Here is a 55,596-nt window from a genome sequence, read left to right as displayed (position 1 = left end):
GGGCGTCGGCGACCAGCGACTTGATGATGTCGCCGTGCGAGCACACGGCGTAGACGGCCTCGGGGCCGTGCGCGGCCTCGATCCGGGCGTTCCAGTCGCGGACCGCGTCCACGGCGCGCGCCTGCATGCCGCGCATCGACTCGCCACCGGGGAAGGCGGCGGCGGACGGGTGCTGCTGGACGACCTCCATCAGCGGCTCGTCGTTCAGCTCGGCCAGCTTGCGGCCCGACCAGTCGCCGTAGTCGCATTCGGTGACGCGGTCCTCGGTGTGCAGCGGCAGGCCGGGACGGGCGTCCAGAAGGGGCCGCACCGTCTCCAGGCAGCGTTGCAGCGGACTGCTCACGACGGCGGCCAGCGGAAGGTCCGCCAGACGGCCGGGGAGTGCCGCGGCCTGGGCGGCGCCGCGCTCGTCGAGGGCCACTCCGGGCGTCCGCCCGGCGAGCAGGCCGGAGGTGTTGGCGGTGGAGCGGCCGTGCCGTACGAGGATCAGCGTGGGCATGGCAGCCAGCCTACGTTCTTGACGGCGCGGCACCGGACGCAGGTCCGTGCGGCAGGGCCTTCACCACGGGCCCTTACAGACGGCGCCCAGGTGCGCACCCGTATGAATCCGGCACTCCACCCCGTGACCAACCACCCCCGCGCCCCGCCCTGCCCTGCGCTCCTGGCATGGTCCGGAAGGGCGAGTGACAATGCCCAGTGTGATCGTCGACTGCGCCATCTACCAGGACGGCCGCCGCACCGAAGGGCCGGAGGACTTCTCCGACGCCCTCGAAGCGGCGCGTACCGAAGGGCACTCCTTCCTGTGGCTCGGGCTGCACGAGCCCACGGAGGAGGAGTTCGACCGGGTCAGCAGCGAGTTCGGGCTGCACCCGCTCGCCGTGGAGGACGCGCTCAAGGCCCACCAGCGGCCGAAGCTGGAGGTGTACGACGACTCGCTGTTCGTGGTGCTCAAGCCGATCGCGTACGACGACGCGGCGGGCGCCATCTCCCCCAGCGAACTGATGATCTTCCTCGGCGACTCCTTCGTGGTCACCGTCCGGCACGGCGAGGCCAGCCCGCTCGCCGCGGTGCGCCGCCGGCTGGAGCACGAACCGGACGTCCTGCGGCACGGCCCCACCGCGGTGCTGTACGCGGTCGGCGACGCGGTCGTCGACCACTACATCGAGGTGGCCGCGGAACTCCAGGTGGACCTGGAGGAGTTGGAGGCCGAGGTGTTCGCCCCGTCCCGGGGCGGGGACAGCAACAACACGGCGGCGGCGATCTACGCGTTCAAGCGCGAGGTGCTGGAGTTCCGGCGGGCCACCAACCCGCTGGTGGAGCCGATGCTGCGCCTGCAGAACCCGGGGGTGCCCTTCGTGCACGACGAGGCCCGCCCGTTCTTCCGGGACGTCGGCGACCACCTCACCCGCGCCAACGAGTCGGTCGAGGGCCTGGACCGGCTGCTGTCGGACATCCTCAGCGCCCATCTGGCGCAGATGGGCGTGCGCCAGAACGACGACATGCGCAAGATCTCCGCGTGGGCGGCGCTGGCGGCCGTACCGACGCTGATAGCCGGTGTGTACGGCATGAACTTCGAGCACATGCCGGAGCTGAAGTGGTCCTGGGGCTACTACGGCATCCTGCTGCTGATGGTGGTCATCGAGCTGTTGCTGTACCGGACGTTCAAGCGCCGCGGCTGGCTGTGACGACGGAGCGCCGAGGGGCGCACGGACCACCGCCGCCCGCGTCACGCGCGCCCGTACGCCTCAGACGAACTCCGGTGCCGAGGCGGCCGGGCCGCCCAGCGCGTCGCGCCGCTCCGGGGGCCGCAGCGTGACCATCCGGCGCCGGCCGCCGAGCCGCTCGTACGCGTACACCGCGCGGATGCCGGCGGCGAGGACCGCGGACTTGGCCCGCGACCACCCCAGGATGCGGCCCATGTGGGCCATCACGGCCAGGCTGACGTCCCGGTAGACCTCGGTCTCCACGCGCGCGGAGTCGCGCAGCGTGCGCCGGATCACCGGGCCGTGGCCCTGCTCCACGAGGCGCAGCAGTTCCTCGTGGCAGTACGCGAGGTGGTTCTCCTCGTCCCGCGCGATCATCCGGACCGTCCGGCCGATCTCCGGGTGGTCGCCGAAGTGCTTCTTCAGCAAATCCATCTGCTCGGCGGCGCGCTGCTCGGTGACCCGGCTGTGCGCGAGGTAGACGACGATGTCCCGCTCGGTGAGCGGCTCGTCACGGCGCAGCTTGTCGTGGGCCAGGCCGATGCCCCGGCGCTCCAGAAGGGCGGTGTAGTCGGTGGCCTCGGGAACCGGCACCGGGGTCAGGCCACGCTTGCGCAGCAGGGCGTTGAACAGGCGTCCGTGCTTGTCCTCGTCGGCGCCGTGCCGGGCGACCTTGGGGGCCAGGGTGCGCAGGGACGCGGGGATCAGCGCGGCGATCCGGCCGTTCTCCCACCCGCCCTGTGCCTCGCCGCTGGCCGCGATGGAGCAGAAGAGCCGGTAGGACTCGTCGTGGTCGAGAATTTCCTGGAACACGCTTCGCGCCGAGAGCATCGGACACCTCCGGTACGCCACATCCGCACGCAAAAGAAGAGTAAAGAGCGGTGGATGGTGAGTGGCAACCGATGCGTCGGCCATCTCGTCCGTTCGGGTGACCCGCGGGGCGTCCGGAAGACGGAGCGCCGGTGGTACGGCGCACCGTCGCGTAACCACGCGGGCCGCGTCGGCGTTGTGCGGGATGACGGCCGTGGCGGGGAAGACCCCCGAGCCCCCACCACGGCCGCAGGCCTGCCCGGCGCGGACGGCAGGCCTCGGGGCCCTGTGTCACGACATGGGTTCCTACGCCAGCCCGGCGCGCTCCAGGGCCTCGGAGCCGGCCCGCAGCGAGGCGATCCGCTCCTCCAGCGTGAAGCCCGAGGGCGCCAGCGTCAGCGTGGTCACCCCGGCCGCCGCGTACGCCTGCATCCGGTCCGCGATGCGCTCGACGGAGCCCAGCAGCGTGGTCTGGTCGATCAGCTGCTGCGGGATCGCCGCCGCCGCGCCCTCCTTGTCGCCGGCCAGGTACTTGTCCTGGATCTCCGTCGCCTCCTTCTCGTAGCCCATGCGCCGCGCGAGCTGGTTGTAGAAGTTCTGCTTGCGGCTGCCCATGCCGCCCACGTAGAGCGCGGTGTACGGGCGGAAGGTGTCGGCGAGCGCGCTGACGTCCTTGTCGGCGCCGACGGCCAGCGGCAGCGTCGGGCAGATGTCGAAGCCCTCCAGCGTCTTGCCGGCCTTCTCCCGGCCCGCCCGGATGTGGGTGACGGCCGTCTCCTCCAGGTGGTCGGCGGAGGGGAAGATCAACAACGCGCCGTCGGCGATCTCGCCGGTCTGGGTGAGGTTCTTCGGGCCGATCGCGGCGATGTAGAGCGGGATGTGGGTGCGCTGCGGGTGCACGGTCAGCTTCAGCGGCTTGCCGGGGCCGCCGGGCAGCGGCAGCGTCCAGTGCTGCCCCTCGTAGGACAGCCGCTCGCGCGTCATCGCCTTACGGACGATCTCCACGTACTCGCGGGTCCGGGCCAGCGGCTTGTCGAACTTCACGCCGTACCAGCCCTCGGAGACCTGCGGCCCGGAGACGCCCAGACCCAGGCGGAAGCGGCCGCCGGACAGGGAGTCGAGGGTGGCGGCGGTCATCGCGGTCATCGCGGGCGTACGCGCCGGGATCTGGAAGATCGCCGAACCGACGTCGATGCGCTCGGTCTGGGCGGCGACCCAGGAGAGCACGGTGGGCGCGTCGGAGCCGTACGCCTCGGCGGCCCAGCAGACCGCGTAGCCGAGCCGGTCCGCCTCCTGCGCCACGGCCAGATTGTCCGCGTCCATCCCGGCGCCCCAGTAGCCGAGGTTGATCCCGAGCTTCATCGCGCTCCCCTTACTGATCAGTAACGTCGGTGTTCCGGGGACTCTAGCGCGGGGTGGTGCCGGGCGTCACCGGCCGGGCGGGTACGGACCCGGGTGCCGCGTTGTCCACAGGCCCGCGGCACACCCGGCGAGGGTTGTCCACAGGGTCCCCTGGCCCGGTCGACGGGCCAGTAATCTCAAGGTTCATGGAGCAAAGGCACCTCGGCCGTACGGGCCTGCGCGTGTCCCGTCTCGGCCTCGGCACACTGACCTGGGCCCGGGACACCGACGAGCACGACGCCGCCGAGCAGCTCAAGGCGTTCTGGGAGGCCGGCGGCACCCTCGTGGACACGGCGGACGTGTACGCGGACGGCGGCGCCGAGTACCTCCTCGGCCGCCTCTGCGAGCAGTTGGTGCCGCGCCGGGACCTGGTGATCGCGACCAAGGCGGGCAGCGTCCTGGACGCGGACCGCCGCGTCGACGGCTCCCGCCGCCACCTGCTGGACGCGCTGGACGCCTCGCTGGAACGTCTCGGCACGGACTACGTGGACCTCTGGCAGCTGCATGCCTTCGACCCGCACACCCCGCTGGAGGAGACCCTGCAGGCGCTCGACATCGCCGTGGCCACCGGCCGCGCGCGCTATGTGGGCGTCTCGAACTTCTCCGGCTGGCAGCTGGCCAAGGCGGCGACCTGGCAGCTGTCCGCGCCGACCATACGGACGCGCCTGGCCGGCACCCAGATGGAGTACTCCCTCCTCCAGCGCGGCATCGAACGGGAGCTGCTGCCCGCGGCGCGTGACCTGGGCGTCGGCCTGCTGCCCTCGTCGCCGCTGGGGCGCGGGGTGCTCACCGGCAAGTACCGGCACACCACCCCCGCCGACTCCCGCGGCGCCTCGGAACAGCTCGCGCCGTTCGTCGCCCCGTATCTGGACGACACGGCGAGCCGGATCGTCGAAGCGGTCACCACGGCCGCCGACGGCCTCGCCGTCACCGCGCTGCAAGTGGCTCTCGCGTGGGTGCGCGACCGCCCCGGAGTCGCCGCCCCGGTGGTCGGCGCACGCACGGCGCAGCAGCTCAGAGCCGCGTTGTCAGTGGAGACCCTTAGTCTTCCTGACGAGATCCGCCGGGCCCTGGACGACATCTCGGCCCCGGTGCACCACTACCCCGATCACGACTGGAGCACGCTGTGAGTACCGACCGCCTCTCCGACGAGGCCGCGCCCGAGCCCGCCGCGCCCGGCCCGGAGACCACCGAGGGGGAGACCGCCACGGCGGGCGACCCTGGGGCGGGCGCCTCCGGGGCGGGTGGTACGGACTCGGGGGCGGGGGCCGGTGCGACGGGCTCAGAGGCCGATGCGGGTGCCGGTGCCGCCGGTGCGGGTACCGGTGCCGCCGGTGCGGGTGCCGGTGCGGCGGACGCGGGCACCGGTTCGGCGGACGCGGGCACCGGTGCGGCGGACGCGGGTGCCGCCGAGCGGGGTGGTCTGCCGACCGCCGCGGCGCTGGCGGCGGCGGTGCGGGCCGTGGAGAGCGGTGAGCGGTCGGCGGACTCGTTCTTCACCGCGCGCTCCCCTCGGCCAGGTGGTGCGGGGGCAGCAGCGGGCGCCCGTAAGAACGGCGGCGTCCCGGCCCCGGCGGCCGGCTCCCGAAACCGCGCCGGGCAGGGCGCACCGGCAGGCGCACCGGCGGCCGGACCAGCAGGCCCCGCTCCGCAAGGCGCGGCTGCCGCCCGGCCCGGCCCGAGCGATGCCCGGAGCGGCGCTCAGGGCGGCGTCCAGAACGGCGCTCAGGGCGGTGCCCAAGGCCACAGCCACCCCGCCCCCAGCGGCGACGGCCCGGGCCGCCCCGCCCCCGCGGAGCACTCCGCCGCCCACCCGGCCACGACGGCCGACCTGGCCCCCGGGCTCGACGGCGTACGGCAGGTGCTGACGGCGGGCGGCGCCCCCGAGGCGCTGGCCGGGAAGACCGCCGAAACGCTCGGCGAGCGCGCGGCGGAAGCGCTGCGCGAGGACCCCTGGCAGCTGCTCTCCGTACCGGGCGTCCGTCCCGAGCAGGCCGACGGCTTCGCGCGGGCCCTGCTCGGCCCGGCCTGCGGCCCGGACGACGAGCGGCGCGCACAGGCCCTGGTCGGCTGGCTGCTGGAGCAGGCCGCCCTGGCCGGACACTCCGCGCTGGAGGCGTCCGCGCTGCGTGCCGCGCTCGCCCAGCGTTCCGTACCGGACCCGGACGAGGCCCTGCAGACGGCCATCGCGGAGGGCGCCGTGCTCGTCTTCCAGGACGCCGTCGAGACACCCGGAGCACGTCCGGCGGCGGACGACGAGGACGAGGAGCAGCCGGTCCGCGTCCTGCTCGGGCTCGACCGGTTCGCCATGGCCGAGGAGAGCGTCGCGGACGGCCTGGCCCGGCTGGTCAACACCTTCGAGGAGCCCTCCGACGCGGAAGGCGACACGGAAGGCGACGCGGGCGACGACACGGATGGCGGCCCGGGAGATGGCCTGGAAGACGACGCCTCCGACGGCGACGCGGGCGTTGCCGGGGCCGAGGAAGGCGGCGAAGAGCCCACCGCCGGGGCGCCCGAGCCGGACGCCGACTCCCTCGCCCGGCCCGCCCGGCAGCCGCGCCCGGCCCAGTGGGAAGCCGCCGCGACGGCCGCCCCCTCCCCTTCCGCCGCCGAGCTGATCCGCGCCGCGGCCCGCAACGGCCTGGTCGCGCACACCGGCGCCGAGGCCGCCCGCGCCGAGCCCGCCGCCCTGATCGCCGCGGCCCGCGCCCTCGGACTGCGCGCCTGCGGCGCCACCCACACGGCCGACGGCCGCGCCCGGCTGTCCCGACAGATCGCCGAGGCCACCGAGGCGTACGCGGACCTGGCCACGGCGCCGGGCGGCCCCGACGACGCCAAGGCCGCCGTCACGCTCTCCGGGCTGCTGGCCGGCCGCGAAGGCCCCGGCCGGGACGCGGACGGCGCGTTGGCGCTCGACCTCCTGGTCGTCCTGGACGCGCCCCAGCTCGAGCTGGAGACCGCCGCGATGCTCGTCGAGTCGCTGACCGACGGCACCCGGCTGGTGCTCAGCGGCGACCCCGGCGTGCTGTGGTCGGCCGGTCCCGGACGGCTCTTCGCCGATGTGCTCGCCGCCCGCTGCTGCCCCCAGATCGCCTCCCGCACCCCCGATTTCGGCCCGGTCGGCGAGCTGGTCTCCGGCATCGGCATCGGTGAGCTGAACCAGGTCGAGGCGCCCGGCAAGGAGGTGGTGATCGTCCCGGCCCGCGACCCGGGCGAGGCGGTGCACCGTACGGTGCAGCTCGTCGCCGACTCGGTGCCCCGCGCGATCGGGGTGCCCGCCGAACAGACCCAGGTCATCACCGTCGGCCACGGCGGCGCCGCAGGCACCCGCGCGCTGAACGCGGCCCTCAAGGAGCGGCTGAACCCGGGCCCCGGCCGGTTCGGCGGCTTCGACCCGGGCGACCGCGTCGTCTACTCCCCGGCCCCGGGCCGTACGGTCCCCGGCACGGTCACCGGTGCCGACGCGGCCGGTCTGCACCTGGAGTGCGCCGGTGCCCCCGTGGTCGTCCCGCGCGAACGGGTCGGCGCCGACACGGTCCGGCACGGCTGGGCGATCACCGCCCATCAGGCGGTCGGGACCCGCTGGCCGGCCGCCGTGGTGGTCCTGCCGGGCGACGCCGCCAAGGGCCTCACCCGCGCCTGGGTCTACACGGCCTTCGGCCGCGCCGAGCGCCATCTGTCGGTGGTGCAGGGCGTGGACCAGGCGCTGCCACGCGCGGTCGCCGAGATCCCGGCGAAGGAGCGCACCACCCGCCTGCGGACGCTGCTCCAGCTGCACACCGTCCAGGCCACGGCGGACGCCCTGGCCGGCTGACACCGGCACGGGGGTCCGGGCGCCGCGCCCGTACAGGCCGGTCAGCCTTCGCCCGTACGGGACCGTCCGGCACCCGCCGGTACGGGTACGGGGCCGGTACGGGCCAGGGCCAGGTACGGGTACCGGGCCAGTACGGGGCCAGCTAGTACGGGGCCAGGGCCAGTACGGGGCCGGGCGGCGCCCACCGCGTGGGACCGTCCGGCCCCCACCCGTACGAAGCCGGGCGCCGCCGCCACCCCACGGGACGCGTCGCCCGGCCCCAACCGGCACCGCCCGAGCCCCCGTAACCGCCCGCCTCGGCCGCCCCGCCCGCCCCGAAACCGGCCAAAGACCACCCAGGAAACGACCGAAGACCGCCCCCGGTCCCGGCCCCGGGCACCCCGGTCCCGGCGCGGAGCGCCCCAGGCCGCGACTCGACGGCGACCTCGACCGCGGCCCCCGGCCCCCGGCCCCCGGCCCCCGGCCCCCGGCCCCCGGCCCCCGGCCAACCAGGCAACCGCACACCCGGCCGAGCCCGATCCGGCCAGCCCCGCCCCTGGCCTCTCCCTGCCGCGTCATCTCTCCCTGTCGAGCCCCTCCAGCACATCGTCGTCGTCCGCGTCGCTTTCCAGGTCCTCGTCGAAGACGGAGCTGACGTCGAAGCGGCACACCACCCGCTGCGGGTCGGCCTGGTCGAACGGGGCGGAGAGCCACTCCCCGGGCTCGGGCATCTCGTCGGCGGCGATCACCCACAGCGTGGAGTCGCCCTCCTCCAGGCCGAACTCCTTGTGCCGGGTGGCGATCTCGTCCGGTTCGAACTCCCCGAAGAGCACGCCCAGCGCCGCGTGCACACTGCTGCCGACCACACCGGCCACCGATCCCGTGCCGCCGTTGACCGCCCTGGCCTCCGCCGCGGCGTCGGCGGCCGATTCGGGGTCGAGGTCGGCGATCCGCTGGGCCTGCGACAGCAGCCGCTGCGGTTCGGCCACCGCGTAGTCCCGCCGGATCAGCACGCTGAGCGCGCTGGGTTCCTCCGGCCCCGCGTAGGCGGGCAGCGTGTCGTTCCCGGGGATCTCGAAGGGAGTGACCTCGTCATAGGTGTCGTACAGCAGCTCGTCGTACGCCTCAGCCGCCGCGGCGAGTTCGTCGAACGCGGCGTAGACGGCGGGGTCGTCCTGGCCCGAGCGGTGTTCGACCGCGTCGAGGTGACGGTCCAGCGCGGCTTTGACCGCCTCGGCGGCGGCACGTACCTCGGCAGCGGAAGGCTGCGCAGCATCAGACATAGTGCAGACGCTATCCGTACCGGGGCCGGTCCCGCACAATAGATGCGATGCCGGAATACGAATTCTGCGATGTGTATGTGCCGCGAGGGGTCTCCCGCAAGGCCGCCACACGCCTGCTGACCGACCATGCCGAGTACGGACACTGGGAGTTGGACCGCCTGCGCCTCAATCCCGACGGCAGCCGCCGGGTGCGGCTGCGCCGCCGGATCATCCGCCAGATCCGCGCGACCTGGTGAGCGGCCACGGCCGCCGCGGCACGCGCCGTCCGAGGTGACCGCCGTGTCCGCGGCCATCGCCCGGACACGGCGGAGCGGGCCCCGCCGACGCGGGGCCCGCTCCGCCGTACCGGCCTGACGCCCAGGCCGGCCCGTCAGCGACGCCCAGGCCGGCCCGTCAGCGGCGTGCGGATCGCGCGCGGCGGTAGAGCACCGCACCACCGATCAGCAGGCCCGCGCTCGCCGGCAGCGCGACGCCGAGCGCACTCGAACCGGTCTGGGCGAGGTTCCCCTCCTCCTCGCCCTCGCCCTCGCCGTGGTCACCCTTGGGCGGGGTGACGATCTGCGTATGCGGAGTCGACTCCTCCAGCTGTGCGCGCGGCCCCCGTTCCTGCACGGCGCCCGCCGTGTCCGTCGTGTGCGGTGCCTGCCGTTCCGACGGAGTCGCCGGTTCGCCCGCGCGCTCCTCGGCCGGGGTGGTGGCGGGGCTGTCCGGGTTCCGCGGGCCGTCGCCGGACGGCTGCGGGCCCCGCGGGCCCGGGTGGTGCGGTGCCGGTCGGTCGGTGCCGGTTCCGGTGCCGTCGCCGGTGCTGCTGCCGTCGGCGGCGCAGCCGTTGGCGTTGACGGGGTTGCCGAGTCCGACGACGTTGACGGAATTCCCGCAGGCATTGACCGGCGCGTGGACCGGTGCCTGTACGTGGTTGCCCGAGACGGTGCCCGGCGAACCCTGCGCCGAGCCCTGCGCCCCGGCGCCGCCCTGTCCGTTGCCGCCGTGACCACGGCCGCCGTGCGCGCCGCCGCGGGAACCGCCGCCGTCGGCGCACCCGTTTCCCATGGCGGGATTCAACAGCCCGACGACATTGGCGGAATTCCCGCAGGCTTGCACCGGGATGTCCACGGGAAGTTGGCCGGCATTTCCGCCCAACACCCCCGGGGAATGCGCCGCATTCCCCTGCGCACCGGAATCCGCGTGCGCGTAGCCGCTCGCGACGGCCAGCACACCGCTCGCTGCCGCAATCGTGATCAGGCCCTTTTTCCCGACCTGTCGCATAGGTTTGCTCTCCCCTGCCTTTGACCTGCCGAATGGCCCGCGGAACGCCTGGCGTCCGCGGGCCGGAACAACCGTCGGCTCCGGAGTGCATGGCGCGCACTCCGGAGCCGACCGGGTTTACAGCCTTACGGGTTCAGGCACCGCGTCAGTCGTTGACGCAGGTGTTGCCAAAGGCAGGGTTCAGCAGCCCGATGATGTCAATCGTGTTGCCGCACAGGTTGATCGGCACGTGGATCGGGACCTGGACGGCGTTGCCCGAAATGACGCCCGGGGAGTTCAGGGCGGCGCCCTGCGTCCCCGCGTCGGCGACGGCCATGCCCGCGCCGGCGAGCACCAGACCACCGGTGGCAGCCGCGGCGGCGACGACCTTCTTGATCATTATTCCTCCTTGTTGGCAATGCGGTCCCAGCCGCGGACCGCACCCTCTGCAACGAGGAGAAGGTGATGAAGCTACGAGCCTATGACGCCATTCACTCGTTCCGGCTAAATACGTACGCCTGGGCGATTGCCCGCACCGCGTGCGAGGCCGGGCGGGGGAAGTCCCGTGCGCCGGCACGGGAATTCGCCTCAGCTCTGCTCGATGAACCGGTCGAGCACACGCGTACCGAACTTCAGTCCGTCCACCGGCACCCGCTCGTCCACGCCGTGGAACATTCCGGCGAAGTCCAGCTCCGGCGGCAGCTTCAGCGGCGCGAAGCCGAAGCACCGGATTCCGAGGTCGTCGAACGACTTCGCGTCCGTACCGCCGGAGAGCATGTACGGAACGGCCCGCGCGATCGGGTCCTCGGCCTTCAGCGCCGACTGCATGGCCGCCACCAGGGGACCGTCGAAACTGGTCTCCAGTGCCTTGTCGGCATGAATGTCCTCACGCTTGACCCGCGGGCCGAGAATCCGGTCCAGATCGGCGAGGAATTCCTCCTCGTGCCCGGGCAGGAACCGGCCGTCGACGGCCGCGGTCGCCTGGCCCGGGATGACGTTGACCTTGTACCCGGCGCCCAGTTGGGTCGGCGCCGCGGTGTTCTGCAGCGTAGCGCCGATGATCTTGGCGATGCCGCCCAGCTTGGCGAGCGTCTCCTCCATGTCCTCCGGGTCCAGCTCGGTGCCCAGGGCGTCCGACAGCTCGTCCAGGAAGGACCGTACGGTCTTGGTCACGCGCACCGGGAACTTGTGCCGCCCGAGCCGCCCGACCGCCTCGCACAGCTCGGTGATCGCGTTGTCGCTGTTGGTCATCGACCCGTGACCGGCGGTGCCGTCCACGGTGAGCCGCATCCAGTGCATGCCCTTCTGGGCCGTCTCGACCAAGTACAGCCGCAGGTTCTCGTTGACGGTGAAGGAGAAGCCGCCGACCTCGCCGATGGCCTCCGTCACGCCCTCGAAGAGCCCGGGGTGCTTGTCGACGAGGTGGCGGGCGCCGTAGACGCCGCCGGCCTCCTCGTCGGCGAGGAAGGCCAGCACGATGTCGCGCGGCGGCTTGCGGCCGGAGCGCAGCCGGTCGCGGACGACCGCGAGCGTCATCGCGTCCATGTCCTTCATGTCGACCGCGCCGCGGCCCCACACGCACCCGTCCGCGATCTCCCCGGAGAAGGGGTGGTGGGTCCAGTCCGCCGCGTTGGCGGGCACCACGTCGGTGTGGCCGTGGATGAGCAGCGCGGGCCGCGACGGGTCCGCGCCCTCGATGCGGGCCACGGTGGAGGCCCGGCCCTTGTGCGACTCGATGATCTGCGGCTCCAGCCCGACCTCGGCGAGCTTCTCCGCCACGTATTCGGCGGCGGCCCGCTCACCCGGCCCGGAGTGGTCGCCGTAGTTGCTCGTATCGATCCTGATCAGGTCCCGGCACAGGTCGACGACCTCGTCCTCGCCGGTGACCGTACGGGCCGGCTGCGATTCGCTCACACTGCCTCCTCATGGTTCACGGCCGCGCCGTCCTCCCGAAGGGGCCCGGACCGCGGCGGGGGTCCACCGCCATCCTCCCCCTCGGCGGCGCTGCGCCCAAGGCCGCAATGCTCCCGACATCCGCTGGTCACAGGCGCGCCCCCGACGCATCCCGGCCGTGATCGACCACCCCTGAACGTTTGCTATTGTTTTCCATGTCGGAACGGCCGAGGGCCGGACCGGCAGACACCTGGTCCGGGTGGCGGAATGGCAGACGCGCTAGCTTGAGGTGCTAGTGCCCTTTATCGGGCGTGGGGGTTCAAGTCCCCCCTCGGACACCACGGAGAAGACCCCAGTTCACCTGGGGTCTTCCGCTTTTCCCAGGCAAGATCCGGCTCGACCCGACTCGTGTCCGGCCCGTTCCACGCCCGTTCCCCGCCCGGCCCCGGCTCGATCCCCGCCCGGCCCCGGCTTGACCACTCGATCCCCGCTCGATCCCAGCTTGATCCCGGAACGTGACCGAGATCGTCGTTGGCCGCCCGATCCGCTCGCTAGCCTTCGCGCATGGGTGTTCACGTCGTCATAGGTTTCGGCCCCGCCGGGGCGGCCACGGCTCGGCTGCTGGTCAAAAAGGGGCGTTCTGTCCGGGTCGTCACGCGGTCGGGCGGTCCCGCCGAGCCGGGGATCGAGCATGTCGCGCTGGACGCGGCGGTGCCGGAACGGCTGGCGGAGGCCGCGCGGGACGCGACCGCGCTCTACAACTGCGCCTCGCCGCCGTACCACCGCTGGACGCGCGACTGGCCGCCGCTCGCCGCGTCGGTCAACCACGCGGCCGAGCGGACCGGCGCGGTCCTCGTCCTGCTGGGCAACCTCTACGGGTACGGGCCGGTCCCGGGTGAGCTGACCGAGGACCTGCCGCTGGCCGCGACGGGAACCAAGGGACGCGTCCGGGCCGACATCTGGGAGCAGGCGCTGACCCTGCACGAGAAGGGCCGCATCCGGGTGGCCGAAGTACGCGCGTCGGACTTCTTCGGTCCGGGCGTGACCGACGGCGGCCACCTGGCCTCCCGGGTCGTCCCGCGCCTCCTGGCGGGCAAGCCGGTCTCCGTCCTCGGCGACCCGGACGCGCCGCACAGCTGGACCTACCTCCCCGACGTGGCGAGGACCCTGGTCGAGGTCGCGGAACGGGAGAGCGCCTGGGGCCGCGCCTGGCACGTACCGACCGTGCCACCGCTGTCCGTCCGGGAGATGACCGGCCGGCTCGCGGAACAGGCGCGGGTGCGGCCGGTTCCGGTACGGCGGCTGCCGTCGGCGGTGCTGCGCGCGGCATCGCTCGTATCGCCGCTGCTGCGGGAACTCCAGGAGGTCCGTTACCAGTTCGACCGGCCGTTCGTGATGGATTCGTCCGCGTACCGCGAGGCGTTCGGCGCGGACGCGACACCGCTCGATCACCAGCTCGCGGCGACCGTGGACTGGTGGCGGGCGCGCCTGGAGCGCGCGTGAGCCGGGCCTGCCCGGCGGGAGAGGACGGCAGAAGAAGGGAGAGGCTTCCTCGGCTCATCGCGCCGGCGCCGTGCGACCGTGGCGACCGGCCGCCGCCGCGACGAGCTCTCCCTCATGCGGACACCCCCGTCGTCCGCTTGAGTGGACAAGGAAACCACTCTGTTCATCTCCGCTAACGCGATCCCGACGTTAAGTGCAAGTCAGGGTCCTGTCAACTAGGATGGGTTGGCACTCCGAGGCAGCTCACCCCGGCGCATGAGAAGGAGCCCCGATGTCGTCACTGGCCGGGAAGGTCGACAAGCTGTTCACCACGATCCGCGCGAACGGCCGCGAGTACACGTACGAGGAAGTCGCGCGCGGGTGCAGCGAGTTGAGCGGCGGTACGTTCTCCAAGACGTATGTCTGGCAGCTGCGCACCGGTCAGCGCACCAACCCCACCAAGCGTCATCTGGAGGCCCTCGCGGCGTTCTTCCGGGTGCCGGTGGCGTACTTCTTCGACGACGACACCGCCGACCGCGTCGACTCCCAGCTCGCCCTCGCCTCGGCGATGGGCAACGCCGAGGTGCGGGACATCGCGCTGCGCGCCATGAGCATGGACGACTCCGGCCGCAAGTCCCTGGCCCGCATCATCCGCGAGGTCAGCAAGATGCACGCCACCACGGCCGCGGCGCGCGGCCGTCAGCCGAACGAGCCGGTCGACAGCGAGGAGTAGTGCTCCGGATGCCTTTCCCCTGGCGTGGCCGCCACGGCAGAGGGCCTTCCGGGCTGAAGGCCCTGCGCCGGCAGTGCCGGGAAAAGCTGGCTTCGTACGGGCTCCCGCCCGCCTACGACCTCCCGCTGCTCTGCGACCACCTGGCCCGGGTGCGGGACCGGGAGATCCAGCTGGTGGCCATGCCGATGGACACCTCGGGGCCGTGCGGGCTGTGGCTGTCCTTCCCCGGCACGGACTACGTCGTCTACGAGGCCCACACCAGCCGGCACCACCAGGAGCACATCATCGCCCACGAACTGGCCCACATGATCTGCGGCCACCACGGCGTGGGCGTGCCCGGGGACGACTCCGGGACCCAGCTCTTCCCGGACCTCGACCCGTCCCTCGTGCAGGACCTGCTGTACCGCGAGAACTACTCGGACGCCCAGGAACAGGAAGCCGAGGTCATGGCCTTTCTCCTCGGGGAGCGGCTGCGGGCCGGCACCCGCGGGGGCGCGGACGCGCCGGACCCCAACAGCGTGCTGGGCCGCATCCACGGTTCGCTGAACTGGCGCCGCGAGGACGGTTCATGAACGGCATCACCCACATCCGGTACCCGATCGCCGCGCTGGCCTGCTGGATCGCGTTCGCCTACACCCTCGTACCGCTGCTGCGCGGGCACCGCCGCAACGCCGGACTGATCGCGCTGTGCGCCTCGTTCGGGTGCCAGGGCATGTACCTGTCCATGTCCACCCCGGTCCGCTGGACAGGCACCCTGTTCGGCACCATCACCTGGTACAACGTCTCGGTCCAGCTGTGGATCATCGCGGTGCTGGCCTGCCAGCAGATCCTCCTCATCCACTGGATACACCCCAGGGCCGAGGCGCGCGTGCGGGCCCGGCGGCGGCTGCTGCTCCTCGCGACGGTGCCGGTGACGATGGTGGTGCTGTTCTTCCTGGCGACCCTTCAGGGCCCGCCCCGCAATGTCTTCACGCGCCCCGGCGACCAGCCGTTCTTCGTCGCCTACCAGGCCGCGTACCTCACCGCGTTCGTGGTCGGCAAGGTCCTGGTGGCCCGCGCCTGCTGGCACTTCGCCAAGCTCACCGACCACCGCTGGGTGCGCCGCGGGCTGCGCATCGCCGCGGCCGGCGCCGTCATCGAACTGGTCTACCCGGCCGGGCGCTACGCCGACGTCTTCCTCGCGCAGTACGGCTGGAACCCGATGCGCTGGTCCGACGTGTCCCGTACGACGCTCACCATCGGCATGGTCCTGAACATCGTCGGCTGGACCGCCCCGCTGTGGGGGCCGCGGGTCTCCGCCGCCCGCAGCTGGCTGGCCGACTACCGCAGTTACCGGCTGCTGCGCCCGCTGTGGCAGGCGCTGCACCAGGCACATCCGGAGATCTCCCTGCCGTCCAGCACCGGCAGCGACCTGTCGGCCCTGTACGACCTGCGCTTCCACCTGCACCGCCGGGTGATCGAGATCCGGGACGGCTGTCTGGCGCTGCGCGGGCACCACGGCGATCCGGGCGCGGTGCTGATGCCGGGGCAGGGGGCCGCGGCGGAGCGGCACGCGGAGGTCGAGGCGGCGCACATCGCGGCGGCGCTCGCGGCCGGGCCACGGCCGCCGGGCCCCGAGGCGGACGGTCCGGCCGGCGTGGACGGGCCGTCGGGACCGAACGGGGTGCCGGTGCCCGCCGCGGCGGGCGGCCCGGACTTCTCCGCCGACGTGGCGTGGCTGGTCGAGGTGTCCCGCGCGTTCGCCCGGGTCCGGCCCGCGGTGGCACAGACCGGGCGGTGACCGTACGCCTGCGGGCGGGAGGGGGCCGTACGCCTGCGGATCGGAAGGTGGCCGTACGCGTACGGGCCGGACGGTGACCGTACGCGTACGGGCCGGGCGGTGGCCATACGCGTACGGGCCGGGCAGTCACCGTGCGGCCCCCGCCTCACCCGCGCGCTACCCCGCGAACGCCGTCCCCGGCAGCCCCTGCCCCACCCCGGGCACCACGAACAGATTGCCCGCCTCCGGCTCGGCGTCGCCCAGGTCGCGGCGGGCCGAGGTGACGTAGAGGTCGGTCAGGTCCGGGCCGCCGAAGCCGCAGGCGGTGGTCAGCGAGGCGGGGAAGGTGATCTCGCGGTCCAGCCGGCCGTCCGGGGCGTAGCGGCGGACCGCTCCCCCGCGGAAGAGCGCCACCCACACACCGCCGTCGGTGTCGGCGCACATGCCGTCCGGCACACCGTCGGTGCCGGTGATCTCGGCGAACACCCGGCGGTTGGCGGCCTTGCCGGTGTCGAGGTCGTAGTCGAAGACGTCGATGCGGCGGGTCGGGGTGTCGACGTAGTACATGCGGGTCGCGTCCGGGCTCCAGGTGATGCCGTTGCTGAGCCGTACGCCGGTGGCCGCGGTGTGCGTCGTGCCGTCGGCGTCGATGCGCGCCAGCCAGCCGGGCGCGGTCTCGCCGGCGATGGTGCCCAGCCACAGGCGGCCGCGGCCGTCGACGCTCGCGTCGTTGCCGCGTACGCCCTGCTCCGACCACTCGGCCAGCCAGCGGCGGGTGCCGTCCGGGCCGGCGACCGCGACGCCGTCGCGCAGGCTCAGGACGAGGCCGCCGTCGGCCCGGGGCAGCGCCGCGGCCACCGGCTGGTCGACCTCGGTGACGGTGTCGGTGCCGTCGGCGGGGCGATAGCGGTGGATCCCGCCGTTGTTCATGTCCACCCACAGCAGCGTGCCGTCGGAGGCGTCCCAGGTCGGGCATTCGGCAAAGTGCGCCCGTACGGCCAGGGCGACTTCAACACTCACAGTGCACATTCTCCTCGGGAGCGGGAATCATGGGCCGGGCGCCGCTCCCGGAACCGGCCGGGAGCGGTCCGGTTCATCCGGTCAGTACGGGTCCGAGCGCGTCCATCAGCACCGCCGTGCCGTCCCCGTCGAGCACGTCGACGACGGGCAGGCCCAGGGGGCGCAGGCTGTCCACGTTCTCCCGGCCGCGGGTGGCGACGGCGACGACCGGGGCGCCGCCCAGCTCCTCCACGATACGGATCTCGCTGCGCGGGTCGTGCACGGGCAGGTGCTCCCAGTGGTAGCGCCGGGAGCGGCGCGGGTCGTGCACGAAGACCACGGCGTCGGGCTGCGAGCCCTGGAGGATCGCGGTGGCCAGGCCGCCGAAGGCCGGGTGCAGCACGGACGCCTGGCCCTTGATGATCAGCAGGTCGTGCCGGGGGTCGGCGCGCTGCACCAGGTGTTCGACGAGCCCGGCCGCCTGGAAGACGGGGGTGCGGTCGATGATCGCGCCTTCCGTGCAGCCGGCCAGCAGGCAGGTCTGGCCGGTGCCCACGTATCCGGCGTCGATACCGCGCGCCCGTGCCTCCCGGTGCAATTGGAGGGCGACGGTCCGCTTTCCCACGACACAGTCGCTGCCCGCCACGTGCACCAGTTTGGCGCGGGACCGCCGGAGACGGCCGGAATACTTCGGCAACTCGTCGTACGGGCGGCGGACATCGACCAGTTGTTGGCCGTCCGCCGTCTTTTCGGCGAATTCCGTGTGGCGCAGCTGGAGGTGGAGGCAGGAAATGACGTGCAGGCCGTTGCGTACGGCGGTGGCGATCTGCTCCCACCAGAATTCCGGGAGGTCTCCGGGCTGCCGCGGCGCGTGCTTCACCTCACCGTCCACCACCTCGACGTGGTCGGACTCGGTCATCGCGATGACCAGCGCTTCCGGCTGGAAGCGCAGCGCCTCCTCCAGTGAGGAGACGACCGGGACATCGGTGCCGGGCACCACGGACGCGGTGCTGTCGGAGGTGTGCAGGCGGTCGACGACCGCCACGGCTTCGAGAACGGTGCTGTGCCGCAGCACCCCTTGCGCCGTCTTGCCTTCGAGAAGGCCGAAAACTCCGTCGGCGAAGAGCACGGAACGAAGCGGAAGCCGCGGAAACCCGGAAAGGACCATACCCGAAACCCTACCCACCCGGAACTCGCCCGTGGAATGCCGAAGGTGGCCTTGACACAAGCGGGTTGGTGTCCCGGCAAAGGCAAAGGGGCCGCCCGGCCGCCCGCTTTCCCGCGGTGTCCCGCATACCGTGACGGCGCGCGTCACCGCACCGGCCCGCGCAGCGCCGCCTCCCCGGCGAAGGTCTTGGACTCCATCAGGAACTCGGCCAGGGCCCCGTCGTGCGGCAGGCCCGGGCGGGACCAGTGGGTGGGCACGGCGCCCCAGTGGGTGTTGCGGATCAGCGGGCTCGCCACGCACTCGCGTACCAGGTCCGCGTCCTCGCTCAGCACGGTGAGGGCCAGGGTCCGGCCGAACGCGGCGGGGCGCAGCCCGGGGCCCCAGGGCGCCACGGCCGCGTACGGCAGGGGCAGTTCGACGCCGAACCGCGGGTCCTCCGGGCTGTCGAGCGGGACCACGACCGGCCGCAGGACGGCACTGCCGTCGCCCAGGTCGGCGAGGAACCGTTCGCCGGGGAACCGTTCTGCGGGGTCCTCGCCCGCCCCCGCCGACCGTGGGCCGACGCTCTCGTGCAGCTGCTCGGCGAGGCGCCGGGCCTCGCCGAGCGGCCGTACGGGCAGGGCCGCGTCGGGGTGGTCCGGCGCCAGCAGCGGGAGGCGGGCGAGCCGTTCGGCCAGGGTGTGAGCGAGGCCCGGCGCGTCGTCCTCGCACAGGACGGCACTTGCGTTGAGGCACTGCACCCCGGCGTCGGCGGCGACCGAGTCGGCGACGGTGTCCAGGTGGGACCGCCAGGACACGTCCCGGGTGAGCAGGACCTTCGAGCGGCCGGGGCCTTGCGCCAGCACCCGCCGGCTGCCGGCGTAGCGGGCGACGACGGGGTCACCGCCGTAGACCAGGCCGAGGTCGGCCCGGTCCACGAGGGCTTCCGCGTGCTCGTGGGTGGTCGGCAGCAGCGCCACGTACCCGGGCGCGAGGCCGGCCTCCCGCAGGGCCCGGACGAGCCGTCGCGGGGTGAACGGGTCACGCTGGGAGGGGCGTACGGCCACCCGGTATCCCAGGGCGAGGGCGCCCAGCCACTCCACGTGGGTGGCCGGGTGATTGCCGGGCGCCAGGACGCCGAGGACGTCGCCCTTGCGTACCCACGCCACGGCCGCACCGGCGCTCGTCCGCCCCGCGGCGGCCAGATCGCCGAAGGACAGGTCCCCGAGCGGTACGGCCCCGGAGGGGCGCTGCGCGGCCAGGGAGTCCGCCGCGGCCCGCCCGGCCCGCGCCACCCGGTCCAGGGTGCGGCGGGCGACGGCGACGGGCAGCCCGGAGACCAGCGCCTGGCGGCGGCAGTACGTGCCGGGGGTCTCGCCCTCCAGGGTCGCCGTGGCGAACAACTCCCCCGCCCGTGCGAGGGCCGCGAGGCGGTCGTCCGCCGCCTGTCCGGGCGCGGCGCGCATCTCGTCCATCACCTGGCGGATCAGCAGCGGCGGCGCGAGGGAGAGTTCGCCGACCGGGCGGCCGGTGACGTCGGTGAGGGGGGTGCGGTTGGCGGAGCGGTACGGTCCCGTGGCCCGCTCGACGTCGATGGCGCAGCCGGTGCCGTCCGGAGCGGCCGCCGTGTCGCCCGCCATCTCAGTACACCCCCTCGATGATCTTCGCGCCGCCGTCGGTGAAGGGCCGCACGTCGGCCACCCCGTCGCCCGAGTAGCCCGCCACCGGCGCGACCCGGACCGCGGTGTCCCGTTCGAGGACGTACGGCAGCAGCACCTCCGGGCTCAGCTGGCGCATGCACACCCGGCCGCGCTCGCCGTACGCCACCTCGCGCGACGGGTCCTCCGGGTCGAGCAGGGACAGGTGCACGTACGGGTGGAAGGGCTGGAAGACGCACGCATGGGTGTCACCGGGAACGGCGGGCCGCTGTGGCGCCCCGCCCATCATCGTGTTGCCGTACAGACCGCTGAGGACCGCGCCGGGGAAGACCTCTCCGGACAGCAGCCGCAGCGTCTCGGGGTCCATCGAGGTGCCGCCCCACATGATCCCGCGCACCTGGTCGCGGACGAGCCCGGCCAGGCGCGGGCGTTCGGCGATCGCCTCCAGGAGGGGCGGTGTCGCGTACAGCAGGGAGACGTGCTGCGAGGCGAGCACCCGCTCGGCCTGGTCGAGGAGGTGGTCGACGTAGTGCCGGGCGAGGTCGGTGTGGCCGTCCCGCAGGCACCGGCGCACCCAGCGCGGGTCGAAGTCGACCGGGAAGAACACCGCGCCGCGCAGCCGGGCGAGTTCACGCAGCGCCTCGGCGACGACGTGCGGTCCGGTGGGGCCGAGGAAGAGCAGGTTGCCGTCGTGCGCGGGGAAGCCGTGCTGGTCGAGGACGTCCGACCACCAGCGGGTGTTGCGGGCCCACTGGCCGAGGTCGACGGTGCGCTTGGGCGCGCCGGTGGTGCCGCCGCTCTCCCAGACGGCGGGCGGCCGGCCGAGGCCGCGCAGGCCCGCGGGCAGCAGGTCCTCGACCGGTATGTCCCGCCATTCGCCGCTGACGTCGGGGAAGCGGTCCAGGTCGGCGACGGTGGTGATGTCCTTGCGCGGGTCGAAGGGCAGCGAGGCGGCGCGCTCCACCCAGAACCGGGAGCCGGTGGCGGGGTCGAAGTGCCACTCCATGGCCGCCGCCACGACGGCGTCGGCGGAGGGCAGTTCGTGCCAGGGCGTGCCGAGTACGGCATCGACGTCGCGCATACTGAGTCGCCTTTCTGACTGTTTGTGCCGGTTCGTACAATCTTTCCCGTGGTGAGCGGACGGCGGCGCCCGGTGGGTGGCGTCCGGCGGACCCGATCCACCGGATCATGGGATGATTGTCGGTGCAATGCGGCCCGGGACATTCCGGCTTGAAGCGCGCGGCGGCTGGCCGGAACCGTATCCCCGCTGCTGGAGGGATGGGGCGCGGGCCCACCGCCCCATCCCCGCGGATTCCGCTTCCGGACGGCATCACACCGTACGCCGCGCCCCCTCAGGCTTTGACCGCCCGCAACGCGAACAGCAACGGGATGCGCGGCTCCTCCGGCGGCAGCCGCCACCAGCCGTTCTCCGCCTGCTCCATCGTCTCGAAGCGCTTCCAGGGCAGCAGGTCCGTCTCACGCAGCAGATCCACCGTCAGCCCCGCGCCGACCAGCGCGCCGACCGTCTCCCCCAGGCCGTGCCGCCACTCGTAACTGGTCGTCGCGCCCTCGACGGGCGGCCCGTCGGTGTAGGTGTACGGCGAGTCGCTGCGGATGGCGCCCCGGCCGGCCAGGTAGTCGTGCGCGAGCACCAGCTGCTCACCGCCCGGCGCACGGTCCGGGTCGGGAACAGCACCCAGGGAGTTCAGCAACGGGTGGAACTCCACCACGTACAGCATGCCGCCCGGCCGCAGCAGCCCGGCGATCACCTGGGCCCACCGGGACAGGTCGGGCAGGTAACAGAGCGCGCCCTTACCCGTGTAGACCACGTCGAAACGACGACCGCCCAAGGCCTCGGCCGCCTCGTGCACATCCGCCTGGACGAACTCGACGTCCCGCCCGCTGTCCGCCGCCAGCCGCCGCGCCTGCTCCAGCGCCGCGCCCGAGAAGTCCAGGCCGACGGTGTGCGCCGCGCCCCGCTCGGCGAACGCCTGCGTCTCGGTACCCAGGTGGCACTGGAGATGGAGCACGTCCCGGCCCGCCAGGGGCCCGAGGTCGTCCCACTCGAACGGGGCGAACCAGTCGTCGGCGGTACGCGAGCCGTCCAGGCCGTAGAAGGCGCTGGCCACGTGCACCGGGGTACGGGCGTCCCAGTTCGCCTGATTGGCGCGGAGCATGGCGTCGGTCGGAGCACTGTCCTCAGTAGTCACAGCGGCCTCCCTACCCGGCCGCGCCCGAACAGATGCCCACCGCGGGAACACGGGCCGCGGTGGGTCAGGCACGGGGCGTCGCCGTGCGTCCGTACCGGTGAGGAGGTGTGCGGTGTATCCACCGAGGAACTTCGACATCGGCTGGCCGGATCTCGTGTACGGGATGGTGGCCTGCGGGCGCGACGGCGACGCCGACCGGTGGGCGGCGACCGTGGAACGGCGGTTCGCGGAGGGGGGCGTACGGGCGACGGAGGACGTACGGGCCACGGGTGGCATGTGGGCGACGGGTGGCGCGGACCGGCCGCCGGCCGGCGAAGGCGACCCCACCCCCTCCCCCTGCCTGGCCACCCTGTCCGTACGCAGCGCGCTCGACCTGGCCCTGACCGCCGCCTCGCTGCCACGCGGCAGCGAGGTGCTGATGTCCGCCGTCACGATTCCCGACATGTGGCGCATCGTCACGGAACACGGCCTGGTGCCGGTGCCGGTGGACCTCAACGCGGACACGCTCCTGCCCACCGCCGAGCGGTGGGCGGCAGCCGCCACCGAGCGCACACGCGCCGTCGTCGTCGCCCACCTCTTCGGCACCCGGTCCCCACTGGGCCCGCTGGCGGAACTGGCCGCCCGGCGCGGCTGGCTGCTGATCGAGGACTGCGCCCAGGCGTACAGCGGGCCCGGTTTCCGCGGCAGTCCGGAGGCCGACGTGTCACTGTTCAGCTTCGGCCCGCTCAAGACCGCCACGGCGCTGGGCGGCGCGGTGGCCGTCGTACGGAATCCGGGTCTGCTGGCGGCGATGCGCGCGCTGCACCGGGAGTGGCCGGTGCAGACACGGGACGCGCAGGCCCGCCGGGTTGCCAAGTACGCCTTACTCGCACTGCTCACCACACGGCCGGTCTACACCGGCCTGGTGGCCGCCGCCGGCGCACTGGGTCACGACCACGCGAGCGGCCTCCAGAACACGGTCGGCGCCTTCGCCGGTGCGGACCTCATCCCGGCGATCCGGCAGCGCCCCGGCCCCGCACTGCTGGACCTCCTGGACCGGCGGCTGCGCGCCCCGGACACCGCGCGGGCGGTGGCCGAACGGGCGGAGGTGGCACGACGGCTGGTGACCCGCCTGCCCGACCCGTCCCTGGTCTACGGCGCGGCCGCCCCCGTGCACACGTACTGGCTCTGCGCCGTCCCCACCCCCGACCCCGACGCGACCACCGCCCGGCTGCGCTCCGCGGGCTTCGACGCGGCCCGCCCGACCTCCCTCGGCGCCGTACCCGCCCCGCCCGACCGCCCCCAGGGCGCCCGCACCGCAGCACACCTCATCCGGCACGCCGTCTGCCTCCCCCTGCGCCCCAACATGAGCGACCGGACCCTGGACCGAATGGCAGCCCTCCTGGACCCGGAGGACTGGGGCACCACCCGATGACCCGCCTCAGCCCGTTTCCTCCGCCGCACCGCCCTTCCCCACCCAGAACAACACATGCCCGCCGTCCCCCTCCGCCACGAACTCCTCCCCTTCCACGGAGAGCCCGGCCGCAGTGATCCACTCCCGGTACGTCTCCCGGCCGGGATGGCTCCACCACATCGGAGCCCCACCCCCGAGCCAGTCCTCCTCGGTCCCGGTCCAGGCGCCGTCCCCGGCGATGACCAACGCGGTGCCACCGGGGCGCAGCCACCGGGCGACGCGGGACAGCAGTACCGGCTGCTCGGCGAGCGGCAGATGGATCAGCATGTAGAGACAGACGACCGCGTCGAAGGAAGCGGCGGGGAAGTCGATGTCCATCGCATCGGCGCGATGAAACGTGGCACGCGGCACGAGCCCACGAGCCCGCCTCACCTGCACCTCGCTCAGGTCCACCCCCGTAACGGCATGCCCGGCAGCGCTCAATGCCCGCGCAACTGGCACACCACACCCGCATCCAAGATCAAGCACATCCGCCCCGTCCGGCAACCGCCCCAACAGAGCGGCGATCCAGGGCGCGTAGGTGTCGTCTCCGGCGTCATCGGCACGGTAGACGTAGGAAACGGCGTCATAGCCCCGACGGACCATGGCTTTGGGGGCGGAGGGTTCGAGACCGGCGGGCTCGGGGGCGGCTGGAGGCGTCACGGTTGGGACGGTAGGGGGCGCTCGTGGGCCGGGGCGAACCGTTTTCGGCTGCTGTGCCACGCCGGCCTCGTAGTGGCGCACACAGCTCGCCGTCAGCCCGCCCGGCGCCCCGTCCTCCGATACACCGACCGCAGCAGCTGGTCCTTCGCCGGGCCGGCCACCCTCCACGTCAGGTGCCACTCCCCTTCCGAGACGACCGTGAATTCGCCCCGGTAGAGGTCGGCGGCGCAGGGGTGGTGGGTGGTCCAGTGGCCGGAGTGGAGGTTCAGGTCGTGGAAGGGGCGGCCGTCGGTGAAGGTGATGGTGGCGGTGCCGTCGGGGTGGGGGTGGAGGCGGAGGGTGCGGGTGGCGGGGGTGGTGGTGCCGTTCCAGGTCAGGTGGCCCTCTTCGACGTGCAGGAGGGTGGTGCCGCCGTCGGGGTCTTCCGGGCGGAAGTGGGCGGTGCCGTGGAAGGTGCCCTGCGTATCCGTACGGATGTCGAGCACGGTGCGGTCGATGGTCCACCAGCCGGCCAGGTAAGCGGTGGCGTCCGGGACCGGGTGCCGGCCGCCGGGTGCGGGCGGGCCGTCGTGCTCTGTCGACATGGCGCCATTGTGCCCGGTGGCGGTGCAGGCGCCGCGGGCGGGCGGGCCGCCGGACAATTGCCGTGCGACCGCGTCCGCCGGGTCAGTAGGGTGCGCGGGGCCGGGTACCCCGGCCCGGGGCGGACGACGGAGCGGACGAGGAGAACGGTGTGAGCGCAGTGGGCGGCGGGGTGCGCCGGGCGCGGCAGGTGCTGGTCTTTGACGCCGACGACACGTTGTGGGAGAACAACGTGATCTTCGAGCGGGTCATCGAGGAGTTCCTGACCTGGCTGGACCATCCGGAGCTGGGCCGGGACGGCGTACGGGCGCTGCTGGACGAGATCGAGGCGGCCAACGCCGCGGTGCACGGCTACGGCAGCAAGGTGTTCCTGCGCAGCCTCGGCGAGTGTGTGCGGCGGGTGCGGCGGCGGGCGGCCGACGAGGCGGAGCTGGCCCGGATCGCGGGCTGGGCGCGGGCCTTCGAGGCGGACGAGGTGGAGCTGATCCCGGGGGTCGCCGAGACGCTGGCGGAGCTGGCCGGGCGGCACCAGCTGCTGATGCTGACCAAGGGCGACGCGGCGGAGCAGCGCCGGAAGGTGGAGGTGTCGCGGCTGGCGCACCACTTCCGTGACGTACGCATCGTGCCGGAGAAGAATGTGGGGACCTATCAGGAGCTGGTGCGGATGTACGCGCTCGCGCCGTCGGCCACCTGGATGATCGGCAATTCCCCGAAGTCGGACATTCTGCCGACCCGGGAAGCGGGCCTGAACGCGGTCTTCATCCCGAACGACAACACATGGGTGCTGGAACACGGCGTACTCGACCCGGCCGATGAGAAGGTGCTGCGGCTGGAGAGGTTCGCGGAGTTGTCGCGGCACTTTTGAGGGGGCGGGTAGGCAGTTCTGACGGGTCGGGTAGGCACTTCTGAGGGGTCGGGTAGGGAAAGGGGAGGCGGCGATGGCGGGGTTTGCGGGAGGGCCGCGGGTTTCGTGTGTGTTCTTGTGTCACGACGGCGGCGGGAAGGTGCTGCTCGCGCGGCGGGGCGCGGGGGCCCGGGACGAGCCGGGGACGTGGGACTGCGGTGCCGGGGCGCTGGAGTTCGGTGAGAGCTTCGAGGCGGCCGTGACGCGTGAGGTGTACGAGGAGTACCGCGCGACGCCGCTGGAGATCACGCAGCTCGGGGTGCGCAATGTGCTGCGCGGCGAGCCGGTGGAGTCGCACTGGGTCGCCGTGGTCTTCGCGGTCCGGGTGCGCCCGGAGGAGGTGCGGATCGGGGAGCCGCACAAGTTCGACGAGCTGGGCTGGTTCGCGCCCGGCGCGCTGCCGTCGCCGCTGCACTCGCAGTGCGCCGGGACGCTGGCGCTGTTCCCGCAGGGGTGAGGGGCGGCGTACGGCGCGGGTCGCGCGCCGTACGCCGCCCGGCCGGCACTACATCGGTTCGGTGTCGGTCAGTTCGCCGTCCAGGGCGAGCCAGCGGGTGATACCGATCTCCCGGAGGAACGCCAGGTCGTGGCTGACCACGATCAGTGCGCCCTGATAGGACTCCAGCGCCGTGACCAGCTGGCGGACCGACGCCATGTCCAGGTTGTTCGTCGGCTCGTCCAGCATCAGGAGCTGGGGCGCGGGCTCGGCCAGCATCAGCGCCGCGAGGGCGGCCCGGAAGCGCTCGCCCCCGGAGAGCGTGCCCGCCCGCCGGTCGGCGCGGGCGCCCTTGAACAGGAACCGCGCCAGGCGGGCCCGTACCGCGTTGTGCGTGGCGTCCGGGGCGAACCGTGCGACGTTCTCGGCGACGGTCAGCCCGTCGTCGAGGACATCGAGCCGCTGCGGCAGGTAGCGGTGCGGCACGTGGATCTCCGCCGTGCCCTCCGCGGGCGGGATCTCGCCCGCGAGCGTCCGCAGCAGCGTGGTCTTGCCGGAGCCGTTGCGCCCGGTCAGCGCGATCCGTTCGGGGCCGCGCAGGTCGAGGTCCGCGTACGCACCGTAGCGTGCCCGCAGCCCTCGTACGGTCAGTACCTCGCGGCCCGGCGGCACCGCGGTGCGCGGCAGGTCGACGCGGATCTCGTCGTCGTCCCGTACCGCTTCGGCGGCCTCGCCGAGCCGTTCCCTGGCCTCCTTGAGCCTGTCGGCGTGCATGGCGCGGTGCTTGCCGGCGGAGACCTGGGCCGCGGCCTTGCGGCTGTTCATGACGATCTTCGGCTCGCGCTTCTGGGCGTACATCTTGTTGCCGTAGCGGACCCGGCGCGCCAACTTCAGCTGTGCCTCGCTCAGTTCGCGCCGCTGCCGCGCCACGTCGGCCTCGGCGACGCGCAGCATGCGCTCGGCCGCTTCCTGCTCGACGGCGAGCGCCTGTTCGTACGCGGTGAAGTTGCCGCCGTACCAGTGGACCTCGCCGCCGCGCAGGTCGGCGATGCGGTCCACCCGGTCGAGCAGTTCCCGGTCGTGGCTGACCACGACCAGGGCGCCGGACCAGCCGTCCACCGCGGCGTAGAGCCGGCGGCGGGCGGCCAGGTCCAGGTTGTTGGTCGGCTCGTCCAGCAGGAGCACGTCCGGACGGCGCAGCAGCAGCGCGGCCAGCCGCAGCAGGACGGACTCGCCGCCGGAGACCTCGCCGACGGTGCGGTCGAGGTCGATGGCGTGCAGGCCGAGCTGGTCGAGAGCGGCGCGGGCGCGCTCCTCGACGTCCCAGTCGTCGCCCACGGCGGTGAAGTTGGCCTCGCTGACGTCGCCGTTCTCGATGGCGTGCAAAGCGGCGCGGGTCCCGGCGATGCCGAGGGCCGCGTCCACCCGCGTCCTGGTGTCCAGGGCGGCGTTCTGCGGCAGGTAGCCGATCTCGCCGGTCACCTTCACGGTCCCCTCGACGGGGTGCAGTTCCCCGGCGAAAAGCTTCAACAGGGTCGATTTCCCCGCTCCGTTGAGGCCGACGAGGCCGGTGCGCCCGGGGCCGACGGTCAGGTCGAAGTCCTCCAGGACGGGGGTGCCGTCGGGCCACGCGAAGCCGAGACCGGCGCAGACGATGGCGCCGGAGGTGGCGGAAGGGGCGGAAGAGCTGGAGGAACTGGAAGAGGTGGAAGAGGTGGTCATACGGGTCTCCTCGGTGCGCGCGAAGGTACGGGGGCGGCGCGGGAGACACCACGGGAGGTCCACGGGAGAGCCGGACCGGCGTCACGGGAACCGTCGCGGGAACGGTGGAGCCGGGCGGAGGGCGGGCCGGACATCGCGGATCGCCGAGGTCGTGGACAGGGCCGCACAGCGGGTGCCGGGCGCGCTCTTCGCGCGTCTCGCACCTCACGCCGCGGGCGTGGTGTCTCATGACCTCAGACGAGCAACGGCCTTCTCCTGTCGACGGCAATGGGGCCGAGAAGAACGGTACGGGCACCGCCGCCAAAACGCAAACGCTATTTTCGTTGCGTTTGGTGGTGGAGGGGCGATGGTGCCCCTCCGCTCCGGACCAAACCGTCGGCCGCGCCGCTCGGTCCCCGGCCCCTCCGCTCCGGCTCCGCCCCTCCGCCCGGCCCCGGCTCCGGCCTCAGCCCGCCTCCCGGGACCGGGACCGTGCCCGCGACCGCAGTCGCACCCGCCCCGGCCCCGCCGCCTGCAACGTGATCCCCGCGGTGAGCGGGACCTCCCGGTCGACGGCCGTCAGCTCGTACGAGCGCAGCAGTACCGCCGCCGCCAGCACCGACTCCAGCATCGAGAAGTGCTGCCCGATGCACGCCCGGGGGCCGCCGCCGAACGGGAACCACGCGTAGCGGTGGCGCGCCGCCTCCCGCTCCGGCGTGAACCGCCGCGGGTCGAAGCGCTCCGGGTCCTCCCACAGGCCGGGGTGCCGGTGGGTCACCCACGGCGAGACGATCACGTCGGCGCCGTCCGGTATCCGGTGGCCGCCGATCTCGGTGGCCGCGACGCCGCGCCGGCTCACCACGGGCGCCGCCGGGTAGAGCCGCATGGCCTCCTTGAGGGCCATCGTCAGCCGCGGCAGCCGCTCCAGGTCGGCGGCCTCCGGCTCCCGGTCCCCCAGTACGGCGTCGACCTCCTCCCGTACCAGCGCCTGTTCCTCCGGGTGCCGGGCGAGCAGGTGGAGGGTGAAGGCCAGCGAGGTCGCGGTCGTCTCGTGTCCGGCGAGCAGGAAGACCAGGACCTGGTCGCGGACCTCGGCGGCGTCCAGGCCGCCGTCCGCCGCGTTGCCCGCGCGGGTGAGCAGGGACAGCAGGTCGGTGCCGTCGCCCGGTTCGCCGGCGGCCCGCCGCCCGGCCACGATCCGGTCGCAGACCGCGTGCAGTTCGGCCGTCGCGGCGGCGGCCCGGCGGTTGGCGGGGGTGGGCCAGTGGCGCGGCGGGTTGCGGGGCGAGAAGCCACGCCGTACGACGTACGAGTTGATCACCGGGAAGCAGCGGTGCACGGTGGCGACCGCGGCCTCCACGTCCGTGCCGAACAGGATGCGGGAGACCGTGCGCAGCGCGAGCCGGTTCATCTCGCCCACCAGGTCGACCGTGCCGCCGGGCGCGGTCCGCCAGCGCTCGGCGACCGCCCGGGCCTCCGCCGCCACGGCCGACGCGTAGCCGTCCACCCGGCGCTTGGTGAACAGCGGCTGCACGATGCGCCGCTGCCGCAGGTAGTCGGCGTCCTGGCTGGTCAGCAGGCCGTTGCCGAAGGACTGCCGGACCTCTTCGTAGAACGGGTGGTCCTTGCGGAAGTTGGCGGCCTCGGAGGCGAGGATCCGCTGGCTGCCCTCGGGCGAGAACACCCCGTAGAAGACGCTGCGCAGGCCGGGCGGGCCGGCCGTGAAGCGCACCACGTCGCCGTGGTCGCGGCGGGCGCGCGTGAACGTGTCGAGCGTGCTGCGCCGCAGGTCGAACATCGAGCCCAGGAACGGTACTCCCCGGGGACCCGGTATCGCCGGGCCGGAACGTGTGGTGAGGGTCATGGGGGCGATACCTACCCCGCGTAGCATGGGCCGAATGATCAACAAGCGTGCCGGCCGCCAGCCCGCCGAAGCCCCCTGCCGCGTCACCGTCTGCCGCGGCTGCTGCTGCGGCGACCCGCGCAAGATCCCGGGCGTGGACCACGCGGCGCAGATCCCGCGGCTGCGGGCCGCGCTGGCGGGCGCGGCGGAGGTCCGCGCCTCGGAGTGCCTGGACGTCTGCGACCAGGCCAACGTCGTGGTGGTCCAGCCGTCCCGCGCGGGCCGCGCGGCGGGCGGACGCCCGGTGTGGCTCGGGCTGGTCAACGACGACGCGGCGCTGGACGACGTGGCCGCCTGGATACGCGCCGGCGGCCCCGGCCTCGCGGAGCCGCCCGGCGTACTGGACCTGTACGCGTTCACCGTGTCGCGGCGGGTGCGGGAGGCGTTGGAGGGCTGAACGGCTGGCCCGGGGGCGGCGGGGCTGAACGGCTGGCCCGGCAGCGGCGGGGCTGAACGGCTGGCCCGGCAGCGGCGGGGGCTCAACGGCTGTTCCGGGGCGGCGGGGGCTTCGGTCCGCTGGCGACGAAAGCCCGCCACCCAGGTGACCGCATGGCGGCCCCGCAGAATTACCGGAGTCTTACGGGCCGGCTCCACGTGCCCCGCCCGCCCGCTCCGCGCGCTTGGCTGGACGCATGGAACCCCTCGCACCCCGCCGCTCGCCGCTGCTGCGCCGCGCCGTCGTCGTCCCCGCCCTCCTCGTGGCCGTTGCCGTCGCGGCCGTCGCGCTCTACCTCTTCCAGCCGTGGAAGGCCCTCACGAACACGACGGTGGACGAGGCCGTACCGTCCGCCACCTCCTCCCCCACGGAAAAGACGCGCGACGCGGACGGCATGGACAAGCCGGCGGCCGATGGCTCCTTCGTCTCCCACGAGCACGCCACCAGCGGCACCGCCCGCACGCTGGGCCTCGCGGACGGCGGCCGCGTGGTGCGGCTGGAAGACCTCAGGACGTCCGAAGGGCCGGACGTACGGGTCTACCTGTCGCACCGCAGCGCCGCCGACGCCGAGCGCGGGCTCGGTGCGGGCGCCGTGGAACTGGGCAAGCTCAAGGGCAACCTCGGCAAGCAGAACTACGCCGTGCCGGCCGGCACCGACCCCGCCGCCTTCCGCAGCGTGGTGATCTGGTGCCACCGCTTCTCCGTCTCCTTCGGCGCCGCCGACCTCCCGGCGGCGGCCGCGATGGCACGCTGATCCCGTGAGCCGAACCACCCCGCCCGCCGCCCCGCCGCCCGGCCCGGTGCCCGCCGCACCGCCCCGGCGCGTCCTCGTCGTCGAGGACGACCCGACCGTCGCCGAGGTCGTCACCGGCTACCTGACGCGCGCCGGCTATCTGACCGAGCACGTCACCGACGGCTGGGCGGCCCTCGACCGGGCCGCCTCCTTCCGGCCGCACCTGGTGGTGCTGGACCTGATGCTGCCGGGCCTCGACGGCCTGGAGGTGTGCCGCCGACTGCGCGGCGCGCACACCGCGGCTCCCGGGCCCGCCCCCGCCCCTGTACCCACCCCCGTTCCCGTCGTGATGCTCACCGCCCGCGGCGAGGCCCCGGACCGCATCCTGGGCCTGGAGCTGGGCGCCGACGACTACGTGACCAAGCCGTTCAGCCCCCGTGAACTGGTGCTGCGCATCGGGTCGGTGCTGCGCCGCGCGGAGGCCGCCCCGCCCGCCGCCACCCCGGTCCCGCCCGTACGGGCCGGCGACCTGACCGCCGACCCCGCCGCCCGGCACGCCGTACGGGCCGGACGTCCGCTGTCCCTGACCACCCGCGAGTTCGACCTGCTGCTCTTCCTGATGGGCAATCCGGGGCGGGTGTTCGCCCGGGAGGACCTGCTGCACCAGGTCTGGGGCTGGGAGTTCGGCGATCTGTCCACGGTGACCGTGCACGTGCGGCGGCTGCGCGAGAAGATCGAGGACGATCCGGCGGCACCGCGGCTGATCGTCACGGTGTGGGGCGCCGGGTACCGCTTCGACCCGGCGGGCGGTATGGACGACGACGGCGCGGCCCCGGACGCCCCGCCCGCTCCCGCCGAAACCCCCCGCCCATGAACGACTTCCTCGTCATCGTCGCGCTGGCCGCCCTCGGCGCCGTGGCGGCCGGGCTGCCGGCCGCCGCTGCCGTGCGGGTGCTGCGCCGCCGATCCGTCGCGCTGTCGCTGTTCGCGGCGGGGGCCCTGGCGGTCGTCACGATGGCGGCCGGAACGGTCGCCGTCGCCCAGGCGATGTTCCTTTCGGCGCACGACCTCGGTGTGGTGATGGCCGTGGTCGCCGCCTCCGGGCTGGTCTCGCTGGCCGCCGCGCTGCTGTTCGGCCGCCGGATCGCCGCGGGGAGCCGGCAGCTGGCGGACGCGGCGCGTACGGTCGGCAGCGAGGGCGGGTTCGCCGCGCCCGCCGATCCGCCGACGGCCGAACTGGCGACGCTGGCCGCGGCGTTGGAGGAGACCAGTGCCCGGCTGGCACGGGCCCGGGACCGCGAGCGCGCGCTGGACGCCGCGCGGCGCGACCTGATCGCGGGCATCTCCCACGACCTGCGCACGCCGCTGGCGGGCCTGCGGGCGATGGCCGAGGCCCTGGAGGACGGCGTGGTACGCGGCCCGGACGCGGCCCGCTATCACGCCCGTATCCGGGTGGAGGTGGACCGGCTGGCCGGTATGGTCGACGACCTCTTCGAGCTGTCCCGTATCCAGGCGGGGGCGCTGACCCTGACGCCGTCCCGGGTGTCGGTGTACGACCTGGTGGACGACGCGCTCGCGGGCGCCCGGCCGCTGGCCGCCGCGGGCGGGGTGCGCCTGGTGGACGGCGGGGTGGCGGCCGTGCCGGTCCGGGTGGACGCGCAGCAGATCACCCGGGTGCTGGGCAATCTGCTGGTCAACGCGATCCGGGCGACGCCGGACGGCGGCACGGTCGCGGTTGCGGCGCGGCAGATCGGCGCCCGGGTGGTGCTCGCGGTGGAGGACGGCTGCGGCGGCATCCCGGAGGCCGACCTGCCGCGCGTCTTCGACACCGGCTGGCGCGGCGCGCCCGCCCGTACGCCGCGCGCGGACGGCGGGAGCGGCGCGGGGCTGGGCCTGGCGATAGTCCGCGGCATCGTCGAGGCGCACGCGGGGCGTGCCACGGTGCGCAACACGGAGCGCGGCTGCCGGTTCGAGGTCGAACTCCCCGGCGGATGAACGGCGGGCGACCGGCGGGCGAACAGCGGGTCAGCGCACCCGTGCGGCGGTACCGGCCTGCCGTCACGCCATCGCGGCGGCGGACTGCGGCATGATGGTGATCATGACGGAGGAACGCCTGCCGGACGCGGCAGAAGTGGCCCGGCTGGTCCAGGACGTCGTGCCCGGGGTGCGTGCCGCGGACATCCGGCCCATCGGTGAAGGCGGCGACCACGCGTCCTGGTGGGTGGGCCCGGACCATGTGGTGCGGTGCGCGCTCGACTCCGGCGGATCGGAGCGCCTGCGCCGGGAACTGGCGCTGCGCGAGCTGGTCGGCGAGCGGACCGGCGTTCCCGTGCCGGAGAGCGTCGCGAGCGGGGACTGGGTGCGGGGGCGCGCGTTCACCCTCGACACCCGGCTGGACGGGGTCTCCGCCGAGCTGCGCCCGGTTCCGGCGACGGGCGAGGAGGACCTCGTACGGATGCTCGTCGCGCTCGCGCGGCTCCCGGTGGCGGACGCCGAGGCGCTGGGCGTACCGCCGGAGGCGCCGCGCAACATGCCCGGACTGCTGCGCCGGGCCGCGACGGCGGCGGAAACCGTCGCGGCGCGCGGTGAGTTCGACGCCGCGTGGCTGCCGAGGCTGCACGTACGGGGAGCGGAGGCCGCGGCGGGACCGGCCACCCTGGTGCACAACGACCTCAAGGGCGAGCACCTGCTCGTGTCCGACGACGGCCGGATCAGCGGCGTACTGGACTGGACGGACGCGGTGACCGGGGACGCCGCCGAGGATGTCGCCGGGCTCGCGATCTCGGTCGGTGCCGTGGCGGCCGTACGCGTCGCGACGGCCGCCGGATTCGACCGCGGCGCCTGCGCCCGCGCGCTGCAACTGGCCCGCTGCGACACACTGACGCTCCTCTCCGACCGGCTCGGCGGCCGCGACGACAGCCCGCTGCCGCTGCTGCGCGCGCAACTGCGGCGTGCATGGGAGCCGACCGCTCTGGACCGGGCGGAGGAGACGTAGGCGGTCGCGTTCGAGCCGCCGGTCGGACGGGCGACGGGCGGACGGCGACGGCCGGACGGCGACGGGCGAACGGCGACGGGCGGACGGCGACGGGCGATGAGTTGCTCCGCGATCCGCGATGTCAGTGGTGGCTGGTCTACTACAGCCGTGAAGCCGGCGCGGCGTGCACCGGCCGAGCCTGCCGAGACCCGGCCACGAGACAGGTAGGAGACCCTGGATGCGTACTCTGATCAGCACTGCTTTCATCTCACTCGACGGCGTCGCGGAGGCTCCGGGTGGCGAGCCCGGTTACCGGAACTCCGGATGGACCTTCAAGGACGTCGAGTTCCTCCCCGAGGCGTTCGGCATCAAGGGCCGGGAGCAGCAGGAAGCCACCGCGATGCTGTTGGGCCGGGTCAGCTATGAGGCGTTCAGCCCGGTGTGGCCGGACATGGAGGACTTCGTCGGTTACAAGGTGATGCCGAAGTACGTCGTCTCCACCAGACTCACCGAGGACGACCTGGTGTCGAACTGGGGCGAGACGACCATCCTGCGCTCGCTGGACGACGTCGCCGCGCTGAAGGAGACCGAGGGCGGGCCGATCATCGTGCACGGCAGTCTCTCCCTGAACCAGGCCCTGTCGGACGCCGGCCTGATCGACCGTTACCACCTGCTCGTCTTCCCGCTCCTGCTCGGGGCGGGCAAGCGGCTCTTCAGCGCCACGGACAAGGACGCCCAGAAGCTGAAGCTGGTCGAGCACGAGGCCTACGCCAACGGTCTGCAGAAGAACGTCTTCGACGTCGTCCGCTGACGAGGCTCACGGGGCCGCCCGCCCCAGACAACATCACGACTACCCCCACCCCCTGCGACTCTCCCACCCCCTGCGACTCCCCCACCTCCTACGACTCTCCTCCTCCTACTCCCTCTCCCCCTCCGGCTCCCACAGCGGATGCTCCCGCCGTGCCCATTCCGCGTCGACGGTTCCGGTCCGCATGCCCCGGCGTGCTTCCGGGTCGCCGTACGCCCGCCATACGTGGCCTGCGATGACGACGATGACCGCCAGCGCCAGCCAGTCGTGGACGAAGGTCGCGCCGGTGCGCCACAGGAGCGGGGCGAGGTGGGTGAACCACATCAGCAGGCCCGTTCCGGCCATGACCAGGACCGCGCCCGCCAGCCAGGCGGCGTAGAGCTTCTGGCCCGCGTTGAACTTGCCCGCCGGCCGGTCGGACCCGCGACGCAGCGCGGAGCGCAGCCAGCGGCGGTCGTGCGGCCCGTACCGGTTGAGACGGGTCAGGTCGGTGCGCAGCGCGCGTGAGGCCAAACCGAGCAGCAGTGGTACGGGCAGCAGCAGGCCGGACCACTCGTGGACGGTGACCATCAGCGCCCGGCGGCCGACGAGTTGGGCGAGGAAGGGCAGGTAGAGGCAGCCCGCGGTCAGGACGCAGACGGCCATGAGGGTGGCGGTGGCGCGGTGCACCCAGCGCTGGGCGGGCGTGAAACGGCGTACGCGCGCGCCGGCCACCGCCCGTACCGACGCCTGCGTCTGTGCCTGCGCCTGCCTCCGCGCCTGCGCCTGGGCCCGGGCCTGTCCCCGCTCCTGCGCCCAGGCCTGTGCCTGTGCCCGCACCTGCGCCCAGCCCGCCGCGCGCTCAGACGGTCGGCGCATCGTCGCGTCCGTTCGAACGGCCGACCCACGCGTCCACGTCGTAGCCGCGCTCCTCCCAGTAGCCCGGCTCGACCCGCTCGGTGACGGTGATGCCGGAGAGCCACTTCGCCGACTTGTAGAAGTACATCGGCGCGGCATACAGCCGCACCGGCCCGCCGTGTGCGTGCGGCAGCGGCTTGTCCTGCATGGTGAGGGCGATCAGTACGTCGTCGCGGCGGGCCTGTTCGAGCGTGAGGCTCTCGCTGTACGCGCCGTCGAAGCAGGTGAAGCGGACGGCTCCCGCCCCGGGCCGTACCCCTGCCGCGTCCAGGAGGCGGCGCAGGCGTACGCCGGTGAAGGGCGTGTCCGGGACCCGCCAGCCGGTCACGCACTGCACGTCGCGCACCAGGCGCGTCTGCGGCAGCGCGCGCAGGTCGGACAGGCGGTACGTGGTGGGGCGTTCGACCAGGCCGTCCACCGTGAGGCGGTAGGTGCGGGCGTCCTTGGCCGGTACGGAGGCGGTCACCGAGTAGTAGCGGAAGCCGCCGCCCGCCGGGAGCAGTCCGGTCAGGCCGGTGGGGTCGTTCCGGGCGGCGGCGCCGAGCGAGTTGTCGTACGCGCGTTGCAGGTACGGGGCCGTGGCGATGCCCGCGGCGCCGGTCAGGAGCATGCCGAGGACCAGGCGGCGGCCGACGGGAGTGCCGTGTCCGTCGGCCGCCCGGCCGGTGCCTTCCTGGCCTTTCCCGGTGGCGGGCGCTTCGCCGGGGCGTGGCGTGTCGTCGTGCGGGGTCACGTCTCGATTCGAGCACCGCGCCGGGGGCCCGGCCAGTCTTACGGGCGGGACGTCAGGCTTTCGTCATCTTTCGGGTCTGGGGCCGGGGCCGGGGTCGGGGCCGGGGCCGCGGGCGGAGGCAGGGGCGGGTCCGGGGACGGCCGTTCACGCCCCCGAGGCGTGGCAGTGCCCTGCCCCGCCGCTCTCGCGCGGCAGGTCCAGCGTCGGGTTCCGGTCGAAGAAGCCGGTCGGCCGGAGGGTGAATCCGCAGCGGTCGACCGGCATGACCGGCCAGTCCTCCAGGCGCGGCAGGTGGGTCGGGCCGAAACAGTGCCAGAGCGTGAGGGCGGTGTTCTCCAGGGATTCGCCGGGGCGCGACCACGCGGTGACACCCGCGCCGCCCGGATGCTGGTTGGGGTGGTCGCCGTCCGGGAAGCGGCGGTCGGCGGCGCTGCGGGTGATCCACAGGTGTTTGGTCGCGTAGGCGACCCGGGCGGCGACCGGGGAGCCCGGCCGGGCGAGCAGGGTGGGGCCGGACGGCTGCGGGGTCAGGGTGTACGCGACGGGCCGGCCGGTCCGGTTGCGGACGGACGGGTTGGTGATCCGCCAGCGGCGCCCGGCGGCCGGGTCGGCCAGCCGCCCCGCCTCGCCGGAGTCGGTGACGGCGGTGGCACGGACGGTGAAGGCGTTGCCGTGGGGGTTGTCCGGGCCCATCGGGAGCGGAACGACATCGACCTCCTCCACCGTGTTCGCGTGGCCGTCCACCGCCGGGTCCAGCCGGGCGCAGAACAGATGCTGGTGGTACGGCGCATGGAGGCCGGGGGCGATCTCGGTGGCGTACGGGGAGACGGTGCCCGGCGCGGACGCCGAGGTCTGCACCAGGCCGGTCGACTTGACCTCGAACTCGATGCCGCCGTCCTGGTAGAGGTACCAGTAGAAGCCGTAGTCGTAGTTGCCGAGCGTGGCGATGTACGAGACGACCAGACGGCGGGAGCGGCGGCTCTCGGCGGTGAAGTCGTCGAACATGTTGGTGTGCTTCCACAGGAGGCCGTGGTCCTCCTCGTGGATACAGATGGCGTTGGGCAGCGTCTGCGGCACCCCGTGGTCGTCGGGGACGACCGCGTCCACGTACACGATCTCGCCGAGGCAGTCGCAGCCCAGCCGCAGCGCGTTGGCGTTGCGGCCGAGGGTGTACTCGCCGACGTCCAGGTAGCAGATCCAGTTGCGGTCCGCGCCGGGGTCGGCGTACGGGACGGCCATCTCGGCGAGCGAGGCGCGGTGCAGCACGGGCCGTACGCGGTCGCCGTCCCGGACGCGGACCTCGTGCAGGACCAGGCCCTCGCGGGCGTTGAAGTCCAGCCGCAGCGACCAGTTCTGCCAGGTGAGGCGGTGTCCGTCCAGGGTGAAGGAGGGGCCCTCGGGCTGACTGATCTCCAGGGGCCTGAGGTCGCTGCGCGCCGGGCCGTTGAACTCGGCCTCGTAGCGCCCGCATTCGGCGGGGACCGGGACCGCGCCGGTGTCCACGAGCCGTACGACCCGCCGCTCGGTCAGGTCGACGTCGGCGACCAGGCCGCCGACCGGGTGCGCGAACGGGTTGTCGGTGGCCTCGCAGCGCAGGAACGTCAGCGAGCGCAGCATGCGGCGCCCGGTCTCCTCGGCGCGGCCGAAGTTCCCGGCGGCGAGCGGGGCGCAGACGGCGAGGGTGGTGTCGGTGATGCCGCGCTCGGCCATGGCCTCGCGCCAGCCCGGGTCGGCCTTGACGATCTGGTCGCAGCGCTCGTACTCCTCGAAGAGGATGGGCGGCTGGCCGTCCGCCGCCGGGTCGAGGGCACGGTGCGCGAGCAGCGTGCGGGCCGTCACGTCGACGACCGCCTCGGTGCTGGCGCCTGTCGCGGTGTCCAGCAGGGTGACGCGCAGCCGGCGGACGACCGGGTCGCCGGGGCGGTGCGCAGTGACGGTGTGCCGGTCCGGCTCGTCCAGCAGGACGAGGGGGAAGCGGGTGGTCTCCGCCACCAGGCCCTGGTCGCTCAGGATTTCGCGGGCGGCGGTGATCTCGTCGGCGGTGAGCGGGGCCAGCGGGTGCGGTGCGGGTGCGGGCGTTTCCGGGGCGGTGGACGTTCCGTCCGCGTCCCGGGGGTCCATGGCGCTGTGTGCCATCGGTCAGCTCTCCTCACGCGGCGTCGACGAGGACGGCACACTCGCCGCCTTCTCCAACTGGAACGCTTCGTTCCCCAGGCCGATACGGGCGTGCGTCCGGGGGCGCCGGGCGCGCAGCACGCGTCCGTGGACCAGCCCGACCAGGGCCGCCAGGCCGATGACGCCGGGCAGCACCCAGCTCAGCGCCGAGCCCTCGGCGCCGACCAGTACACCGAAGTCCTTGACCGCGTAGACCAGCACGGTCAGCAGGCCGAGCGCGGCCAGCCCGGCGGCCAGCAGCCGGCCCGCCTGCGCCCGGCCCGCGCCGCGCCGTACGAAGAAGGCGATGACGGCCACGGACGCGGTCGCCATCAGCAGGATCACACCGAGCGCGCCCACGTTGCCGCCCCAGGTGAACAGCCTGAGCACCGGGGTGGTGGGGTCGCCGGCGGGCGTCCGGTCGGTGAGCGCGAAGACGGTCACCACGGCGAACGAGACGACCGACTGGAGCAGCGAGCCGAGCGCGGGCGCGCCGCTGGACTTGGCGGTACGGCCGAGGGCGGCGGGCAGCAGTCCCTCGCGGCCCATGGCGAAGGCGTAACGGGCCACCACGTTGTGGAAGCTGAGCATCGAGGCGAAGATGCCGGTCACGAAGAACACATGCAGGATGTCGGCGAAGGTGCCGCCGAGCCGGGTCCCGGTGAGGGCGAAGATCAGGTTGGGACCTTCCTTGCCTGCGGTGGCCACGACGTGGTCCGGGCCGGTGGCGACGCCGACCAGCCAGGAGCTGAGCGCGAAGAAGACCGCGACGAAGCCGACGGCCAGGAACATCACCCGGGCCACCACCGTCTGCGGCCGGCTGGTCTCCTCGGCGTAGACGGGGGCCTGTTCGAAGCCGACGAACGCGGCGACGGCGAAGCACAGCGCGGTGCCCAGGCCCGCGCCGGCGAGCGTGGCCGGGTCGAAGGCGTGCAGCGACAGGCCCTGCGGGCCCGGCTGTGCGGCGAAGGCGATGTCGAAGACGACGATCAGGGCGACCTCGACGGCGAGCAGCACGCCGAGCACCTTGGCGTTCAGGTCGATCTTCAGCGCGCCGAGCACGCCGATGACCAGCACGCCGAGCAGGGCGGGCACCCACCAGGCGACGCCGACGCCCAGGTGCTTGTCGAGCAGCCCGGACACCTCGAAGCCGAAGATGCCGTAGATGCCGAACTGCAGGGCGCTGTAGGCGGCGAGGGCGACGAAGGAGGCGCCGGCGCCGGCCGTGCCGCCGAGGCCGCGTGCGATGTACGCGTAGAAGGCGCCGGCGTTGTGGACGTGCCGGCTCATCTCCGCGTAGCCGACGCTGAACAGCGCCATCACCACGCCCAGGATGACGAACAGCAGCGGCTGACCGACGATGCCCATGACCTGGTACGTGGTGACCATGACGCCGGCGACCACCATCAGGGGCGCGCTGGCGGCCAGCACGGACAGCAGCAGGCCCGGCGTGCCGATGCGGCCGGCGCGCAGGGCCCGCTCCTGGCCCTTGAACGTGCTGATCTCCCCGGGGCCGCCCGGCCTGCCGGTCCGTTGCGGATTGCCCGTGTTTCCCGTACTGCTCGTCAGCATGGCGCGGTGGTGTCCTTTCCGTGGAGCGCGGGCGGGGTGCGCTTCGTGCGGGGGCGTGCGTCGTGCTCGGCGTGGTGCCGGTGCTGCGTGCGTGGCGCGTGGTGCTGTGTGCGTGGCGCGTGGTGCTGTGTGCGTCGTACGGGCGCCCGGGGCGGCCGGGGACCGGCAGCCGGGCGCCGGGGTCAGGCGGTGTTGAAGGCGGTGTCGCGGGCGGCCTTGAAGGCCTTCCGGGCGTCCCGGTCCGGGTACGACCAGGGCGCGGCGGTGACGTGCGGGCCGATGCGGTGGAAGAGGGCGGCGGCCTCGGCCATCCTGCCCTCGTAGTACTTGGCGTGGGCGAGGAAGTTGAGGTCCACCTTGCGGCGCGGGTGGCCCTCGCCCTCCCACTCCAGCCACCAGTCGAAGGCCGCTTTCATGACCTGGCGCGCGCGGCGGGTTGACCAGTGCCCGGAGGCCGCGGGGTCCGCCGGTTCGAGGCCGGCTGCGGCCAGCGCGCGGTAGCGCTCCGCGTGCGCCACGACAGGCAGGATGGCCAGCGGCGAGTCGGCGGGGGCCTGTTCGGCGGCCCAGTACGCGAAGTCGTAGACCTGGTGCAGCGGGTCGGCGGCCCCGCCCTGCTGCTGCTCGGCCAGGCAGGCGGCCATCAGGTGGTGGGCGTGGTGGTGGTCCGGGTGCCGGGCGCGTACCTGGTCGAAGGCGTGCTCGCGCTCGTCGGGGGTGCCGGTGCGGCGGGCGAGGATCAGCATGCCCAGCCACGGTGTCGGGTCGCGGGGCGCCATGGAGGCGGCCAGGCGGCAGGCATCGCGCGCCGCGTCCCCGCTGCTCTTGCCGCGCAGCGCCTGGAAGACGAGGGCGCAGGCCAGCAGGGTCGCGGCGTCGGCGCTGTCGGGGTCGGCGAGCCGCCAGTCACCGGCCCAGGCGGCGCTGGCCGGACCCTCGGCGAGCACCACCAGCCGGTGGCCGCGCAGGTCCCAGTCCGTGCCGGTGTCGGCGAGCAGCGTCCGTACCCGGACCCAGCGGCCGTGCGCCAAGGCGTCTACGGAGGCGGCGAGTTCGGTGTCGTCCAGGGCCGGGTCGAGGAGCAGCGCGTCCTTGCGGCGGGAGCGGCCCAGGGGCGGGGGTGGCGGCGGGGTCACTGGCAGGAACACTCCACGACGCGCTTCACCTCCGGACGCGCCGCTTCCGGACGCGTGTGTGCAGAATCGGTGGACTGATCGACACCGGTTGGTCACGCACAGCAAAGCGGCAGGCACAGCATCGCGTCAAGGCCGTTCCGAGAATGACCGGAAACCCAACTGCCTTGCCCGTCAACACACTTGTCAACAAGCGCGGCACGGGCAGCGGGACTCCGTAAGGTGACCCGCCGGTAAACTCCCGACCCGGCACCCGGCACCCGGCACCCGGCACCCGGCACCCGGACCCAGCCTCCATACCCGGTGCCACGCCCGGCCCCCGCGCCCGGCGCCCCCCGGACCCGGCCCCCCCGTGCCCGGCCCCCGCGCCCGCGGCCCCCGTACCGCCCCGCACTCCCCCCGACCCGCACCCACCCCACCCGCTCAGCCCACCGCCTTGGCCGCCGCCCGCCCCGCCGTACGGCCCGAGAAGATGCAGCCGCCCAGGAAGGTGCCCTCCAGCGACCGATAGCCGTGCACCCCTCCGCCGCCGAAGCCCGCCGCCTCCCCGGCCGCGTACACGCCGGGCAGGGCCTCGCCGCTCTCGGTCAGCACCCGCGAGGACAGGTCCGTCTCCAGGCCGCCGAGCGTCTTGCGGGTGAGGATGCTCAGCCGGACGGCGATCAGCGGCCCGGCCTCGGGGTCCAGCAGCCGGTGCGGGGACGCGGTGCGGATCAGCCGGTCGCCCAGGTACCTGCGGGCGCCGCGCATGGCGGTGACCTGGAGGTCCTTGGTGAAGGAGTTGGTGATCTCGCGGTCCCGGGCGACGATTTCGCGCCGCAGCGCCGCCTCGTCGAGCAGCGGTTCCTTGGTCAGCTGGTTCATCCGCCGTACGAGGTCGCCGAGCGAGCGCTCGACGATGAAGTCCGCGCCCCGGTCCATGAACGCCTGGACCGGGCCCGGGGCGCCCGGCAGCGCCCGCCCGATCACGTCCCGGACGCTGCGCCCGGTCAGGTCCGGGTTCTGCTCGGACCCGGAGAGCGTGAACTCCTTCTCGATGATCTTCCGGGTGAGCACGAACCAGGTGTGGTCGTGGCCGGTGCGCATGATGTGTTCGAGGGTGCCGAGGGTGTCGAAGCCGGGGAAGAGCGGCACCGGCAGCCGCCTGCCGCGCGCGTCCAGCCACAGCGGGGACGGCCCGGACAGGATGCGGATGCCGTGCCGGGGCCAGACCGGGTTCCAGTTGTCGACGCCCTCGGTGTAGTGCCACATGCGGTCCCGGTTGATGATCCGGCCGCCGGCCGCCTCGGTGACGCCCAGCATCAGACCGTCCACGTGGGCGGGCACTCCGGACAGCATCCGCTCCGGCGGCCGGCCCAGCCGCTCGGGCCAGTTGGCGCGCACCAGGTCGTGGTTGCCGCCGATGCCGCCGGAGGTGATGATCACCGCCTGGGCGCGCAGTTCGAAGGCGCCGGCGACCTCCCGGCCGCTGGGCGTGCCGCGCTCGGCGTCCGACGGCTCCAGGACGTCGCCGGTGACGGTGTCGACGGCGCCCGCGCTGCGCGCCAGGCCGGTGACGCGGTGCCGGAAGCGCAGCTCCACCAGGCCGCGCGCCGCCCCGGCCCGCACCCGCCGGGCGAACGGCTCGACCAGGCCGGGGCCGGTGCCCCAGGTGATGTGGAAGCGGGGTACGGAGTTGCCGTGGCCGGTGGCCTCGTAGCCGCCGCGCTCGGCCCAGCCGACCACCGGGAAGAACCGTACGCCCTGCCGGTGCAGCCAGGCGCGCTTCTCCCCCGCCGCGAAGTCCACGTACGCCTCGGCCCACTTGCGCGGCCAGTGGTCCTCCGGGCGGTCGAAGCCGGCCGAGCCGAGCCAGTCCTGCCAGGCCAGCTCGTGGCTGTCGCGGATGCGCAGCCGCCGCTGCTCGGGCGAGTCGACGAGGAAGAGGCCGCCGAAGGACCAGTGCGCCTGGCCGCCGAGACCGCTCGCCGGCTCCTGCTCCAGGAGGATCACCTTGCGGCCGGCCTCGGCCAGCTCCGCGGTGGCCGCGAGACCCGCCAGCCCCGCTCCGACCACGATCACATCAGCGTCGTAGGCGCCATCGGTCATGTCTGCCCGTCTCTTCTGCTCGCCGCGGCACCGGGGGCCCGGCCGCCGTCGTGGCTACCGATCCTCAGCGCGTCCGTACCGCGCGTCAACCGCGTGTTCGGGTGTCGCCCGGACGGGTACCCGGGCGTGCCCGGTGCCCCCGGGCGGGCGGCGGGCCGCCGTACGGCTCACTATGCTCGGCCAAGTCCCCGTCTCCCCTGCCGACTTGAGGTGCGTGACGTGACGGTGTTCCTGCTGGCCGTGAGCGCGGCCGGCTGCCTGGGGTCCGGATTCGTCCTCCAGCAGGGCGCGGCCCAGCGGGCCCCGATGCAGGACTTCCTCTCCCTGCGGCTGCTGCTCGACCTCGCCCGGGTGCCGCGCTGGCTGGCCGGTATCGGCTTCATGGTGGCCGGCATGGCGCTGGGTGCGGCGGCGCTGGGCATGGGCGAGGTCAGCCTCGTCGAACCGCTGCTGGCCACGAACCTGCTGTTCGCGATGGCCCTGTCCCGGCGCCTCACCCGTCAGCGGCTGGGCCGCCGGGGCTGGGGCGGCCTGTGGCTGCTGGCGGGCGGGGTGACGGCGTTCATCGTGGCCGGTGAGCCGCACGGCGGCCGGAGCCCGGCCGGTCCGCTGCGGCACTGGCTGGTCATGGGCGCGGTCCTCGGCCTCGCGCTGCTGCTGGCGGCCTGCGCCAGGCGGGCGCGGATGAGCCGGGAGGCGGCGCTGCTGGGTGTCGCGGCGGGGCTGCTGTACGGCCTCCAGGACGCCCTGACCCGGATCAGCGGTGAACGGTTCGGGAGCGGCGGCTGGCCGGCGCTGCTCACCGGCTGGGAACCGTACGCGGTGCTCGCGCTGGGCGTCGTCGCGCTCGTACTGATCCAGAGCGCCTTCGAGACGGCGCCGCTGCGCATGTCGCTGCCCGCCCTGACGGCGGCCCAGCCGCTGGCGGGCATCGCCTGCGGAGTGGGCTTCCTGGGCGACCGTGTGAACCTGACCACCGGAGCGCTCACCTGGGAGGCGGCCGGGCTGGCGGCGGTCGTGACCGGCATCGTCCTGATCGGCGGCCATCCGGCGATGCCGGCGGGGGTGGCCGGACGGCCGGAGCGGGTGCCGGCGGTACGGGCGGGGTGAGGGACGGCGGACGGGTGCGGGGGCGCAGCGCGGCCGGGCGGGATTGTCATGATCGCGACAAAACGACTCCGTACACCGCGCCGCGAGATACCCCTTGACCAGGAGAAACAAGACCCGGCACCCCTTCCCCTTCAGCAGCCCGGCGCGCTTTCCTCTTCGTACGAACCCCGTACAAGCCACCCGAAGAGTGAGGCATGCCGTGAACGACGCCCGCGCCATCCCGGAACACGCCCGGAACGCCTGGTACGTGGACGACCGCTGCACCAACTGCGATGTCGCCCGGCAGCTCGCCCCGGAGCTGATCGCCGAGACCGGCGGACGCTCCGCGATCGTCCGGCAGCCACGTGACGCGGCGGAGGAACGGCTGCTGCACGCCGCCGCGTTCGCCTGTCCCACCCGCTCCATCCGGCACCCGTCCCGCCGGCTGGCCCCGGAGCTCGATCCGTTCCCGATGCGGCTCGACGACACCGACGTGCTGCTGTGCGGGCACAACTCGCAGCACACCGCCGGGGCCAACTCCTACCTCCTGCGGCGCCCCGGCGGCACGCAGATGATGGTGGACACACCGCGCTGGAGCGAACCGCTGGCCGCCCGGTACGAGGCGCTGGGGCCCGTCACCGATGTCCTGCTCACCCACCGGGACCACGTGGCGCACGGCCGCCGGTACGCCGACCGCTTCGGGGCCCGGCTGTGGATCCACGAGGGCGACCTGGACGCCGTACCGGACGCCGACCGCGTGCTGCGCGGCACGCGGAGCGCGGAGATCGCCGACGGCGTGTACGCCCACCCGCTCCCCGGCCACACCCGGGGCAGCGTCCTCTACGTCGCCGACGAGCGGTACTGCTTCAGCGGCGACAGCTTCTACTGGTCGCGCACGACCGGCGACATCGAGGTGGCGGACAGCGTCACCTGGTACTCCATCGAGGAACTGGCCGCTTCCCTGGCCCGCACCGCCGTCGGGCTGCGCTTCGAGTGGCTGCTGCCCGGCCACGGCGACCGTACGCACCTGCCCGCCGCCGAGATGGCCGAGCGCGTACGGCGGCTGGCCGAGCGCACGCGTGAACTGCGCCCGCGTCCGGTGGACTTCACGGCGGTGCGGTGGTGAACCGGACGGTGTCGCTGACACGCGCGGCCGGGGCCCACCGCGCCCCGGCCCCGGCGGGCTGATTGCATGGGGGCATGGACCCACAACAGCAACTGAGCGCGGACGAGATCGTCGACATCGTCAACGAGAGCGACGAGGTCGTGGGGCAGGCCCGGCGCGGCGACGCCTACGCCCACCGGCTGCGGACCCGGTGCGCGTTCATCCTCGCCCGCGACGCCGAGGACCGGGTCTTCGTGCACCGCCGCACCGCGCAGAAGCTGGTGTTCCCCTCGCACTACGACATGTTCGTCGGCGGGGTGGTCGGCGCGGGCGAGACGTACGACGAGACCGCGCTGCGCGAGGCGGAGGAGGAACTGGGCGTGAGCGGCCTGCCCCAGCCGGTCCCGCTGTTCAAGTTCCTGTACGAGACGCCCGAGCACACCTGGTGGTCGGCGGTCTACGAGGTGCGCTGCACGCTGCCCGTACGGCCGCAGGAGTCGGAGGTGGACTGGTACGCCTTCCTCACCGACGCGGAGCTGGAACAGCGCATTCCGGAGTGGGAGTGGACGCCGGACGGCATGGCCGCCTACGAGCGGCTGCTGGCGTGGCGGGCGGAGCGGGACGGGTAGCCGCCGGGCCGTGCGGGACAGGGGCCGCCGGGCCTTTTGCGGGCATGACAGGTGGCCGCCGGGCCGTGCGGGACAGGGGGCCGCTGAACGGCACCGGCAGCGCGGCCGTCCGTGCGGCACCGCGTAGGGTTCTGGCCATGATCCTCACCGACAGGCTGCGGTCGATCGGCGCGGGCGTCCGGCTGTGGTTCACGCCCGCGCGCGTCCGCGAGGAGGGCACGACCCCCGACTACCGCTTCTCGCTCGCCAACGAGCGCACCTTCCTGGCCTGGCTGCGGACCGGGCTGGCGCTGGTGGGCGGCGGGTTCGCGGTGGACCAGTTCCTGCCCCGGCTGCACGACGCGCTGCGGGTGACGTGCACCGTCGTGCTGCTGGTGGGCGGCGCGCTGTGCGCGGTGCGGGCGGTCAACCACTGGGTGCGCTGCGAGCGGGCGATGCGGCGCGGCGAGGATCTGCCCGCGTCCCGCTTCCCGGCCGTGCTGGCGGTCGCCGTGGGCCTGCTGGCGGCGGCGATGGTGGTGCTGGTCGCCATCGGCTGGACGCGCTGACCGATGGCCGGCCCGCCCCGCCGTGAACAGCCGTGCCCGGACCGGGACCCGGGTCTGCAACCGGAGCGCACCCGGCTCGCCTGGCGGCGCACCACCCTGTCCTGCACGGTGGTCGCGGTCCTCGCGGGCCGCCAGGTGGTGCAGCACCGCGACCCGGGCCCGGTCGTGATCGTGGCGGTCGCGCTGGTGCTGCTGGTGTGGATCGCGTTCATGGCGGCGGCGCACGTACGGATGCGGGCGATGTGCGACAGCCGTCCGCCGGTCCTGTCCGCCCGTACGGCACTGGTCCTGGTGGCCTGCACGTGTGCGCTGGCGGTGCTGGGCGGGACGATCCTGGTCTGAGCCGGTGTCCACGGCGATCCTGGTCCGAGCCGGCGTCGGCCCGCCCGGGCGCCGGTCCCGGACCTCTCCGCCGCCCTCCTGGCGCCGTGGCCGAGATTCCCCCGCCACCCCCTGGACGCCATACCGACTAGTCGGCATGATCGTACCGGCCGCCCGACCGGGGCGACCGCCCCTTTCCGTACGGAGGAGCACGATGAGCGACGGCACCCCTCCCCCGCGGCCCCCGGCGCGGCCGGGCCCACCGGGGCTCGATCTGGAGCGGCTGCGGGAGCATCTGGACCGGGAGCGCCCCGGCACGGTGCGGGGCCCGCTGGACGCCGAGCTGATCGAGGGCGGCCGGTCCAACCTCACCTACCGGATCACCGACGGCGCCGGCCAGTGGGTCGTCCGCCGCCCGCCGCTCGGCCATGTGCTGGCCACCGCGCACGACATGCGGCGCGAGTTCCGGGTGATCAGCGCGCTGCACCCGACGGCGGTGCCGGTGCCCGGGACGCTGCTGCTGTGCGAGGACGAGGCGGTCGTCGGGGCGCCGTTCTACGTGATGGAGCTGGTGGCGGGCACGCCGTACCGTACGGCGGAACAGCTCGCCGCGCTGGGCCCGGAGCGGACCCGTGGTGTGGTGCTCTCCCTCGTGGACACGCTGGTGGCGCTGCACGCCGTGGACCCGGCGGCGGTCGGCCTGACCGACTTCGGGCGGCCGGACGGCTTCCTGGAGCGGCAGCTGCGCCGCTGGGGCAAGCAGCTGGCGGCGTCGCGCAGCCGCGACCTGCCGGGCATCGACGCGCTGCACGAGGCGCTGGGCGCGGCGCTGCCCGCCTCCCCCGCGCCCGCCGTCGTACACGGCGACTACCGGCTGGACAACGTACTGGTGGGCGCGGACGACCGGATCACGGCGGTGCTGGACTGGGAGATGTCCACCCTCGGCGATCCGCTGACCGATCTCGGCCTGCTGGTGATGTACAGCGAGCAGGAGGACGTGCCCGGCTCCCCGATCGCCACCACCCGCGGCGCGCCCGGCCATCCGGAGCCCGCCGAGCTGATCGAGCGGTACGCGGCCGGGTCCGGCCGGGACGTGTCCGGCATCGCCTGGTACACGGCGTTCGCGTACTTCAAGCTCGCGGTGATCCTGGAGGGCATCCACTACCGCTACACCCTCGGGCAGACCGTCGGCGCGGGCTTCGACCGGATCGGCGAGCTGGTGCCGGTCTTCATCGACCGCGGCCGGGCCACGCTCGACACCCTGACGACGACCGCCGAGGAAGGCTGAGGCACGCCGATGGACTTCGCATTCGACGCCCGCACCGAAGAGCTGCGGGACAGGCTGCTGGCCTTCATGGACGAGCACGTGTACCCGGCCGAGCCGGTCGCCGACGAGCAGCGGGCGGCACTCGCCTCGCCGTGGGACACCCCGCAGGTCGTGGAGGACCTCAAGGCCGAGGCCCGCAAACAGGGGCTGTGGAACCTGTTCCTGCCCGACGACGAGTACGGCGCCGGCCTGACCAACCTCCAGTACGCGCCGCTCGCCGAGATCACCGGCCGCAGCCCGCAGCTGGCGCCCACCGCGCTGAACTGCGCGGCGCCGGACACCGGGAACATGGAGGTGCTGGCGCAGTTCGGCTCGGAGGAACAGAAGAAGCAGTGGCTGCGGCCGCTGCTGGCGGGCGAGATCCGGTCGGCGTTCGCGATGACCGAGCCCGATGTGGCCTCCTCGGACGCCACGAACATCGAGACCCGCATCGAGCGTGACGGCAAGGATTACGTCATCAACGGCCGCAAGTGGTACATCTCCGGCGCGATGCACCCGCTGTGCCGGATCTTCATCGTGATGGGCAAGACCGACCCGGACGGTACGGACGTACGCCGCCAGCAGTCGATGGTGCTGGTCCCGCGCGACACCCCGGGCCTCGAAGTCCGCCGCGCCATGCGGGTGTACGGCTACGAGGACCACTACCACGGCGGCCACGCCGAGGTCGTGTTCCACGACGTCCGAGTGCCCGCGGCGAACCTGATCGGCGAGGAGGGCGGCGGCTTCGGCATCGCGCAGGCCCGGCTCGGGCCCGGCCGCATCCACCACTGCATGCGGCTGATCGGGATGGCCGAGCGCGCCATCGAGCTGATGTGCCGACGCGCGGTGTCCCGTACGGCGTTCGGCAAGCCGCTGGCGCGCCAGGGCGTCGTCCAGCAGTGGATCGCCGACGCGCGGGTGGCCGTGGAGCAGCTGCGGCTGCTGGTGCTGAAGACCGCGTGGCTGATGGACACCATGGGCAACAAGGGCGCGCACACGGAGATCCAGGCCATCAAGATCGCCACCCCGCGTACGGTCGTGGACATCCTCGACCGGGCCGTGCAGCTGCACGGCGCCGGCGGGGTGAGCCAGGACTTCCCGCTGGCGGAGCTGTGGGCGGCGGCCCGCACGCTGCGGCTCGCGGACGGGCCGGACGAGGTGCACCAGCGGTCGCTGGCGCGGCGGGAGCTGAAGGCCCATATGTGACGCTGGACCCGCATCCGTTCCCTGACTAAAGTCAGAGAATGGATGCGGCACAGATCGAGCAGGTGCGGCGCTTCAACCGCACCGTCACCGAACGCGTGGGCGTGCTCCACGACCACTACCTCGGCCGCGACCGGCCCATCGGCGAGGCGCGGCTGCTCTGGGAGATCGGCGAGCACGGCCAGGACGTACGGCACCTGCGCGAACGCCTCGGGCTCGACTCCGGTTACGTGAGCCGGCTGCTGCGCGCCCTGGAGGCCGACGGTCTGGTGACGGTCCGGCCGCAGCCCCGGGACCGGCGGGTACGCACCGTCCGGCTCACCGAAGCGGGCCGCGCGGAGCACGCCGCGCTGGACGACCGCAGCGACGAGCTGGCCAGCTCCCTGCTGGCACCGCTCAACGCCGGCCAGCGCGCCCGGCTGGTCGCCGCCATGGCCGAGGTCGAGCGGCTGCTGACCGCCACGACGGTCACCCTGGACGCCGTCGACCCGGCCCACCCCGACGCGCGGCACTGCCTGACGGCCTACGCCGCCGAGATGCGGGAGTGCTTCGAGACCGGTTTCGACCCCGCCCGGAGCCTGCTGCCCGACGCGGGTGAACTCCGGCCGCCGAACGGCCTGTTCCTCGTCGCCCGGCTGCACGGAGCGCCCGTCGGCTGCGCCGGCCTCAAACTGCCGCCCGGCGCCCCGGCCGAGGTCAAACGCATGTGGGTGGCCCCCGAGGCCCGGCGGCTCGGCCTCGGCCGCCGTCTGCTGGGCGAGTTGGAGGCACGGGCCGCCCAGCACGGCCGCGGCCTACTGCGCCTGGACACCAACAAGGCGCTCAGCGGCGCGATCGACCTGTACCGCTCGTACGGCTTCGCGGAGGTCCCGGCCTTCAACGACGAGCCGTACGCGCATCACTGGTTCGAGAAGCGGGTCGGCGGGGGCTGAGCGCCCTCGGAGCCGGTCCCGGACGGCTCTCACGGCCGCAGTGCCCGCAGCAGCAGGTCGGCGAGGTGGTCGGCGACCTGCTGCGGGGTGAGCGGGCCGTCCTCGCGGTACCAGGTGCCGAGGTGGTGCACCGAACCGAAGTGGTAGTCCACGACCAGGTCGGCCGGGGTGGCGGTGCTGAACACCCCGGTGCGCTGGCCCTCTTCGACCAGTGCGCGGAACCGCTCGTGGTAGCGCCGCCGCTCGGCCCGTACCTGCTTGTCCTTCTCGGGCGAGAGGTGGTGCATCGAGCGGAAGAAGATCTTCGTGTCGTCGAGGTTCTCGATGGTGGTGACCACGACGTCCGCCGCCGCGTCGCGCAGCCGCCGTTCCACCGGCGCGTCGGCGTCCGCGAAGTGGTCCAGGCGCTCCTGCTGGAGCCGCAGCACCCGTCCGTAGACCTCGTGGAGCAGGTCGTCCTTGGAGCCGAAGTAGTGGTACAGGGCGCCCTTGGTGACGCCGGCGGCCTCGACGATCTCCTGGACGGAGGTGCGGTCGTAGCCCCGCTCGGCGAAGAGCCGGGTGGCGGTGGCCAGCAGCCGCTGCGCCACGGGTCTGGCGCTCCCGGAACTCCCGGCGCTCCCGGTATTTCCGGACGTTCCGGTACTCCCGCCGTCCGTCGTGCCGGCCATCGCCCTCACCTGTCCCTCGTGCGTCGTCGTACGTCGTGTGCTCGCGCGGTGCCCCCGCGGGCGCGGTCAGCCGCGCCCGCGCAGTTCCCGCCTGAGGATCTTGCCACTGGTCGTCTTCGGCAGCTCGGGCAGGATCTCCACCTGGCGCGGATACTTGTACGCGGCCAGCCGCTCCTTGCAGTACCCGGCCAGCTCGGCCGGCTCCGCGTGCCGGCCCGGCCGCAGGCTGACATACGCCTTCACCGACTCGCCCCGGTAGGCGTCCGGCACACCGACCACCGCCGCCTCGCGCACCGCGGGATGGCCGTACAGCACGTCCTCGACCTCCCGGGGCCACACCTTGAAGCCGGACGCGTTGATCATGTCCTTCTTGCGGTCCACGACGTACAGCCAGCCGGCCAGGTCCATGAAGCCGATGTCGCCGGTGCGCAGTTCACCGTCCGGCAGGGCCTCGGCGGTGGCGTCCGGGCGGCGCCAGTAGCCGGGCACCACCTGCGGGCCGCGCACCGCGATCTCGCCCTGCTCCCCGAACGGCACGTCCCGCCCCTGGTCGTCGATGATCCGGATGACCGTGTCCGGGCCCGGCACGCCGACCGCGAGGGTGCCGGAGGCCGGGTCGACGGGCGCCTCGCGGCCGGGCGGGACGCTGGCGCAGGGGGCGGTGCACTCGGTCAGCCCGTAGCCGTTGTGCAGGTACGGGCCGAAGTCCGCGCGGAACTTCTCGACCAGCGCGGGCGGCAGCGGCGCCCCGCCCGAGGAGAGGGAGGAGAAGGACGCGAAGTGGTCGCGGGTGACCGCCGGGTGGGCCGCAAGCGCCATATAGGCGGTGGACGGGCCGACCGTGTACGCGGGCCGGTGCTCCAGGAAGGCGTCGAGGACGACGCCCGGCTCGAAGCGGTGGGCGAGCGCGAGGGTGCCGGCGTTGGCGAAGCAGGCGGCGAGTTCGCAGACCATGCCGGTGATGTGGAACAGCGGGGCCAGCGCGAAGTAGGTGGCGCCGGCGGGCAGGCCCAGGCCGGTGCGCTGCCGCTCGGCGTTGTAGGCGATGTTGCCGTGGGTGTTGGTGGCGCCCTTGGGGGTGCCGCTGGTGCCGGAGGTGTAGCTGATGAGGGCGGTGTCACCGGCGTCCGGCCCGGCCACGCCGGGCGGCCGTCCCTCGTACGCGCGGGCCGCCGCCAGCAGGTCGTCGGCGCCCTCGCGCGGCCCGAGCCGCTCACCGCGCAGCACCCGCGCGTCGTCCCGCGTCTGGAGGTCCCGCTCGCAGGCGGTCAGGGCGATCCGCACGGAGGGCGCGGCGGTGGCCGTCGTCCGCAGGAAGGCGTCCCAGGTGCGGTCGGCGCAGACGACCGCGGTGACCTCGGCGTCCGTGAGGATGTGCGTCATCTCGGCGGACTTGTACATGGGGTTGACGGGGACGACGATGCCGCCCGCCTTCCAGGCGCCGAGCAGCGCGAGGGCGAAGTGCGGGGTGTTCTGGAGCATGATCGCGGCGCGGTCCCCGGGCCGGAAACCGCGCGCCGCCAGGTGCCCGGCCACACCGTCGCTGAGCGCGTCGGCCTCGGCGTACGACAGCCGGCCGTCGAAGTAGGCGAGGGCGGTGCGGTCCGGTGCGCGGCGGGCCGCGTCCCGGAAGGCGTGCAGGGCGGAGGGGGGCGGGTGCACGGGGGCGCGCTGGGCGTCGGTGAGCTGGGCGAGCCAGGGCTTGTCCTGGTAGGAGGTCATCGGGCCGTCCTTTCGGCTGTGGAGGCACCGGTTGTGGGGGCGTCGGCCGTGGGGGCGTCGGCCGCCGGGACACCGGCCGCGGGTGCGTAAGCCACCGGGGCACCGGCCGCGGGGGCACCGGCCGCGGGCTCCGCGACGGCCTCCGGCCGCCCGGCGCCTTCCAGCTTCCGCTGGAGGCGGTTCATGCCGCCCAGCCACCGCTCGGTGTCGCCCGCCCGCGCGCTGTAGTACTCCCCCACCTCTGGGTGCGGCAGCACCAGGAACCGCTCCTCCGCCATCGCCGCGAAGAGCGCGTCGGCGACGGCGGCGGGCTCGATCGCGGTCGGGGTGAGCACCAGTTCCCCGGCCGCGCCGGTGGCCGCGAGCATGTCGGTGCGCACTCCCTGCGGACAGATGGCGTGCACGGCTATCCCGCGGTGCCGGTACGTCAGCGACAGCCACTCCGCGAAGGCGTACGCGCCGTGCTTGGTGACGCTGTACGGGGCCGCTCCCACCATGGTCAGCAGGCCCGCCGCGGACACGGTGGACACGAACCGGCCCGCGCCGCGCTCCAGCCACTCGGGCAGCAGCGCGCGGGCGGCCCGTACGTGGGCCATCACGTTGACGTCCCAGGCCAGTTCCCACGCGTCGTCCGGCGCCTCGGGCCCGCCGCCGGTGCCGACCCCGGCGTTGGCACAGAAGATGTCGACGGTCCCGCCGAGCGCTTCACGGGCGGCGGGCACCACGGTGGAGGCGTCCCCGGGCACGGCGACCGCGCCGATCTCCCGCGCGGTCGCCCCGGCCTTCGCGGCGTCCAGATCGTTGACCGCCACCCGCGCCCCTTCGGCGGCGAAGCGGCGGGCCAGTGCGGCGCCGATGCCACCGCCCGCCCCGGTCACCACGACTGTCCTGTCCCGTACGGCTTCCACCTGCGGTCTCCTTCGGTCGCCCGTGATGGGTCGGTCGTGATGGGCCGGTCGTGACGGGGCGCCCGTGACCGGTCGGTTGTGATCGACGGCCCGCGACCGGTCGCCCCGGATCCGTCGTCGTGGACCCGCCGTCCTCGACCCGTCGTCCTCGATCCGTCACCCCTGACACGACTGCCAGGCAGACTAACCAGTCGGTATGGCACAGCGGAAGGGCGCGGGCCCGTCCGTGCGCCGGACACGCCGGACGGCGCGCGGCACGCCGTCCGGCGCGTTCCCCCGGCGGCCGCCGGGCGTTAGCGTGCGCACGACACTGGCCGGACGGCGGAGGTGGACGCATGACCCTGTCCAGACGGAATCTGCTGACCGCTACGGCGGTCACGAGCATGGCGGGTGCGATGGGTGCGACGGCGATGACGGGCGAGGCGGCCGCGGCGTACGGGGGCCCGGACGCCGGTGTGACGGGAGCCTTCGGGCGAGGCCCCCGCCCCCGGGTCCGCACCGGCTTCGACCGCCTCGCCGCCGACGGCTACGCCCTCCTGTCCGGCCGCCGGACCGGCGTCGTCACCAACCCCACCGGCGTCACCCCGGACGTACGCCACATCGTGGACGTGATGCACGCCGACGAACGGGTGGACCTGGCCGCCGTCTTCGGCCCCGAGCACGGCTTCCGGGGCACGGCGCAGGCGGGCGGCTCGGAGGGCAGCTACGAGGACCCGGCCACCGGCCTGCCCGTCCACGACACGTACGGCAAGAGCGGCCGGGCGCTGGCGGACATCTTCACCCGGTCCGGGGTGGACACGGTCGTCTTCGACATCCAGGACGTCGGCGCGCGCTTCTACACCTACATCTGGACGCTGTACGACTGCATGGTCGCGTCCGTCCTCGCGGGCAAGCGCTTCGTCGTCCTCGACCGCCCCAACCCTGTGACGGGCCGCGCCGCCTCCGGCCCCGTGCTGGACCGCGCGCAGGCGTCCGGCGTGGGCCGCGAACCGATCGCCCTCGCCCACGGAATGACCGTGGCCGAACTCGCCGCCCTCTTCAACACCGAGTTCGTGCCCCGCGCGGCGGGCCGGCCGGCCGACCTCGAAACCGTCCTGATGAAGGGCTGGCGGCGCTCGGACTTCTTCGACGCGACCCGCCTCCCGTGGGTCCCGCCCAGCCCCAACATGCCCACCCCGGACACCGCCCTGGTCTACGCGGGCACCTGTCTCTTCGAAGGCACCAACCTCTCCGAGGGCCGCGGCACCACCCGCCCCTTCGAACTGCTCGGCGCGGACGGCATCGACCGCCGCTGGTCCGCCGCGATCAACACCCTCGCCGCGGACATCGGTCTCCCCGGCGTCCGCTTCCGCGAGGCGTACTTCGCCCCCGCCTTCTCCAAGTTCCAGGGCAAGACCATCGGCGGCGTGCAGCTCCACGTCCACGACCGCGAGAGCTTCGACCCGGTCCGTACCGGCATCGCCCTCCTGATCACCGCGAAGCGGACCTGGCCCGGCTTCGCCTGGCGCCCGGACCGCTGGATCGACAAGCTCACCGGCACCCCACGCGTCCGCACGATGATCGACGCGGGCGCCGGGGTGGAGGAGGTGGTCGCGGCCTGGCAGGAGGACTTGGCGGGCTTCCGGCGGACGCGGCGGGAGTACTTGCGCTACCGGTGAGCCCGCGACGCCCCCACGGTCCGCGCACGTGGCGCGCGACACGATGCCCACGGGTGGCACGCTCGACGCAATGCCCATCAGTGGCGCTCGACGCAATGCCCACTGGTGGCGCCCGAGACGTACGGCCATGGTGGAACCCCGACCGCCGCTTCCGGAAGGACCGCCCCACATGGCCCCCGCACCCCAGCGCCCCGCCGTCCAGCTCACCGAACACGCCCTGGCCTACCTCCACTCCGCCG

At 73.7% G+C, this 55,596-nt stretch carries 51 protein-coding genes, 1 tRNA gene and 1 pseudogene (2 of these 53 cut by a window edge); 28 read left to right on the top strand and 25 right to left on the bottom strand.

The features are described 5' to 3' along the window. Positions 1-499, bottom strand: the 5' portion of a protein-coding gene (locus tag CP973_RS13710) for a histidine phosphatase family protein (protein WP_150240568.1). Its footprint begins 200 nt before the window's first position; the window shows 499 of its 699 coding nt (coding positions 1-499); the start codon lies at positions 497-499; its stop codon lies off the left edge, out of view. A 190-nt stretch (positions 500-689) separates the two neighbouring features. Here CP973_RS13710 and corA point away from each other — a divergent pair, with 190 nt between their 5' ends. Continuing rightward, entirely contained in the window at positions 690-1,685 is a 996-nt protein-coding gene (gene corA, locus CP973_RS13705) for a magnesium/cobalt transporter CorA (RefSeq protein ID WP_208853176.1), read from the top strand. A gap of 60 nt (positions 1,686-1,745) precedes the next feature. Here the strand turns inward: corA and CP973_RS13700 are convergent, their stop codons facing one another. Both CP973_RS13700 and CP973_RS13695 read right to left on the bottom strand, forming a co-directional pair. Beyond that, positions 1,746-2,534, bottom strand: coding sequence for a ferritin family protein (locus CP973_RS13700; RefSeq protein ID WP_150240566.1), 789 nt, complete (start codon positions 2,532-2,534; stop codon positions 1,746-1,748). A gap of 285 nt (positions 2,535-2,819) precedes the next feature. After that, positions 2,820-3,875, bottom strand: coding sequence for an LLM class F420-dependent oxidoreductase (locus CP973_RS13695; RefSeq protein ID WP_150240564.1), 1,056 nt, complete (start codon positions 3,873-3,875; stop codon positions 2,820-2,822). Between the two features lie 185 nt (positions 3,876-4,060). Here CP973_RS13695 and CP973_RS13690 point away from each other — a divergent pair, with 185 nt between their 5' ends. Next, complete coding sequence (locus CP973_RS13690) at positions 4,061-5,044, top strand: aldo/keto reductase (RefSeq protein ID WP_150240562.1); 984 nt, start codon at positions 4,061-4,063, stop codon at positions 5,042-5,044. After that, the gene (locus tag CP973_RS13685) at positions 5,041-7,728 is read left to right on the top strand and encodes a helix-hairpin-helix domain-containing protein (protein WP_150240560.1); all 2,688 of its coding nucleotides are present in this window, start codon (positions 5,041-5,043) and stop codon (positions 7,726-7,728) included. The genes CP973_RS13690 and CP973_RS13685 overlap by 4 nt, the downstream gene beginning before the upstream one ends. A gap of 554 nt (positions 7,729-8,282) precedes the next feature. Here CP973_RS13685 and CP973_RS13680 read toward each other — a convergent pair. Next, positions 8,283-8,990 (bottom strand): hypothetical protein, encoded by a 708-nt coding sequence (locus CP973_RS13680; RefSeq protein WP_150240558.1) that lies wholly within the window; start codon positions 8,988-8,990, stop codon positions 8,283-8,285. Between the two features lie 47 nt (positions 8,991-9,037). Here CP973_RS13680 and CP973_RS13675 point away from each other — a divergent pair, with 47 nt between their 5' ends. Continuing rightward, positions 9,038-9,226, top strand: a complete 189-nt coding sequence (locus CP973_RS13675; protein WP_003986762.1) for a DUF5703 family protein — start codon at positions 9,038-9,040, stop codon at positions 9,224-9,226. A 157-nt stretch (positions 9,227-9,383) separates the two neighbouring features. Here CP973_RS13675 and CP973_RS13670 read toward each other — a convergent pair whose 3' ends face one another. From CP973_RS13670 to CP973_RS13660, 3 genes are all read right to left on the bottom strand, one after another. Next, positions 9,384-10,256 carry a chaplin gene (locus CP973_RS13670; RefSeq protein WP_150240556.1) on the bottom strand — a complete coding sequence of 291 codons (873 nt, stop codon included), beginning with the start codon at positions 10,254-10,256 and terminating at the stop codon, positions 9,384-9,386. Between the two features lie 145 nt (positions 10,257-10,401). Continuing rightward, a complete protein-coding gene (locus tag CP973_RS13665; RefSeq protein ID WP_150240554.1) occupies positions 10,402-10,635 on the bottom strand; it encodes a chaplin in 234 nt (77 codons plus the stop codon). Between the two features lie 188 nt (positions 10,636-10,823). Beyond that, the gene (locus tag CP973_RS13660; RefSeq protein WP_150240552.1) at positions 10,824-12,149 is read right to left on the bottom strand and encodes a M20/M25/M40 family metallo-hydrolase; all 1,326 of its coding nucleotides are present in this window, start codon (positions 12,147-12,149) and stop codon (positions 10,824-10,826) included. A 232-nt stretch (positions 12,150-12,381) separates the two neighbouring features. On the opposite strand from CP973_RS13660, the gene CP973_RS13655 reads away from it, so the two are divergent. The 5 genes from CP973_RS13655 (at position 12,382) to CP973_RS13635 (ending at position 16,123) form a co-directional block, all read left to right on the top strand. After that, a tRNA-Leu gene (locus CP973_RS13655) sits at positions 12,382-12,469 on the top strand. A 223-nt stretch (positions 12,470-12,692) separates the two neighbouring features. Beyond that, a complete protein-coding gene (locus CP973_RS13650; protein ID WP_150240550.1) occupies positions 12,693-13,631 on the top strand; it encodes an NAD-dependent epimerase/dehydratase family protein in 939 nt (312 codons plus the stop codon). A gap of 271 nt (positions 13,632-13,902) precedes the next feature. Beyond that, positions 13,903-14,343: a helix-turn-helix transcriptional regulator gene (locus CP973_RS13645; protein WP_003986767.1), complete on the top strand. Its 441-nt coding sequence runs from the start codon at positions 13,903-13,905 to the stop codon at positions 14,341-14,343. 8 nt (positions 14,344-14,351) lie between these two features. Continuing rightward, positions 14,352-14,915 (top strand): ImmA/IrrE family metallo-endopeptidase, encoded by a 564-nt coding sequence (locus CP973_RS13640; RefSeq protein WP_244409472.1) that lies wholly within the window; start codon positions 14,352-14,354, stop codon positions 14,913-14,915. Next, positions 14,912-16,123 (top strand): MAB_1171c family putative transporter, encoded by a 1,212-nt coding sequence (locus CP973_RS13635; protein ID WP_150240548.1) that lies wholly within the window; start codon positions 14,912-14,914, stop codon positions 16,121-16,123. The genes CP973_RS13640 and CP973_RS13635 overlap by 4 nt, the downstream gene beginning before the upstream one ends. A 156-nt stretch (positions 16,124-16,279) precedes the next feature. On the opposite strand, the gene CP973_RS13630 is transcribed toward CP973_RS13635, so the two are convergent. The 5 genes from CP973_RS13630 to CP973_RS13610 all read right to left on the bottom strand — a co-directional run bounded on the left by CP973_RS13630 (position 16,280) and on the right by CP973_RS13610 (position 22,083). Then, entirely contained in the window at positions 16,280-17,131 is an 852-nt protein-coding gene (locus CP973_RS13630) for an SMP-30/gluconolactonase/LRE family protein (RefSeq protein WP_150240547.1), read from the bottom strand. Between the two features lie 64 nt (positions 17,132-17,195). Continuing rightward, a complete protein-coding gene (locus CP973_RS13625; RefSeq protein WP_167538328.1) occupies positions 17,196-18,230 on the bottom strand; it encodes a DUF1611 domain-containing protein in 1,035 nt (344 codons plus the stop codon). A gap of 182 nt (positions 18,231-18,412) precedes the next feature. Next, positions 18,413-19,888 carry an aldehyde dehydrogenase family protein gene (locus CP973_RS13620; protein WP_150240543.1) on the bottom strand — a complete coding sequence of 492 codons (1,476 nt, stop codon included), beginning with the start codon at positions 19,886-19,888 and terminating at the stop codon, positions 18,413-18,415. A gap of 1 nt (position 19,889) precedes the next feature. Next, positions 19,890-20,987, bottom strand: coding sequence for an acyl-CoA synthetase family protein (locus CP973_RS13615; protein ID WP_150240541.1), 1,098 nt, complete (start codon positions 20,985-20,987; stop codon positions 19,890-19,892). Between the two features lie 271 nt (positions 20,988-21,258). Continuing rightward, the gene (locus CP973_RS13610; protein ID WP_425282001.1) at positions 21,259-22,083 is read right to left on the bottom strand and encodes a class I SAM-dependent methyltransferase; all 825 of its coding nucleotides are present in this window, start codon (positions 22,081-22,083) and stop codon (positions 21,259-21,261) included. Positions 22,084-22,228: 145 nt separating this feature from the next. Between CP973_RS13610 and CP973_RS13605 the strand changes: the two genes are divergently transcribed. Continuing rightward, the gene (locus CP973_RS13605) at positions 22,229-23,530 is read left to right on the top strand and encodes a DegT/DnrJ/EryC1/StrS family aminotransferase (protein WP_167538327.1); all 1,302 of its coding nucleotides are present in this window, start codon (positions 22,229-22,231) and stop codon (positions 23,528-23,530) included. Positions 23,531-23,536: 6 nt separating this feature from the next. Here the strand turns inward: CP973_RS13605 and CP973_RS13600 are convergent, their stop codons facing one another. Continuing rightward, on the bottom strand, positions 23,537-24,154 hold the full coding sequence (locus tag CP973_RS13600; RefSeq protein WP_150243548.1) for a class I SAM-dependent methyltransferase: 618 nt from the start codon (positions 24,152-24,154) through the stop codon (positions 23,537-23,539). A gap of 149 nt (positions 24,155-24,303) precedes the next feature. After that, positions 24,304-24,795 (bottom strand): DUF6314 family protein, encoded by a 492-nt coding sequence (locus tag CP973_RS13595; RefSeq protein WP_150240535.1) that lies wholly within the window; start codon positions 24,793-24,795, stop codon positions 24,304-24,306. Positions 24,796-24,953: 158 nt separating this feature from the next. Here CP973_RS13595 and CP973_RS13590 point away from each other — a divergent pair, with 158 nt between their 5' ends. Both CP973_RS13590 and CP973_RS13585 read left to right on the top strand, forming a co-directional pair. Then, positions 24,954-25,658, top strand: coding sequence for an HAD family hydrolase (locus tag CP973_RS13590; RefSeq protein WP_150243546.1), 705 nt, complete (start codon positions 24,954-24,956; stop codon positions 25,656-25,658). A gap of 109 nt (positions 25,659-25,767) precedes the next feature. After that, a complete protein-coding gene (locus CP973_RS13585) occupies positions 25,768-26,154 on the top strand; it encodes an NUDIX domain-containing protein (RefSeq protein WP_244409469.1) in 387 nt (128 codons plus the stop codon). Between the two features lie 48 nt (positions 26,155-26,202). Here the strand turns inward: CP973_RS13585 and CP973_RS13580 are convergent, their stop codons facing one another. Both CP973_RS13580 and CP973_RS13570 read right to left on the bottom strand, forming a co-directional pair. After that, on the bottom strand, positions 26,203-27,855 hold the full coding sequence (locus CP973_RS13580) for an ABC-F family ATP-binding cassette domain-containing protein (protein WP_150240531.1): 1,653 nt from the start codon (positions 27,853-27,855) through the stop codon (positions 26,203-26,205). A gap of 445 nt (positions 27,856-28,300) precedes the next feature. Next, a complete protein-coding gene (locus CP973_RS13570; protein WP_150240527.1) occupies positions 28,301-29,698 on the bottom strand; it encodes a cytochrome P450 in 1,398 nt (465 codons plus the stop codon). A 34-nt stretch (positions 29,699-29,732) separates the two neighbouring features. Between CP973_RS13570 and CP973_RS13565 the strand changes: the two genes are divergently transcribed. The 6 genes from CP973_RS13565 to CP973_RS13540 all read left to right on the top strand — a co-directional run bounded on the left by CP973_RS13565 (position 29,733) and on the right by CP973_RS13540 (position 34,691). Continuing rightward, the gene (locus tag CP973_RS13565; protein WP_003982151.1) at positions 29,733-30,134 is read left to right on the top strand and encodes a hypothetical protein; all 402 of its coding nucleotides are present in this window, start codon (positions 29,733-29,735) and stop codon (positions 30,132-30,134) included. A gap of 235 nt (positions 30,135-30,369) precedes the next feature. Further along, positions 30,370-30,927 carry a DM13 domain-containing protein gene (locus CP973_RS13560; protein ID WP_150240525.1) on the top strand — a complete coding sequence of 186 codons (558 nt, stop codon included), beginning with the start codon at positions 30,370-30,372 and terminating at the stop codon, positions 30,925-30,927. A gap of 4 nt (positions 30,928-30,931) precedes the next feature. After that, positions 30,932-31,780, top strand: a complete 849-nt coding sequence (locus tag CP973_RS13555; RefSeq protein ID WP_150240523.1) for a response regulator transcription factor — start codon at positions 30,932-30,934, stop codon at positions 31,778-31,780. Beyond that, on the top strand, positions 31,777-32,901 hold the full coding sequence (locus tag CP973_RS13550; RefSeq protein ID WP_150240521.1) for a sensor histidine kinase: 1,125 nt from the start codon (positions 31,777-31,779) through the stop codon (positions 32,899-32,901). The genes CP973_RS13555 and CP973_RS13550 overlap by 4 nt, the downstream gene beginning before the upstream one ends. Positions 32,902-33,004: 103 nt before the next feature. Further along, positions 33,005-33,901: a phosphotransferase family protein gene (locus CP973_RS13545; protein ID WP_150240519.1), complete on the top strand. Its 897-nt coding sequence runs from the start codon at positions 33,005-33,007 to the stop codon at positions 33,899-33,901. A gap of 217 nt (positions 33,902-34,118) precedes the next feature. After that, entirely contained in the window at positions 34,119-34,691 is a 573-nt protein-coding gene (locus CP973_RS13540) for a dihydrofolate reductase family protein (RefSeq protein ID WP_150240517.1), read from the top strand. 105 nt (positions 34,692-34,796) lie between these two features. Here CP973_RS13540 and CP973_RS13535 read toward each other — a convergent pair whose 3' ends face one another. The 6 genes from CP973_RS13535 to CP973_RS13505 all read right to left on the bottom strand — a co-directional run bounded on the left by CP973_RS13535 (position 34,797) and on the right by CP973_RS13505 (position 43,265). Beyond that, positions 34,797-35,546, bottom strand: coding sequence for a cytochrome b/b6 domain-containing protein (locus CP973_RS13535; RefSeq protein ID WP_341874813.1), 750 nt, complete (start codon positions 35,544-35,546; stop codon positions 34,797-34,799). After that, positions 35,530-36,195: a molybdopterin-dependent oxidoreductase gene (locus CP973_RS13530; RefSeq protein WP_244409839.1), complete on the bottom strand. Its 666-nt coding sequence runs from the start codon at positions 36,193-36,195 to the stop codon at positions 35,530-35,532. Before CP973_RS13530 ends, CP973_RS13535 begins: the two co-directional genes overlap by 17 nt. A 267-nt stretch (positions 36,196-36,462) precedes the next feature. Continuing rightward, a complete protein-coding gene (locus CP973_RS13525) occupies positions 36,463-38,454 on the bottom strand; it encodes a primary-amine oxidase (protein ID WP_244409467.1) in 1,992 nt (663 codons plus the stop codon). Positions 38,455-38,457: 3 nt separating this feature from the next. Next, on the bottom strand, positions 38,458-40,044 hold the full coding sequence (locus CP973_RS13520; protein WP_244409464.1) for an APC family permease: 1,587 nt from the start codon (positions 40,042-40,044) through the stop codon (positions 38,458-38,460). 182 nt (positions 40,045-40,226) lie between these two features. Then, positions 40,227-41,180 (bottom strand): hypothetical protein, encoded by a 954-nt coding sequence (locus CP973_RS13515; protein WP_150240513.1) that lies wholly within the window; start codon positions 41,178-41,180, stop codon positions 40,227-40,229. A gap of 420 nt (positions 41,181-41,600) precedes the next feature. Then, the gene (locus CP973_RS13505; protein ID WP_150240511.1) at positions 41,601-43,265 is read right to left on the bottom strand and encodes an FAD-binding dehydrogenase; all 1,665 of its coding nucleotides are present in this window, start codon (positions 43,263-43,265) and stop codon (positions 41,601-41,603) included. A 219-nt stretch (positions 43,266-43,484) separates the two neighbouring features. Between CP973_RS13505 and CP973_RS13500 the strand changes: the two genes are divergently transcribed. The 8 genes from CP973_RS13500 to CP973_RS13465 all read left to right on the top strand — a co-directional run bounded on the left by CP973_RS13500 (position 43,485) and on the right by CP973_RS13465 (position 50,398). Further along, positions 43,485-44,375, top strand: a complete 891-nt coding sequence (locus CP973_RS13500) for a DMT family transporter (RefSeq protein WP_150240509.1) — start codon at positions 43,485-43,487, stop codon at positions 44,373-44,375. 199 nt (positions 44,376-44,574) lie between these two features. Next, the gene (locus CP973_RS13495; RefSeq protein ID WP_244409462.1) at positions 44,575-45,480 is read left to right on the top strand and encodes an MBL fold metallo-hydrolase; all 906 of its coding nucleotides are present in this window, start codon (positions 44,575-44,577) and stop codon (positions 45,478-45,480) included. A gap of 74 nt (positions 45,481-45,554) precedes the next feature. Next, a complete protein-coding gene (locus CP973_RS13490; protein ID WP_150240507.1) occupies positions 45,555-46,088 on the top strand; it encodes an NUDIX hydrolase in 534 nt (177 codons plus the stop codon). A gap of 137 nt (positions 46,089-46,225) precedes the next feature. Continuing rightward, the gene (locus CP973_RS13485) at positions 46,226-46,636 is read left to right on the top strand and encodes a YidH family protein (RefSeq protein ID WP_150240505.1); all 411 of its coding nucleotides are present in this window, start codon (positions 46,226-46,228) and stop codon (positions 46,634-46,636) included. Between the two features lie 3 nt (positions 46,637-46,639). After that, entirely contained in the window at positions 46,640-46,978 is a 339-nt protein-coding gene (locus CP973_RS13480; protein WP_150240503.1) for a DUF202 domain-containing protein, read from the top strand. A gap of 193 nt (positions 46,979-47,171) precedes the next feature. Next, entirely contained in the window at positions 47,172-48,245 is a 1,074-nt protein-coding gene (locus CP973_RS13475; protein WP_150240501.1) for a phosphotransferase family protein, read from the top strand. A 9-nt stretch (positions 48,246-48,254) separates the two neighbouring features. Beyond that, complete coding sequence (locus CP973_RS13470; protein WP_150240499.1) at positions 48,255-49,469, top strand: acyl-CoA dehydrogenase family protein; 1,215 nt, start codon at positions 48,255-48,257, stop codon at positions 49,467-49,469. 38 nt (positions 49,470-49,507) lie between these two features. Next, positions 49,508-50,398, top strand: coding sequence for a bifunctional helix-turn-helix transcriptional regulator/GNAT family N-acetyltransferase (locus tag CP973_RS13465; RefSeq protein WP_150240497.1), 891 nt, complete (start codon positions 49,508-49,510; stop codon positions 50,396-50,398). Positions 50,399-50,427: 29 nt separating this feature from the next. Here the strand turns inward: CP973_RS13465 and CP973_RS13460 are convergent, their stop codons facing one another. From CP973_RS13460 to CP973_RS13450, 3 genes and pseudogenes are all read right to left on the bottom strand, one after another. Further along, positions 50,428-51,069 carry a TetR/AcrR family transcriptional regulator gene (locus tag CP973_RS13460; protein ID WP_244409460.1) on the bottom strand — a complete coding sequence of 214 codons (642 nt, stop codon included), beginning with the start codon at positions 51,067-51,069 and terminating at the stop codon, positions 50,428-50,430. 66 nt (positions 51,070-51,135) lie between these two features. Next, positions 51,136-52,791 (bottom strand): class I adenylate-forming enzyme family protein, encoded by a 1,656-nt coding sequence (locus CP973_RS13455; protein ID WP_150240493.1) that lies wholly within the window; start codon positions 52,789-52,791, stop codon positions 51,136-51,138. A gap of 158 nt (positions 52,792-52,949) precedes the next feature. Further along, positions 52,950-53,699 (bottom strand): annotated as a pseudogene (locus CP973_RS13450) (SDR family oxidoreductase); the annotation flags it as partial. 335 nt (positions 53,700-54,034) lie between these two features. Between CP973_RS13450 and CP973_RS13445 the strand changes: the two are divergent. Next, on the top strand, positions 54,035-55,357 hold the full coding sequence (locus tag CP973_RS13445; RefSeq protein WP_150240490.1) for a DUF1343 domain-containing protein: 1,323 nt from the start codon (positions 54,035-54,037) through the stop codon (positions 55,355-55,357). A 169-nt stretch (positions 55,358-55,526) separates the two neighbouring features. Then, positions 55,527-55,596: the 5' portion of a methyltransferase gene (locus CP973_RS13440; RefSeq protein WP_150240487.1), read on the top strand. The gene runs 947 nt beyond the window's last position; only the first 70 of its 1,017 coding nucleotides appear in the window; it begins with the start codon at positions 55,527-55,529; its stop codon lies beyond the right edge, outside the window.

This window comes from Streptomyces albofaciens JCM 4342, assembly GCF_008634025.1.
Taxonomy (GTDB): Bacteria; Actinomycetota; Actinomycetes; order Streptomycetales; family Streptomycetaceae; genus Streptomyces; species Streptomyces albofaciens.
This window is presented reverse-complemented; position numbering and strand designations above follow the sequence as displayed.

What these genes read in the sequence shown, in the direction of transcription:
- corA (WP_208853176.1), top strand. Translation starts at nt 690, where the DNA reads ATGCCCAGTGTGATCGTCGACTGCGCCATCTACCAGGACGGCCGCCGC.
- CP973_RS13700 (WP_150240566.1), bottom strand. Translation starts at nt 2,534, where the DNA reads ATGCTCTCGGCGCGAAGCGTGTTCCAGGAAATTCTCGACCACGACGAG.
- CP973_RS13695 (WP_150240564.1), bottom strand. Translation starts at nt 3,875, where the DNA reads ATGAAGCTCGGGATCAACCTCGGCTACTGGGGCGCCGGGATGGACGCG.
- CP973_RS13690 (WP_150240562.1), top strand. Translation starts at nt 4,061, where the DNA reads ATGGAGCAAAGGCACCTCGGCCGTACGGGCCTGCGCGTGTCCCGTCTC.
- CP973_RS13680 (WP_150240558.1), bottom strand. Translation starts at nt 8,990, where the DNA reads ATGTCTGATGCTGCGCAGCCTTCCGCTGCCGAGGTACGTGCCGCCGCC.
- CP973_RS13675 (WP_003986762.1), top strand. Translation starts at nt 9,038, where the DNA reads ATGCCGGAATACGAATTCTGCGATGTGTATGTGCCGCGAGGGGTCTCC.
- CP973_RS13670 (WP_150240556.1), bottom strand. Translation starts at nt 10,256, where the DNA reads ATGCGACAGGTCGGGAAAAAGGGCCTGATCACGATTGCGGCAGCGAGC.
- CP973_RS13665 (WP_150240554.1), bottom strand. Translation starts at nt 10,635, where the DNA reads ATGATCAAGAAGGTCGTCGCCGCCGCGGCTGCCACCGGTGGTCTGGTG.
- CP973_RS13650 (WP_150240550.1), top strand. Translation starts at nt 12,693, where the DNA reads ATGGGTGTTCACGTCGTCATAGGTTTCGGCCCCGCCGGGGCGGCCACG.
- CP973_RS13645 (WP_003986767.1), top strand. Translation starts at nt 13,903, where the DNA reads ATGTCGTCACTGGCCGGGAAGGTCGACAAGCTGTTCACCACGATCCGC.
- CP973_RS13640 (WP_244409472.1), top strand. Translation starts at nt 14,352, where the DNA reads ATGCCTTTCCCCTGGCGTGGCCGCCACGGCAGAGGGCCTTCCGGGCTG.
- CP973_RS13635 (WP_150240548.1), top strand. Translation starts at nt 14,912, where the DNA reads ATGAACGGCATCACCCACATCCGGTACCCGATCGCCGCGCTGGCCTGC.
- CP973_RS13630 (WP_150240547.1), bottom strand. Translation starts at nt 17,131, where the DNA reads ATGTGCACTGTGAGTGTTGAAGTCGCCCTGGCCGTACGGGCGCACTTT.
- CP973_RS13620 (WP_150240543.1), bottom strand. Translation starts at nt 19,888, where the DNA reads ATGGCGGGCGACACGGCGGCCGCTCCGGACGGCACCGGCTGCGCCATC.
- CP973_RS13615 (WP_150240541.1), bottom strand. Translation starts at nt 20,987, where the DNA reads ATGCGCGACGTCGATGCCGTACTCGGCACGCCCTGGCACGAACTGCCC.
- CP973_RS13610 (WP_425282001.1), bottom strand. Translation starts at nt 22,083, where the DNA reads ATGCTCCGCGCCAATCAGGCGAACTGGGACGCCCGTACCCCGGTGCAC.
- CP973_RS13600 (WP_150243548.1), bottom strand. Translation starts at nt 24,154, where the DNA reads ATGGTCCGTCGGGGCTATGACGCCGTTTCCTACGTCTACCGTGCCGAT.
- CP973_RS13595 (WP_150240535.1), bottom strand. Translation starts at nt 24,795, where the DNA reads ATGTCGACAGAGCACGACGGCCCGCCCGCACCCGGCGGCCGGCACCCG.
- CP973_RS13580 (WP_150240531.1), bottom strand. Translation starts at nt 27,855, where the DNA reads ATGACCACCTCTTCCACCTCTTCCAGTTCCTCCAGCTCTTCCGCCCCT.
- CP973_RS13570 (WP_150240527.1), bottom strand. Translation starts at nt 29,698, where the DNA reads ATGACCCTCACCACACGTTCCGGCCCGGCGATACCGGGTCCCCGGGGA.
- CP973_RS13565 (WP_003982151.1), top strand. Translation starts at nt 29,733, where the DNA reads ATGATCAACAAGCGTGCCGGCCGCCAGCCCGCCGAAGCCCCCTGCCGC.
- CP973_RS13560 (WP_150240525.1), top strand. Translation starts at nt 30,370, where the DNA reads ATGGAACCCCTCGCACCCCGCCGCTCGCCGCTGCTGCGCCGCGCCGTC.
- CP973_RS13550 (WP_150240521.1), top strand. Translation starts at nt 31,777, where the DNA reads ATGAACGACTTCCTCGTCATCGTCGCGCTGGCCGCCCTCGGCGCCGTG.
- CP973_RS13545 (WP_150240519.1), top strand. Translation starts at nt 33,005, where the DNA reads ATGACGGAGGAACGCCTGCCGGACGCGGCAGAAGTGGCCCGGCTGGTC.
- CP973_RS13540 (WP_150240517.1), top strand. Translation starts at nt 34,119, where the DNA reads ATGCGTACTCTGATCAGCACTGCTTTCATCTCACTCGACGGCGTCGCG.
- CP973_RS13535 (WP_341874813.1), bottom strand. Translation starts at nt 35,546, where the DNA reads ATGCGCCGACCGTCTGAGCGCGCGGCGGGCTGGGCGCAGGTGCGGGCA.
- CP973_RS13530 (WP_244409839.1), bottom strand. Translation starts at nt 36,195, where the DNA reads ATGCTCCTGACCGGCGCCGCGGGCATCGCCACGGCCCCGTACCTGCAA.
- CP973_RS13525 (WP_244409467.1), bottom strand. Translation starts at nt 38,454, where the DNA reads ATGGCACACAGCGCCATGGACCCCCGGGACGCGGACGGAACGTCCACC.
- CP973_RS13520 (WP_244409464.1), bottom strand. Translation starts at nt 40,044, where the DNA reads ATGCTGACGAGCAGTACGGGAAACACGGGCAATCCGCAACGGACCGGC.
- CP973_RS13505 (WP_150240511.1), bottom strand. Translation starts at nt 43,265, where the DNA reads ATGACCGATGGCGCCTACGACGCTGATGTGATCGTGGTCGGAGCGGGG.
- CP973_RS13490 (WP_150240507.1), top strand. Translation starts at nt 45,555, where the DNA reads ATGGACCCACAACAGCAACTGAGCGCGGACGAGATCGTCGACATCGTC.
- CP973_RS13485 (WP_150240505.1), top strand. Translation starts at nt 46,226, where the DNA reads ATGATCCTCACCGACAGGCTGCGGTCGATCGGCGCGGGCGTCCGGCTG.
- CP973_RS13480 (WP_150240503.1), top strand. Translation starts at nt 46,640, where the DNA reads ATGGCCGGCCCGCCCCGCCGTGAACAGCCGTGCCCGGACCGGGACCCG.
- CP973_RS13475 (WP_150240501.1), top strand. Translation starts at nt 47,172, where the DNA reads ATGAGCGACGGCACCCCTCCCCCGCGGCCCCCGGCGCGGCCGGGCCCA.
- CP973_RS13470 (WP_150240499.1), top strand. Translation starts at nt 48,255, where the DNA reads ATGGACTTCGCATTCGACGCCCGCACCGAAGAGCTGCGGGACAGGCTG.
- CP973_RS13465 (WP_150240497.1), top strand. Translation starts at nt 49,508, where the DNA reads ATGGATGCGGCACAGATCGAGCAGGTGCGGCGCTTCAACCGCACCGTC.
- CP973_RS13460 (WP_244409460.1), bottom strand. Translation starts at nt 51,069, where the DNA reads ATGGCCGGCACGACGGACGGCGGGAGTACCGGAACGTCCGGAAATACC.
- CP973_RS13455 (WP_150240493.1), bottom strand. Translation starts at nt 52,791, where the DNA reads ATGACCTCCTACCAGGACAAGCCCTGGCTCGCCCAGCTCACCGACGCC.
- CP973_RS13445 (WP_150240490.1), top strand. Translation starts at nt 54,035, where the DNA reads ATGACCCTGTCCAGACGGAATCTGCTGACCGCTACGGCGGTCACGAGC.